Below are 56775 nucleotides of genomic sequence, written 5' to 3' on the forward strand. Positions count from 1 at the left end.
GTAGTCGACGTGCGGGATCCAGCGCAGCCGATAGGCGATGTGCTCCAGGACCTCGTCCTTCGGCAGCTCGACCTTGCCACTGGAGGTGAGCCGCCAGGCGAGATGCCCGAGCAGGATCTGTTTCTGCTGTTCGGTGAGCAGGACGGTGATGCTGCGCGCGGTGTCGCGCAAGTGCAGCAGCATCGACAACGCCTTGCGATACAGGTCCATCCGGTCGCGCGGCAGTTCCGAACGGTGCGCCCAGTTCAACGCGCACAGCATCGAGCAGAGCAACGGGCTCGAAGCCAGTGTGCGCAGATGTGGCCGGTTGCTCAATTGGCTCAGCAGCCGTCGCCGGGCTTCGTCGAGATCCTCTTCGGGACGGACCGAAACCGCCGCCTCGTACCATTTGTCGACGAGCGCGTGGATGTCGTTGGCGCTCATCGGTTCCAGCAGAACGGAGCCGAAGCCTTCCTGGTACAGCCACCGCTGATCGGCCGCTGCGCTCCGGGAGGTGACGACGAAACGTGCTTCCGGATAGGTCAGCCCGAGTTCGTGGAGCCAGTCCTTGACCTTGCGGCGGCGGGGAGGTTCGACCTCGTCGACGCCGTCGACCAGGATCATCGCCTTTCCGCTTCGCAGCACGCGGTCCGCCCAGTTCGCAGGTGCCCGTCCGGCGAGCGTGGGGGCGGCGTGAGTCACGAAGTGTTCGGCGCCGGGGAGTTCGCCGGAGGCGAAGCTCCGCAGCCGGATCGGGAACGGGACGAATCCGTTCCACGAAGCCAGCTTCCCGGTGAAACGCCCGCCCGCCGCGCTGATCGCGAGCCAGTTCAGCAGAGTGGTCTTGCCGGAACCCGCTTCGCCTCGGACCAGTGTCCGATGCTCCTCACCGATCGCGCTTTCCGCCCGCATGGTCGTCCCGTCACGGCGGGCGGGGTGCTTCTCGAACCAGTCTTTCGGCCGGTCGTCGCCGCGCGATCTTTCCGAAGACACGGAAAGGCTGAGGTAGGCGACCGTCAGCGGCAGCGTCGGCTGGTCGTCCTTGGTCAACCCGAGCAGATCGAGCTTGTCCAGTTTCCGTGCGAGCAGGCTCAGGTACTCCTCCCTGAACTCCGCGTCGTGGTCGGTTCCCGCAGGAGCGGTGAGGCTCGTCTTCGGGACCCGCGCGAGGAGTTGGTCCAGCTGGTCCGATTGCCGGGTCAGCCGTCCCAAGATCTCGGCGAGCGTCGTCGGCTGGAACGACGGCAGGTGCCGCACCACCATCACCAGGTGGCGGCAAGACTGATCCAGTGCCAGCTCGTGCAGATCCGCCGCCCGCCCGGCGAGCAGGGCCGAGCGAGCGGGAAACTGTTCGCGGACGCGCCGGGCCAGGAGTTCCGGGTCGGCGTCGTCCGCCAGGAGGGCTTCATCGGAGAGATCGACCCTGCCGAGCGTGTCCTCGACCGCGAGGAACGCCGCGGTGATCTCGTTCTCGGGCAGCGTCGAGAACCGTGCGACGAGGACCGGTTTCAGCTCTTCGGCCACTTGGAGGCCGATCGTCTCCACCAGATTCTCGAGCTTGCGTTGTTCCAGCGGCCCTTTGAGTTCGTCCGCCGCCAGTTCGGCGAGGCTGGACTCGCGTTCGGTCTTCTTCCGCCGTCGTTGCAGCCACGACTTCGCCGCGTGCGTGGCGATACTGCCGCCCAGTTTGAGTGCGGGTCCCTCCAGCCCCGTCATCGTCAGGACGCCAGGGAGAGGTCCCGCAGCAGCTTCGCGACGTGGCCGGTCGCGCGCACGTTGTACTGCGCCACGGCGATCTTGCCCTCGGGGTCGACGACGAACGTCGAGCGGATGACGCCTTCGTAGACCCTGCCGTAGTTCTTCTTCTCGCCGAAGGCGCTGTACGCCTTGAGGACGGTCTTCTCCGTGTCGGACAGCAGCGGGAAGGTCAGCCCCTCCGCCTCGACGAACTTCGCGAGCTTCGCGGGCTTGTCGGGCGAGATGCCGAGCACCTGGTAGCCGGCGTCGTTGAGTTGCGCGAGGCTGTCCCGGAAGTCGCATGCCTGCTTCGTGCAGCCCGGCGTGCCGGCGTTCGGGTAGAAGTACACGACGACCGAATTGCCGCGGAAGTCGCTGAGCTTGACGTCGTTGCCCTCACTGTCGGGGAGGGTGAAGTCGGGCGCTTTGTCGCCGGGGGAAAGTCGCTGCTCGGTCATGACGCACACGGTAGCGAATCGGCGGCGTCAGACCTTTCCGCAGTACTTCGCGGCGACAGGCTCCGAAGGGCTGGGCCGCACCTGAAGGCGCAGCCTCACCGGCCTGTCCGGAACGGCGAAGGCCAGGTTGAGCTGGACCGACCGGCCGGGCGCCACGTCCTTGCCCGCGTCCGCGATGCCGTTGTACCCCTGCACGGGGTCGACGACCTGTTTGACCGCGGCGGTCTCTCCGTCGACCTCGCCCGTGACGGACAGGCCGGAGAGCCGGTAGGTGCCCTCGCCCGCGTTCGTCACCTCGATGCCGAAGGCCACCGCGCGCGGGCTCTGCGGGTACGCGGACGCGCTGGGACGGAACGCTTTCGGCGCGGAAACGGAGATCGTGACCCCGGTCGCGAACCGGTGCGGGGCGCCGAAGGCGAGGTCGCCTTCCGCGTGCGTCGCGGCCAGGCCCTGCGCCGGAGTGTCCGCGCCGAGTACGGCGGCCCCTTTTTCCGGTGCCGGAACCCCGCACGCGGCCGCCAGCAGCAACGAGCAGGCGGCGATCAAGAGCTTCGGGGTGCGCGGGGGCGCCATGTGGGGTTACTCCAGTCGGCGGTGCGGGTGGGCCGTTCGAGGTAGGTATTAGTGCCGAAGAGTCCAGAGTGACGGTCTTCCGGAGCCGAGAGGAGCGGCGAGGCCGGGTTGACGCGCACCTGGTGTACAGCCGTGGCCGATCCGTGACCGGAAGGACACGACTAGTGACAGTCGTCACCTCGGTGGCACATCGCCGAGGGGTCAGACGGCGAAGGCGAAGAACAGGATGAAGATCGCCAGTCCGGACACCCAAGCCACGATCAGCCAGCCGAAATCGCGCATCGGATCGACCGCCCGGCTTTCTTCGCCCGGGACGTAGACGCCGCGCTCTTCGAACCAGTCGGCCCATCGGGTCAGCCAGCGAATGGGGCTTCGAGACGCCATGTCGTCACAGTACGGGTATGGATGGGCCGCGTCAGCCAAGGAGTGGCCGCCCAAAAGGGCGAATCGGGCGCATCAGCTATCGCCCACTAGGCCCTTTTGCCCAAGTTGTACACCCGTCAGGCTGTAACGATGGCGCTGGGAATAGATATCTACAGTCGCTTTCAATCGGTTACCAATTGGCAGGCTGTCAAGGATCACGGCGTGACCTTCGTCTTCGTCAAGCTCACCGACGGCGGTGGCCTGCCGAACGGCGGGCGCAACACCGGCGACGCGCTGGTGGCGGGCGCGAGATCCGTGGGAATCCCGGTGGGCGGCTATCACTACGCTCAGGCGAGCCCCTCGCCCGAGGCGCAGGCCGACGTGTTCATCGCGGAGGTCCGGCGGCTCGGGGCGACCGGCTGCGTCCCGATGCTCGACCTCGAGGACCACCCGCCGGGTTCGGGGGCACCGAACATCCCCGACGGGCGTAAGCGGGACTTCTCGATCAGGTTCTGCGACCGCGTGGCCGGACACGGGTTCCGCCCCGGGATCTACATGAACAACTCACTCGCCAAGATGCTGCGCCCCGACCAGTTCGACGTACGGGACCTCGTCATCTGGATCGCGCGCTACGGGGCCAAACCCGATGCCGCGGCGGGCCGCTACGACGTGCACCAGTACTCGGACGCCGGTCATATCCCCGGCATCCGCGCGAGCAGTGTCGACCTCAACGAGTCCTACACGAACGCCCACTTGACCGGCGGCGGCGCCGCCCCGAAACGGAAGGCGACGACAGAACTCATGGAACGCAGGACCATTCCCGCCAGCAAAGACACCACGTCGGTGCGGCTGCTACTTTCGGGCAGCGAAACGGCCGCGATCATCGTGCGGCCGCGTATCGACGGCGACGGCATCTCCGAAGCGCCCGTGTGGCAGGGCAACATCTACGCCTGGGGCAGCGACAAGGTCGGTGTCGGCGGGAATCCCACGCAGACACCCGGATTCGACCCGAAGACCGTTTCGCACCGGCGGTACCACCTGCCGGGCGCGGTGTGGGCCGACTTCGAGTACAGCTCGACCGCGGACTTCGAGATCGACATCGTCGGCTGAGCCCGGAAGTCCGTGAAGGCCTCCTTCACTACCTTGAGGGTAGGGAAGGAGGCCTTCACGGACTTCCGGGGTGTGGCACGATGGTCCGATGACGAACTCCCGAAAGGGCCATGCCGCGTAGAGCGCCCGCGCAAGTCCGGCGAGAGCTGCGACTTCGACACCCGGCCGAATCCGGTGAGTGTTTCTCGCCCGCACTGGCCGCCGAGCTCGCCAGGCTCGAACGTTCGCGGAACTATCTCGGGCCCGGCGCGATCCGGACCGCGCTCCGTCTCTGGCGAGAGTTCACCGCGAACCCGTACCGACGGCTTCGGGTCGACAACGAAGGCTGCGGTGTCTGGGAGTGCTGCGGTGATCCCAGGCAGGCGAGGGAAATGCTCGAAGGCGTGCTTCTCGCTCTCCCGGCGAGACTCGCCAAGGAGTTGCGGAGGCACATCGATCCCGAACGGAGCTGAGACCGAGTTCCTTGATCATCGGCGACAGGCCCGTGCCGAGCGCGGCGTTGGAGTAGGCGTCCAGGAAGAGGCCGCCCAGCACGAGATACCACAGCAGATTCGCCTTGCGTGGCAGCCTCGAAAGACCGTTGATCAGGGCTGCCACTTGGGAAACGTTCGAAATCGAGCCTGTCGGGCTGAGCGTCGATGAACTCATGGACCGCCAACTTTCTGCGCTGGCTGTCAGCGATCCGACACAAAAAACAGACACGACGAAGACCGCTGACAGTGGCTCTTCGTCTGTGCCTGTCTGAAGGGAGAAGAGTAGATCCCGATCCGTGGCCCGTCAGGACGGCGCCCTGTCCGGCCACAAAGGACACTCGACGCGAAAGGACGTTCCCCAGTGTCGAGAGGTCAGGCGAACCGGCGATGGCGCGTGAAGGCCCTTCCCTCGGCTCAGCCGAGAAAACTCGACCTTCACACCTTCCGGCAGACAAACGTCGTATCGCGAGGTAGTGAAGGGCTCCTTCACTACCCTCAGGGTAGGCAAGGAGGCCTTCACGGACTTCCGGCCGCCCTCACTGATCCGCGCTCATGGCCTCCCGATCCGACGCCGGGAGCCAGTGCCGCTCCGGATCGAAGGGCCGGTAAGCGGAGCGGACGTGCTCGATCAGCAGCCGCAGCGTGGGGTGCCGGTTCTCGTGCCGCCACAGCAGGGAGAACGGGTACACCGGCGTCGGGTCGACGAGCGGGATCTGGACGACGTCCGGATGCCAGGGCACGTGCATCTTCGCGCCGACGAAACCCAGCCTGTCCTTCGACTCGCTCAGCACCTCGATGTGGTGTTCGAGCCCGAAGTTCGGGCCGTCGGTGTCGACCAGGATGCCGAACTCCGGGCACAGTTCCTGCCAGAACTCCGCCCATTCGCTGGCCCGTGCGTTGTAGGGCATCCACGCCGTCAGGCCGTCGAGTTCCGCCATCGCGACCCGGCGCCGACGTGCGAGCGGATGCCGCCGTCCGACCAGCAGGTTCGCCGGTTCCAGGTAGGCGGGCGTGCGGCCGATCCCCGGGGACGGCACGGTGCTGACGCGGGCGAAGGCGGCATCGACGGACTCGGGCAGCAGGGACCGGCGCAGCGCGCCCAGCCCGGGCGTGACGAGCTCCAGTTCGTCGTCGTGGTCGGCGTGGAAGGCCCGGATGACCTCCATGGTCGCCAGCCGCGTGCCGAGGACGTCGACGCGCAGCGCCCGCCGCCTGCCGTGGAGGCGCTCGACGGCCTGGTCCGCGAGGCTGATCAACGTACGGGCGTGCTTGAGGAACTCCTCGCCGTCTTCGGTCGGCTCGGCCCCGCCGCGCGTCCGCGACAGCAGTCGTACGCCGAGATCCGACTCGAGTTTCGCGACGCGTTTGGAGATCGCCTGCTGGCTGACCTCCAGCCGGATCGCCGCCTCGCTGAAGTACCGGTCATCGGCCACCGCGACGAACGCGCGCACCGCGCCCAGGTCCAGCTCCATTGTGCACTCCCTACAACTTCTGGTTGTCGCTGGTCGCGTGTCGCTTGTTGGACAACACCGGCGAAGCTTGGGTCCAATCGCCGCGTCGGACCGGAATCGTACAACCGTGGGGAGTGGCCGGTGGACTCCTTCGTGCATCTGCACGTTCATACCGAGTACTCGATGCTCGACGGCGCGGCCAAGATCGCGCCCCTGTTCGCGGAGGCCCAGCGGCTCGGCATGCCCGCGGTGGGCATGACCGACCACGGGAACATGTACGGCGCGGACGAGTTCTACCGGCAGTCCGTCCAGGCGGGGCTCAAACCGGTGATCGGCATCGAGGCCTACGTCGCGCCCGAGTCCCGTTTCCACAGGAAACCGGTGTTCTGGGGACGGCGTGGCGACGGCGGCGACGTCTCCGGTGGCGGCGCCTACACGCATATGACCATGCTTGCGGAGAACGCGACCGGGTTGCGGAACCTGTTCAAGCTGTCCTCGCTGGCCAGCCTGGAGGGCTACTACCGCAAACCCCGGATGGACCGGGAGCTCCTCGCCCGGCATCACGAAGGCATCATCGCCACCACTGGATGCCCGTCCGGCGAGGTGCAGACCAGGCTCCGGCTCGGGCAGCCCGGCGAGGCGATCCAGGCGGCGTCGGACTACCGCGACATCTTCGGCGCGGACGACTTCTTCCTCGAGTTGATGGACCACGGGCTCCCGATCGAGCGGTCCGTGCGGGACGGGCTGAAACCCTTGGCCACCAACGATTCGCATTACGTCACGCGGGGTCAGGCGTCCGCGCATTCGGCGTTGCTGTGCGTCCAGTCCGGCAAGACCCTCGACGATCCCGGCCGGTTCAAGTTCGACGGCGACGGCTACTACCTCAAATCCGCGGAGGAGATGCGGGAGTACTGGGACACGGAAGTGCCGGGAGCGGCGGATTCCACGCTGCTCATCGCCGAACGGATCCAGCCCTACGACGACGTCTACCGGCACGTCGACCGCATGCCGGTCTTCGAGGTTCCCGACGGACACGACGAGGAGTCCTGGCTGCGCGAGGAGGTCGCGGCCGGGCTTCGCCGCCGTCTGCCGGACGGTGTCCCGGAGGCGTACCTCGCCCGCGCCGACTTCGAGATCGGTGTGATCGCCGACAAGGGTTTCCCGGCGTACTTCCTGATCACCGCCGACCTGATGAACCACGCCCGCCGCGTCGGGATCCGGGTCGGGCCCGGCCGCGGTTCGGCGGCGGGCTCGCTCGTGGCGTACGCGCTCGGCATCACCAATCTGGACCCGATCGACCTCGGGCTGCTCTTCGAGCGGTTCCTCAATCCCGAGCGGGTCTCCATGCCGGATATCGACATGGACTTCGACGACCGGCGTCGCGGCGAGATGATCAGGTACGCCACCGAAAAGTACGGTGCCGAGCACGTCGCCCAGGTGATCACCTTCGGCACCATCAAGACGAAGGCGGCCATCAAGGACTCCGCTCGTGTCCACTATGGACAGAGTGGGTACGCGATCGCGGACCGGATCTCCAAAGCGCTCCCGCCGCCCGTCGCGGCGAAGGACATCCCGCTCGCCGGGATCGTCGAGCCGGACCACGAGCGGTACGCCGAGGCGGCGGAGGTCCGCGCGCTGCTGGAAGGCGACGGCGAGGCGGCCAAGATCTTCGAGACCGCGCGCGGGCTCGAAGGCCTGATCCGCAACGCCGGCGTCCACGCCTGCGCCGTCATCATGTCGAGTGAACCGCTGCTCGACGCGATCCCGTTGTGGCGGAGGGACGACGGCGCGGTCATCACCGGCTGGGACTATCCGTCGTGCGAGGCCATCGGCCTGCTGAAAATGGACTTCCTCGGCCTGCGGAACCTCACCGTCATCGGCGACGCGCTCGACAACATCAAGGCCAACCGCGGCGAGGAGATCGATCTCGACACGCTCGGCGTAGACGATCCGGCGACCTACGAACTGCTCGCCCGCGGCGACAGTCTCGGCGTCTTCCAGCTCGACGGCGGCGCGATGCGGGATCTGCTGCGCAGGCTGAGGCCGACCGGTTTCGGCGACATCATCGCGGTGAACGCGTTGTACCGGCCGGGTCCGATCGCGATGAACACGCACAACAACTACGCGGACCGCAAGAACGGCAGGCAGCCGATCGAGTCGATCCATCCCGAACTGGCCGGGCCGCTGCGCGAGATCCTGGCCGAGACGCACGGCCTGATCGTGTACCAGGAACAGATCATGCGGATCGCGCGTGACGTCGCGGGATATTCCATGGGCCGGGCCGACGTGCTGCGCAAGGCGATGGGCAAGAAGAAGAAAGAGGTACTGGAGAAGGAGTTCGAGGGTTTCCGCGATGGCATGGTCGCCAACGGCTTCTCGCGCGAGGCCGTGCAGGCACTCTGGGACGCGATCCTGCCGTTCGCCGGCTACGCGTTCAACAAGTCCCACGCCGCCGGCTACGGCCTGGTCGGCTACTGGACCGCTCATCTGAAGGCGAACTACCCGGCCGAGTACATGGCGGGGTTGCTGACTTCGGTGGGGGACAACAAGGACAAGTCGGCGGTCTACCTGTCGGAATGCCGTCGGCTGGGGATCAAGGTGCTGCCGCCGGACGTCAACGAATCGGGGCTCCGGTTCTCCGCGGTGGGGGACGCGATCCGGTTCGGGCTGGGCGCGGTGCGCAACGTCGGCGCGAACGTCGTCGACTCGATCATCAGGACCCGGCGGGAGAAGGGGAAGTACGCGTCGTTCACCGACTTCCTCGACAAGTCGGAACTGGTGGCCTGCAACAAACGCGTCATCGAATCCCTGGCCAAGGCCGGCGCGTTCGACTCGCTGGGGCATACGCGGCTCTCGATCCAGCGGGTGCACGAGGACGTGGTGGACGCCGTGGTGCCGTTGAAGCGCAAGCAGGCGATGGGCCAGTTCGACCTCTTCGGCCCGGGCGAGGAGAGCGACGAGGGCACCTCGCCGCTCGCGCACCTCAAGCTCGGCGTCGAGGAGTGGCCGCGTAAGGAACTGCTCGCGCACGAACGGGAAATGCTCGGCCTGTACGTGTCCGCGCATCCGCTCGACGGGGCGGAACGCGTGCTGCGCGGTCACGCGCCCCGGCCGATCGCGGCGATCCTCGACAACCCGCCGCGCGAGGGGGAACTGGTCGTCGCCGGGCTCATCACGTCGCTGGAGCGGCGGGTGAACAAGAAGGGCGAGCCGTGGGCGATCTGCACGATCGAGGACCTCGACGCGGCGCTCGAAGTGCTGTTCTTTCCCAAGGCGTATGCGCTGTTCGCGGCGGATCTCGCCGAGGACAACGCCGTCCGCGTCAGCGGGCGGGTGAACTGGCGGGAGGACAAGATGTCCGTGTTCGGCGGCGGTCTCGTGCCGCTCGATCTTTCCGCGGCGGAGGATGGGGAACCGCCGCTGACCCTGCACGCGACCGCCCAGCGACTGACCGAGGACGCGGTCCTCGAACTGAAGCGGACTTTGCTGGCGCACAAAGGACGAACACCGGTCCGGGTGAAACTCTCCGAGACGGTGTACGCCCTCGACGACTACCCGGTCGCCGTCAGTTCGATGCTCCTTGGCGAGCTGAAGTCCATCCCCGGCATCACACCGAGCTGCGCCGCAGCAACCTGAGCTGTCCGATCTCCGACACGTTCTTCATCAGTTCGGAGTTCACCCAGGCGACTGTGTGGGCGAAGGTCAGCCCGGCCTCCTCGCCCCACGGATAGGCGGAGGGCGCGTCGAGATCGGCGTCGGTCAAGCGATCCAAGACGGCCAGCCATTCTTCGTGAAGCCCGCGCAGCCATTCGACGGTGGATTCTTCACCGGGCCAGGTGATCTCCTCGCGCTCGCGCGGAGTCCGCCCGTTCGCGTGATCCAGCGCGACACTCCACCACCAGCCGATATGCCAGGTGAGCCAGGCGATCGTGGGGACCGGGATGGGGTCGGGTTCGGTGTCGGCCCAGTCGGGAGTGCCGTCCGGCCGGATCGTCCAGCAAAGCGCCGACGGCTTCCAACGGAAGTCCGCCGGTTCGAGGTCGGCGAGGTGGTATTCGAACAACGACCAGGTCAGATCGAACTGCCAGCGCGACAGTTCGGTACGCGATGCGGACACCCGCGGGATCCTTCCTCCGGGACAGGGCGGCCGCAACCGGTTTACCGTGCGGGCATGACTACTCATGTCGCGCGGCTGAACGGCCGGACGGCGACCGCCGAAGAGCTGGCGCAGCTCGCCTTCGCCGGTTTCGCGCACTTCACGGCCATGCAGGTGCGTGACGGCCGCGTGCGCGGTCTCGACCTGCATTTGGACCGGCTCCGGACCGCCTCGCTGGAGCTGTTCGGCGACGCCCTGCCCGACGACCGGATCCGTTCGTACGTGCGCGAGGCGCTGGAGCCCGGCCCAGCCGATGTCTCCCTCACCGTGACGATCCACCAGCCCGGGGAGCTCGAAGTCCTGGTGCGCACCCGGCCGCCGGCGTCCGGTCCGGCGGGGCCGCTGGCGCTGACGGCCGTCGGCCACGAGCGCGTCCTCCCGTCCATCAAGCACACCGGCGAGATGGCGAAGACGTACTTCCGGCGGCAGGCCATCGGCGAAGGGTTCGACGACGCGGCGTTCGTCGACCGCCGGGGAAGGCTGAGCGAGGCGACGATCTGGAACCTCGCGTTCTGGGACGGCGATACGGTGGTGTGGCCCGACGCCGGCCTGCTACGGGGAACGACGATGGGCATCGTCCAGCGGCGGCTGGGCGCACTCGGCGTGCCGCAACGGGTCCAGGAGGTCACGATCGCCGGCCTGCCGGCGCTCGCGGGCGCGGTGGTCATGAACTCGTGGACGCCGGGGATCGCGGTGCGCCGGATCGGCGCGGCGCCGCTGCCCTCCGCCCCGGCGTTCGTCGCGGCACTGCACCAGGCTTACGAATCCGAACCTCTCACGCGACCTTGAAGGGAAGACGCCGATGAAAATCCTCGTGGTCGGTGCCACCGGGACGATCGGGACCGCGGTCACCGAAGCGCTCACCGCGCGCGGCCACACCGTGCTCCCCGCGTCCCGCTCCAGTGAGATCAAGGTGGACGTCGAGCAGCCCGCCACGTTCGACGCGCTCTTCGGCGCCGAGCCGGGGATCGAGCACGTCGTGTGCTGTGCGGGGAGCGGCTCGCTGGTGCCGGTCGACGACGGCACCGACGAAGAGTTCACCCAAGGGCTGCAAGGAAAACTGCTCGGGCAGGTGTTCCTGCTGCGGCGCGCGATCCCGCGTCTGCCGGACGGCGGCTCGATCACCTTGACCGCAGGCCGGATCCCGGAGACGTTGCGTGGCAGCGCTTTCGGCGTCCTGACCAACGCCGGTCTCGAAGCGTTCGTCGCCGCGGCTGCGCGCGAACTGCCGCGCGACCTCCGGGTCAACGCCGTCAGTCCCGGCTGGGTGAGCGAAACCCTCGCCGCACTCGGCGAACAGGATGGCGGCACCCCGGCGGCCGACGTCGCGCGGAGCTACGTCGAGGCCGTGGAGAACGGGGACCTCACCGGACGCACGTTGGTGCCGTAAGTCGCTTGACCCCGCTGCCACAGTGGACAGTCGTGACGATCCATGACAAGGACAGACAGGAATTCCTCCGGCTGGCCGGGCTCGCGACGCCGATGGCGCTGCGGGTCGCCGTGACCTTGGGACTACCGGACCGGTTGTCCGGGCACGGCGCGGCCGTCGACGAGCTGGCGGCGGAGCTGGGCCAATCTCCGCTCGCCCTCGGCCTGTTGCTCGGACATCTCGCGACCCTCGGCGTCGTCGAGGCGACACCGACCGGCTACCGCACCACCGACTACGGAGCGAAACTCCGCGCCGACGCCGGGAACGGTCTGGCCGGGCTCCTGGACATGAACGCCGCCGGCGGGCGGGGCGAGCTGGCGTTCATCGAACTCGCGCACAGCGTAGCCACCGGCCAGGCGGGGTACGTCCGCCGCTACGGCAAGGACTTCTGGACCGATCTCGCCGAGCAGCCCCAGCTCCGGGAGACGTTCGACCGGCAGATGACCCAGCGGTTCCTGACGCAGGTGCCGAGGCTCGTCTCCGGGTTTGACTGGTCACGGTTCGGCACGCTCGTCGACGTCGGCGGAGGCCACGGCAGCCTGCTAGCCGCGATCCTGAAGGCCAACCCCTCGATGCGCGGCCATCTCGTCGACCTCGCGCCGACCGCCGCGGCCGCGGAACAGGAACTGCTCGCGCAGGGCCTCGAAGACCGCGTCGAGGTCACCGCGGGCAGCTTCTTCGACCCGCTCCCGGCCGGCGCGGACGCCTACCTGCTCTCCGACATCCTCCACGACTGGGACGACGAGCACGCCCAGCACATCCTGGCCCGCTGTGCCGAGGCGGCCGAGCCCGGAGGCCGGGTCCTCGTCATCGAGGCGGTCGGCGGGATCGGGGCGCAGACCGAGTGGGACCTGGTGATGCTCGTGCTCTACGGCGGCCGCGAGCGGCGCCTCGACGAACTTCGCGAGCTCGCCGCCGCGCACGGACTGGTCTTCGACTCCATCACCACGCTGACCGAGGAGCGAAGTCTGCTGGAGTTCCATCGCGAAGATATTCCTTGACAAGAATATTCGGCTGCGTGAATACTTCTGGGCATGGAGCAGATCGCAGCAGCACTGGGAGACGGGGCGAGGCGGCGCATCGTCGAGCTTCTCGCCGAGCGGCCCCGGTCCGTCGGTGAGCTCGCCGAGCTGACCGGCCTGCGGCAGCCGCAGACCACCAAGCACCTGCAGACCCTCGCCCGCGCCGGCCTCGTGACGGTTTTCCCGCTGGGCCAGCGTCGGGTCTATGCGGCCGAAGCGGGCCCGCTGAAGGAATTCGAAGGGCGGCTGCGGGCGCTGATCGCGACCATCGAGGCGAACGAGGGCGAGCGAGATGTCCTCACGCGCTATCAGGCCGCGATCTCCGCGGACGCCGTCTCCGCGAAGCAGGACCGGTGGGCGGACGGGCGGGCGTTCTCGTTCGACCGTCTGCTCGCCGCTTCGCCGGACGCAGTCTGGCGGCATTGGACCGAGCCCGCGCTGCTCGCGTCCTGGTGGGCGCCGCCTTCGATGACCGTCACCGACTGCGTCATCGAGCCGCGGGCCGGGGGCCGGGCCGTGCTCGACTACCGCGACGCGGAAGGGCGATACCGCTCCGCGGGCGAGGTCCGCGCCGCGACCGAACCCGAACACCTCGAATTCGACCTCTCGGTACTGGACGCCAAGGGGGACGTCTTCTTCACCGGTCACTACGACCTGGAGTTCACCGAGGCGCCGGGCGGGACCCGGCTCCGGCTCGATCTGCGCATCACCGAAACGACCGTCGAGGCGGTCCCCTTCATCGCCGGGATCGAAACCGGCTGGGGTCAGGTGCTCGACAACCTCGCAGCTCGGCTCACTCACGAAAAGGACTGAACGACATGACGAATCCGACCGGCCGCCGCGTCACCGCGAACATCAGCCTCACCCTCGACGGCCACTACAGCGGCCCCGGCGGACCCGGCGACATGGGCGCGATCGTTTCGTACGCCACCACCGACGTCGCCCGCGCTCACCTCGCTCGCATCCACGAGAAGGCGACCACCGCGGTGCTCGGCAGGCTGAACGCCGAAGGATTTCTGGGCTTCTGGCCCACCATCGCCGCCGACGAGAACGCCGACCCGCGCGACCGCGCCTACGCGAAGTGGCTGGTGGACGCCGAAAAAGTCGTCTTCTCGAAGACGTTGACCGAAGCGCCGTGGGACCGCGCCCGCGTCGTGAACGCCCCGGCCGCCGACGTCATCGCCGGCCTGAAGGCGAACGGGGAAGGCGACATCCTGGTCAACAGCAGCGCCAGCGTCATCAAGGCCCTGCTCGCGGACGACCTGATCGACCGGCTGTACCTGATGATCTGCCCCGAGATCACCGGCGGCGGGCAGCGGCTGTTCGTCGACGGTCTGCCCGCCTCGAAGTGGGCGCTCGCTTACCGGGAGGCCGGGGAACTGGGGGAGATGGCGCTGGTTTACGACCGGGTGCGCTGAGCGGCGTCGAGTTCGAGGATCGCGCTCGCGACTTCTGACGGGAACAGTGTCGACCAGGCGATCTCGACGGGCGCCGGTTCCATCGCCGCCAGCTCGGACGACTCGGGTTGCCAATCGTCCTTTGTGACGCCGGGAACGCAGTCGAGGAGCCGGGCGAAGATCTTTGGATCCGGGATTCCATCGGCGATGATCGCCAGGTAGGCCTCGTGGGCGTCATCGACGCGGACGAGTGCCTTGATGCGATGGTTCTGGAACTCGGCTACCACGAGCTTTCCACTGGTGAGCGACATGGCGATGAGATGGACCACCAACTGCTTCATCTCGCGTCGCCAGGCGACCGCTTGCTCCGCGCTGAGGCGCTTCCAGTCCCATTCGACAGGGAGGAGATGCGTGGTCGAAACGGTCTTGCCGTCAGTGCACTCGCGCCTGATCGACTCGTAGAAGTCGCGTTGCGGACTGTCGGCTTGGCGATGGCCGGCCGCGCCGATCCACCAGCCTCCGACTTCACTCGGGAGTTCCTCCGGCAGGTCGTCGTCCTGCGATCGGGTTACGACCGCCCGGCGATCTCTGGTCTTGACCTTGAACCACACGCGGTCGTTCAGGGACAAGATTCGCTGGGCGCCGCCGGCGTTCCGGCAAGGAAAGGCTGAGATCGGCAAGGCATCTCTTGGTCGGACGGTCGCCGATTGTGACCTGGGCCATGATCAAATACTAGTGAGCGGCCTCGTGTGGAGATCGACCGCTAGGGCGCCAAGCTACTTCGGCATGCCGCCGAGTTCATCGAGTTCGTCACCGCTCAATCCGGTCATCAAGGAGATGGCGGCAGAGTCGGAGCCGTTGAGCTGTCCGAGGGCGGCTTTGATGCCGGCGTTGATTTCGTCGCGGTGTGCGTCGATGTACTCGCGTACGGCCGCATCGACGATGTCCTTCTTCGAGCGCGACATGAAGTGAGCCGCGTGGGACACGAGTTCATCGGTCGCGGCGTCGACTTTGATCGGCGCGGTCGCTGCGGCCATGGCAGACCGTCCTCCGGTAGTCCCGATCGCCGGTCAGCTACTTGAGAGAGATGGACGTGAAGACCAACGACGGCGTCGGGCAAGGCGATGCAGTGCGGTGAGGCGCCGAACTCGGGTCACGGTCTTCGTCACCACGCCGCTAGTCCTGCCGCCTGTTGCCGAAAAACGGCGATGCGCCCCGACGTCGGAAGCGGGCCGTCGATCAATCCGGTCCCAGCTGCGAGTTCGCGAATCACGCTCGCGTGGTCTGTCGATCGTCCGGCGGCTCGGCTTCGATAGCGGTGCCAAGGCTCTCGCTATCGGCAGGCGAGCTGAAGCCGGATTCAGTCCAAGTAAGATTTGATCTTACTTCGGCGAGGCCCGAGTTCGAGCGATCTGGCACCTCTGGTCAGGGCGTTGTGCATGGTTCGAGACGCCGTCGCGTCACCCCGGGCAGGCTGTGATGTCAGCCGTCTTCGCCAAATCCATGTCGATCTCAGGATGCAACCCCGCCACTCGGCTGGTTGCTGTGAGGGGTGGGCCCGGAGAGACTCGAACTCTCACTGGCACGGACCTAAACCGTGTGCCTCTGCCAATTGGGCTACGGGCCCCCAGTACTGCCCCGAAATCGTAGCGTGCGACACGATCGGCGTTTCTCGGCGTGGCCGGTGCCACCGCGCGGGGTGGCGTCCTCTAACGTGGGCTTCCAGCAAGTCCGTCGCGGCGAGGAGGACACGTGGCTCGCGATCCCGAGACCATCGAGCGTGAGATCGAGCAGGCCAGGAACGCGCTGGTCGCCACGCTCGACCAGCTGGGCACGAAGGCGAACCCCGCGAAGCTGGTGGATTCCGCGAAGACCGGTCTGCGCGCGAAGCTGGACGAGCCCAAGGTGAAGTACCCGCTCATCGGCGGGGCGGTGCTGATCGGCGTGCTGCTGATCCGCAAACTCCTGAAGTAGGTCTCAGGAGGTCTGAGCCGCCTTGGCGGGTGTCTTGGCAGGCTCGGACTTCTCCTTGGACTTCGCCTCGTCGACGGCCTTCGGGAGTTCCTTGCCCTGCGGCACCGGGGGCTTGCCGCCGGTCTTCTCCTTGGCTTTGCCGTTCGCCGGCGGAGGAACCTCGAGTGGTTCGATCTCCGGAAGCGTGAGCCTCGCCGTCATGTAGGCGGCGGTGAACTCGAGGGCGCTGCCGTTGAGCAGGTGCACCACCGTCGAATGTTCCGGCGGGGACAGTTTCTCGACCAGCTGGTCGGCCCGGTCCCGTGCCGCGATGATGCCCGGCGCACGACCGGTCAGTTCCTTGCCGGAGCCGCTGACCGTTATCTTCCAGTCGTCGTCCTCCTGGACGTACGACGCGGTGATCGGTTCGGTCATCCGCCTCACCCCTCTCCTCGCGAGCAAGCGTCACTCAATGGACTTCGTCACGCCGCCGTCATGACGCCACTTTCGGGTGGTGGCGCCCCCTCCTGACGGAAGCCGCGACTGTCCATCAGACTTTCTACAGTGTCATCGATACAGTAGGACAACTCTGTGTCACAAGACACTGGCGGCAATGTGCTCTGAGTGACGACCGAATGGCCTAATGCACGAGCATCTTCACAGTCGTTTCAGCGGGCCCGCGCGGACAGGCCTGACCAGAGGACATCCATGGCGTATCCGGTCGCGGTTTCGGGGCTGACGTCCTCGTGTCGTTCGCACCAGATCGCGAGCCGCTCGCACGCGCCGACGACGAACTCCGCGGACGCCTCGGCACGGAGGTCGTCTCCCGCGTCGAAGTAGTCACCCATCAGTGCGGCGATCAGGTCGGTCTGCTGGCGCCGGGTCTGCTCGATCTCGTCGGCGGCGCCGGTCCCGATCAGTGCCATCTCGTGGCGGAGCAGCGACCAGGCCTGCCGTCGTTCCCGGATGAAGACGAAGAAGGCGAGCAGCCCGCGCCGCAGCGCGTCCTCGGCGGAGGTCGCGCCGACGGTCGCCCGTTCGGTGACCTCGCGCAGCGCCGCCCGCGACTGCTGGATGCAGGCCAGCAGCAGCCCCTCTTTCGAGTTGAAGTACTCGTAGAGCATCGGCTTGGAGACCCCGACGCGTTCCGCGATGTCGTCCATCGAGGCCGCGCTGTAGCCGCGTTCGGCGAAGACCTCTTCGGCGATTTCGATCATCTGCCGCATCCGCTCTGCTCGTGGCATGCGTTTGCGCTTCGCCGTCGTCACCTCAACACTCTACCGAAGGTAACCTACTTCGAGTAAGGTGAACTCCCGGTAACAGGTAAAACGAACGAGAGGCCGGGGTCATGGGCAACCGCACCGAGACCGGTGTCGTCATCGTCGGGACCGGCTTCTCCGGGCTGGGCATGGCCATTCAGCTGCGCAAAGAGGGCCGCGAGGACTTCGTCATCCTGGAGAAGGCCGACGACGTGGGCGGCACGTGGCGGGACAACACCTACCCCGGCTGCGCCTGCGACATCCCCTCGCATATGTACTCGTTCTCGTTCGAGCAGAACCCCGGCTGGTCCCGCGCGTACTCGCCGCAGCCGGAGATCTGGCAGTACATGCGCGACGTCGCCGCGAAGTACGACCTGCACCGCTTCATCCGCTTCGGCCAGGAGATGACCGGCGCCCGCTGGGACGCGGACGAGAACCGCTGGCACGTCGCCTCGAAGTCGGGGGACGAGTTCGTCGCTCCCGCGCTGGTCGCCGGGGTCGGCGCGCTGCATCTGCCGCAGATCCCGAAGCTGCCCGGCATCGAGCGTTTCCAAGGCCGCGCCTTCCACTCCGCGCGGTGGGAACACGACTACGACCTCACCGGCAAACGCGTCGCCGTGGTCGGCACCGGCGCGAGCGCGATCCAGTTCGTGCCTCGGATCGCGAAGGACGTCGCCAAGCTGACGCTCTTCCAGCGGACGCCGCCGTGGATCATGCCGAAGCCGGACCGCGAGATGCCGGAAGCGCTCCGGAAGACGTTCAGCTCGGTGCCGCTGCTGCAGCGTGCCTTCCGCAACGTCCTCTACTGGGGTCTCGAAGCCCGCGCGATCGGCTTCAACGGGCAGCCGTGGGTGATGAAGATCGGCCAGCGCATCGCGAAGCGCAACATCCACAAGAGCGTCAAGGACCCGGAGCTGCGCCGTAAGCTGACGCCGGACTACACCATGGGCTGCAAGCGGGTCCTGGTCTCCAACGACTACTACCCGGCGCTCGCGCGGGACAACGTCGACGTCGTCACCGACGGCGTGAAGGAGGTCCGCGAGCACAGCGTCGTCGACGGCGCCGGTGTCGAGCACGAGGTCGACGCGATCATCTACGGCACCGGATTCCACGTCACCGACGCCTTCGACGACCTGGAGATCATCGGCCGCGACGGGCGCAACCTCGGCAAGGAGTGGGCGACCGAGGGGATGCGGACGTATCAGGGGATCACCGTGTCCGGGTTCCCGAACCTGTTCTTCCTGCTCGGGCCGAACACCGGGCTGGGGCACAACTCCGTGGTGTTCATGATCGAAGCGCAGATCTCCTACGTCGCGCAGGCGCTGCGGCTCGCGCGTGGCAAGGCGCTCGACCCGCGGCCGGAGGCGCAGGAGCGCTTCAACGGCGATATCCAGCGCAAACTCGCCAAGGGCATCTGGACCCAGGGCGGCTGCAAGAGCTGGTACCTCGACGCGAAGGGCGTCAACCGCACGATCTGGCCGGGCTTCACCTGGCGGTACTGGCTCGACACCCGCAAGGTTCGCCGCGAGGACTACGAACTGCTCGGCTGAGCCGGGAAGAGGGAGGGTCCGTGAAAGCCAAGATGGGGGGCATGGCCTTCACGGACCGCGGAACGCCGCGCTCATGAGGGGTTGAGCCGGCGAAGCCTTCCGATGAGATCGACGGTGGGGATGCCGCAAAGCTCGGCCATCCGTTCCAGCGCCGCGAGATCGAGATGGACCTCGGCGGAGCCGTTGTCACTCGACCGCTTGAGCCGGTCGTCCGCCCACCGCCGCAGGGGGAGCAGTTCCTCCTGCTCGTCCTTGATCACCTGGCGCAGGTCGATCCGGACCCGGCCCGGTTCGTCCACGAACACCCGGCGATGCACCTTGGCCAGCAGATCCTGTGGCAGTTCGTCCATCGCGACGCACAGTTCGACCAGCCGCACCACGGAACAGTGCCGGGTGCCCAGCTCGTAGGTCGCCAGCGTCTGGAGCGAGATCTCGCTCTGCAGATGCTGGTTCAGTTCCTTGCGTGTCCAGCCACGTTTACGGCGGAGCTTGCGGAGCTCGTCTCCGAGTATCCGCTGATAGCTCTCAGCGTCGATCAGCACTCCCCATCTCCTGCCTTGCCAACCTTCTCCGCCGCCCGCCCCGTGTGACAAAACCGGGGACGAGCGCGCTCACGTGTATGAAAGTCGGCAGGGTCGCCGCTCTTACGCGGTTTCGGGGGTGCTTTTCCTATCGATTTCCGCTCGCTGGGCCGAATGGGTGAAGGAAAGGTGGCTGGAGGGCCGTTTCGGTGGCCTTCGGCGTGCTCCCGAGCGTGTCAGTGCTGCCCGCCGCCCGCCGCCTGACGCGGCGGTGGCTTCGCGACACACGTCCGGACAAGGGGCTCGCCAAAGCCACGCCGGCGGGTGGTGAAGGCCTCCTTCCCTACCTTCAGGGTAGGGAAGGAGGCCTTCACCACCCGCTCGCCTGTTGTCAGTTGACGCAGGGCACGCCTTCGGCGGTGATCGGCTTCTCGTCGGACTGCTCGGGCGGGGGTGCGGCGGCCGACGAACCGGCGGCGTTCTGCGAGGAGCCGGAGCCCTCGGCGCCGCTCGGCGCCTTGAAGTCCGAGCCGAGGAAGACCATCACGTGCCCGGCCTCGACGCTCTTGTCCTCCTGGACGGTCGGGTTGCCGCCGAGCGCGTCGGCGACCGCCTGGCCCGCCGCCTTCTCGCCCTTGGCGACCCAGACCACCGTCTTCTTGCGCGCGCTCGCGGTGGCCGTGTCGCCCGCGGTGAAGCCCTTGTCGACGAGCTGCTTCAGCACCGACGAGGCCAGCCCGTCCCGGTTCGTCGAGTTGCGGACGTCGACCGTGGTCGCCTTGTTGGGCGACTCGGCGGGCGGCGCCTGCTGCTGTTCGACCGGCTGCGGGCCCGCGAGCCCCTGGACGAAGTTCTTCACCTGCTTCGGATCGACCTGGATGGCGACGCCGTCGTTCGGGGTCTTGTACTCGATGTTGACGATCGGGATCGTCCGGAACTCGAGCTGGCCGCCGGTCAGGCTCTTCATCTGCTGCGCGAAGCCGAAGACGTCCCAGTTCTGGTTGAGCACCACCGACTTCTTGATGGCCGTGATCAGGTCGTTGAGCTTGCCGGGGTTCGCGAGCGTGCCCGCCGACAGCACCTTCCGCGCCATCCCGGCCATGAACACCTGCTGCCGGACGACGCGGTCGAGGTCGCCGCGCGGCAGCCCGTGCCGCTGCCGGACGAAGCCGAGCGCCTCGACGCCGGAGATGGTGTGCGGGCCCTTGGAGAACTTCGCGCCGGAGAACTGGTCGTTGACGTCGTTGTTGAGGCAGACGTCGACCCCGCCGATGGCCTGCGTGATCTCGCTGAAGCCCAGCAGGTTGATGGCGGCGTAGTTGTCGATGGTCGAGCCGGTCAGCTGCTCGACCGTCTTGATCAGGGTCTTCGCCCCGGCCTCGTTGGCCTTCTGGTCGAGTTCCTTCGGGTCGGAGACGCCGTTCTCCTGCTGCTTCTTGCGCTCGTCGAGCATCGCGCGGGCGTAGGCCGAGTTGATCTTGTGCTTCCCGTAGCCGCCGGGGATGTCGACGTAGGAGTCGCGCGGCAGCGAGATCGCGACGGCCTTGGAGCCGTCGTTCGGGATGTGCACGAAGATCAGCGAGTCGGTGTTCAGCTCGCCGTCCGCCTGCCCGGCGCGCAGCTGGGCCAGGACTTCCTTGGACAGCGGGTTGCCCTGTGCGTCCGTGCGGCTGTCGAGGCCGACCAGCAGGATGTCGCGGGCGCCGTCGGCGGGCTTCTCGCCCTCGTCCGCGCCGATGCCGACGTTCGCGAAGGTCAGGCCGTCCATCGCGGCCCACGCGTACCCGGTCAGGCCCATCACCAGCAGCGAGACCAGCCCGAGAGCGATCTTGGGGCCGCGGAACGACCGCCGGCGCGGTGCCGGGCGCCGGGGCGGCATGCCCGCGGCCTGACGGGCGGGCGCCGGGCGGGCTCCACGGGGCGGGGCCGGTCGGGAAGGAACGCGTCCGGGCGCGTCCTGCCTAGGCCGGGCGGGACGTCGATCCCCATGCCCATTCCGAGGCGGGTACTCCACGCGGTCTGCTCCTTCTGGTCGTTACCGGTTCGACGGTCTCTTCAAGGGACGCATGGTGCCTGTTGCGGGTTGTCGCAGGATTACACATCCCCCCGAAGATGTGGCACGCACCACCGGTTTCCTCGTAATGGTACGGAGAATGCCTGGTCAGCGCCGTATGGTTCAGGGGAGGACACGCCGGGCCGCGCGGGCCGGGACCAGCGTGGCGGCCGCCGCGAGCATCGCGACGACGATCGTCGCGACCGGCAGCGCGACGGACGCGGCGCTCACCTGCTTCCCATCGAGGGCGGTCATCAAGGGCGGCGCGCACGCGACCGCGCAGACGAGCCAGGTCCCGGTCATCCGGCTGGTGCCGTTCCGCACGGTATGCAGCAGGTACACCCCGAGCAGCAGGTTGACCAGGCTCTGGACCGGGCCGAACCGGATCCCGAGGAGGTCGGCGTCGGCGGACGCGCCACCGAAACGGGTCAGGGCGAACCCGAACACGCCGAGCATCGCGTACGCCATCCCGACCGTGGCCGCCGCGCGGCAGAAGACCATGGCCCGCAGGCCCGGCTCGTCGACCGTCCGCTGTTGCGGCCCCGAATGCCGCTCGAACCACCAGAAGACGAGCACGGCGGGCACGGCCAGCAGCGCCATCGCGAGCAGGACCCTCGGGCGCGCCAGCCAGCTGAGCCCGTCCACGAACGGCCCCGGCAGGTAGACGACCGCCACGAGCAGCAGCATCGCGGACAGGAAGCCGAGGTACAGGCTCATCGGGGCGCGCAGCACGAGGCGCGCGGTGGCGGCGACCGCGGGACGGCCGCCGAGCCGGGCCAGCGGCCGCGCGAGCAGGCCGAGGAGCGCGAGCTGCACCAGGCCGAGCAAGAGCACTCCCCACGGCGGACCCGACAGGGCCGCCGGGGCGCCGGGCCCGCCGAGCAGCATCGGCCCTTCGCCGCGGACGGCGACCGCGAGACCCAGCCCGGCCGCGCCGGTGAACGCCGTCACCACGAGGGCGGCACGCGGCAGGCGGACGCCGTCGGCGTGGGCGAACGCCAGTTGCTGGACGAACAGGGCGAGGAACAACGTCTCCGCGTAGCGCGGGACGGCCGAACCGGACCACTGCGCGGCGGCCTCGCTCGCCAAGGTCAAGGCCAGTAGCCCGGCGACGGAGGCGGTCCGCGTCCGGCGATACAGCGTCAGCAGCGCCGGCGCGAGGACGACGGTCAGCAGGAAGACCCCGAGCAGCCAGAGCGGATGCAGCGCGATCCGCATGACGGTGGCGTTCGTGCCCGTCGGGATCCCCAGTACCTCCAGCGCGAGGGGCACGACCAGCGCGACGACAGCGAAGATCAGCGCCGGGCGCAGCAACGGGCTCGCGCGGTCGGCGAGGTACTGCGGGTAGCGGCCGCCGGTCGCGCGGATCGACCGCCAGCCGGCCTCGTTGATCCGGCCGACCGCGAAGAAGATGAGCGGGCAGAGCTGGGCGAGCCAGGTGAACGGCCACAACGACCGCTCCGGCGCCCCCGCCCAGTGCGCGAGCGCGACGGCGGATTCGCCGAGCAGCATGAGGACGACACCGGTGACCCCGAGCAACGCCCACCGGCCGACCGGGACGACCGGCCGCGGCTCGGCCGGGAGCGTGACGGCGGCCCGGCGGTTGCGAACCCAGCCGCGCAGCCGGAACACCAGCAGGGCGCCGATCACCAGCACGCCGACGATCATCGGGCCGAGCGGGTCGCCGACCGGCGGCCCCCAGCGCTGATGCCAGGAGTTGAGCACGAGACCGGCCGTATAGAGGGAGGCGACGACGTCGCAGGTGCCGCGCGAGTCCATCGGGTTGAGGACGCAGGCGTTGTGCATGTCCGCCGAGAGCCGGTCGTCGAGCGAGGCCCTGGCCTCCTGCCCGAGCGGGTGCCCCTTGCGTTCGGCGTAGCGGAGGATGTCGTAGCCCAGGTCGTGCGCCTTGCAGGGGACCGCGTAGTCCCACTTGGTGTTGTCGTCGCCCCAGGGCGCCGAGCATCCACCGTCGGTGTGGACGGCGCGCACGGTGCCGTCGCGTGCCGTCATCACCCCCGGGGTGATCCCGCTGACCGCGGTGAAGTCGGCGGGCAGTGCGGCGATCGCGTTCTCGACCGGGCCCGGCCGCACCAGCGCGTCGACCGCGTTCTGCGCGGCGAGGATGTCACCCGTCGGTGGCCCCTGGTCCGGCGGCGAGGCGGGCCGTGACGCGATGAGCCCGAAGCCGAACACCAGCACGGTGACCAGCAGCAACCAGCCCGAAGTCGACCACGGCCGCCGGATCCGGGCAGGACGAGCGGCGGCTTCGGCTGTCGCTGGCATGGCGTCCAGGGTGCCATCCGCCGATCAAGGCCGACATCCGGATAACCCCCGGGGTTTCTTGGGCGGTCCCCTGATGGCGTGACCGGCCGAACGCGTTTAGTCCTCTGAATGCTCGTCTTCGGTGGGCGGTGGAGGAGCGGGCCGGTCCACGTCCTGGGCGAAGCGCACCTGGTTGCGGCCGTTCTCCTTGGCCACGTAGACGGCGGCGTCGGAGGCGTGCAGGAGTTCCTCCAGGGATTCACCGTGACGAGGGAACAAGGCCGCCCCGATCGAGGCGGTGCGGCCCGAGATGGTCACCCGGCTGCCCCTTTTGTCGGTAGTCACTATATGCAGTTCGGCGATAGCACTGCGCACTCGCTCGGCGGCGAGTTTGGCCGCCGTTTCGTCGATATCCGGCAGGAGTACGAGGAATTCCTCGCCGCCGAAGCGGCCGATGACGTCGGCGGGCCGGGTGACCTCGTCCAATTTCCGTGCCACATCGCGGAGGACGTCGTCGCCCGCCGGATGTCCATATGTGTCGTTAATCCACTTGAAGTGGTCGAGATCAATCATCAGAAGGGCCAGGTTGTCGTCCGATCGGGCAGTCCTTCCAAGCGCCCGATCGGCCGACTCCGACCATCCGCGCATGTTGAGAACGCCGGTTTTCGGGTCCGTCCGCGCGTCGTTTTGCAGTTGGTCGATCTCGGCGAGGCGATTGAACACCACCGTCACCACGGCCATCACGATCACCATCGGTGGCATGATCAACAGCAGTACCGCGGTGACCGCGCCGAGGCCGATCGTGATGGCCTCCAGCAGGTTGTCCGCCGCGTTGCCGAGCACTGTGGAGATCGACGGCCGCTTCGGCGAGCCGAGCGCGAGGATGCCGCCGATGTAGGCGATCTGCACCGCTTCGAAGACCATTCCGGTGACGATCAGGACACCGAACTCGCCGAGGGTGTCCCAGCCGGAGATCCTGCCCCATTCATGCGGCCCGAACGCGGCGAAGGTGAGCGACGCCAGTGTCACCGAAACGCCGTGGGTGACCGACGAGAACACGAAGTTGTGCGCGGGACGGCGGGCGATGAACCAATGCTGGATCCGGACGATCGCGATGATGGAAAGCGTGAGCGAAAGTGGCAGGATCACCGCGGCGGGAAATGTCCAGACCGCCGTGAGGTCGATGAGGACGGTGCGGCTTCGGTCGCGCCGTCTTTCTTCTTGCCGCTGGGTGAGCTGAATATGTGCCGTGGCGCCGACAGCGAGAACCGCGAAACGAACCCAGTCTATTCTTCCCGGATTAGTGGAATTCATCGTCGCGACGACCATGATCGCGATTCCGATGGCCTCCATCGCGAAAAGGAACGCGATGAATCGCTTCGGCCGCTGCCACAGCGCCCACGCCCTGGGATCGTAGGGATGGCGTTCCGGCGGCCCGGTCCGGTCACCTTCCGGACTCGCCTGCCCGCGTTCGGTCACCGGTACACCGCTCTGGGCGGCGGGTGTCGCCGTCGCGTCGTCAAGGTCGCCGGTGCCGTCACCGTGCTGGCGGCGGTCACCGGTCTCGGCTGGCAATTGCTACCTCTTTTCCGCGCGGACGGCACGGCTGAGTAATCTCACCGGTACCGACTGATACACCGTTCGTATTCCACGGCCGGTATCATCCCATCGCATCGGTTGTCCGACACAGGCAAGGGTGCCCGCGAACACGGACCGGAGGTGCCAATCGTGTCCCGTGATTTCTGATCTTGGCAACTGAATGTTTTTCGAGACGTGACGCGGAAGGGGTGACGGATAGTGTCCAGTCGTGACTTCTGAGCCCGGACAAGGTATTAGTTCGCAGCAACGAGGTGGCCGGGAGGTGTGTGACCGTGTCGAGCCGTGACTTCTGATCAGAAGCCGTTTCTTTTCACTGAGGTGCCGAAGCAGTGTCGTGTCGAGATTTCCGAGTACGAACCCGCCGGGCGGCCGTGCCGCCCCAGGGGTCGTCCAGTGTGGATTCCTCATGACAGCAGCGGTTCCGGGCTGGATCCGTTGATGTGTCCCCAGCTGAGTGCGACCAGTACGGCCAGCAGCAGGCCGACCACGCCCGCCAGCGCGATGGCCGAGGTCGCCGACCCGAGCCGATCGGCGGCGAACCCGCCGAGTCCCGCCCCTATTCCTTGAGCCACCCGCAACCCCGTGCGGTACACCCCACCCGCACCGCCCCTGAGTTCGTTCGGGACCCACGTGATGAACGTGGCGCTCACCGTGATCAGGTACGCCCCCGCGGCACCCGCCGCCGCCAGCAGGAGCAACGCCGGGATCAGCCCGGGTTCGAGCGCGAAGGCGATCAGGGCGACCATCGGTAGTGCCGCCAGCACGCCGAGCAGCTTTCGCCGCTGTTCCGCCGAGACGAACCGGGACAGCAGGAACGCGCCGATGACGAAGCCCAGCGGATCGGCGGCCAGCAGCCAGCCGACGGCCTGTTTCCCCACGCCCAGCTCCGCGGCGAGCGGCGCGGCCAGCCCCTCGGGGACGACGGCCAGGCCGACCAGCCACGAGAACCAGACCAGCACCCGCAGGTGACGGTTGCCGAAAACCTGCCTCACCGCGCCGAACCAGCTGCCGTTGCCGTCGGACGCCGCCGCCCGCCGGGAGACCGAGAAGCGGACCACGGCCGCGCTCAGCAGGAAGGTCGCGGCGTCAAGCGCCAGTGCCCAGCTCGCCCCGACCTGAGACACCAGCAGGCCGCCGCCCGCCAGGCCGAGCAGCATGGCGGTGTTGGTCGAGATGCCCCTGATGTCCTGGCTCTTGAGATAGAGGTCGTCGTCGGTGAACACCTCGCGGGTCAGCGCGTTCTGCGCCGCGTTGCCGGGAGCGTTCACGAGCCGCGCCAGCACCACCAGCCCGCACAGCAGGGCGAGCGGGGTGCCGGGGATCGCCATGATCGCGATCAGCACGCCTTGGATCAGGGACGAGACGACGAGGACGGTGCGCCTCGGGTACCGGTCGGCCAGCTGGGAGAGGCCGAGACCGCCGGCCAGCGCGGGCAGGAAGGTGAGGGAGTAGACCACCGCGGAAAGCAGTGCGGAGCCTGTCCGGTCGTAGACGAGGATCGCCAGCGCGACGATGGTGAGCTGGTCCCCGATGAGGGACTGCACCTCGGCGAGCCAGAGTGCGCGGAACTCGCGGTTCGCCAGGGCGGCGGTCATCCGCGGCGCCGCGTTCGTCTTCACTGCGTGACCACCTCCCCCCGATCGGGTGAACTTACGTCCCTCGCATTCTTGCCTGCCGTGTTACGCGGTCGCTGAGGGAGTCACAGTTTTCGTCCCGCCGGACAACGTTCAGTATGCCTCCGGCTACAGGGAGACCAACAGAAGACCGCTGAATCCTTCGCCTGTTGAGCTGATCGGGCTACGCCGTCTGACCGGTGGGTGACGTCGGCTGACTCGCCCGCGGGTATCTGCGCGCCGATCGCCCCGCCCTCGCTCGGCGCAGCCGGGCCGCCGTTCGCCGCCGCCGGCGTTCCGGTTGGGCCGAATGGTCCAACACTGAGTAGAGACCGGTCTGGAGGCGGAGGCCGGCTGGGTCAAAGGGGTGAAGGCGATGAACGGGTTGCTCGAAGACAAGGCCGTCGTCGTGACCGGGGCGGGGCGAGGCCTCGGCGAGGCGTTCGCGGTGCACGTCGCGAGGGCGGGCGGGGCCGTCGTGGTCAACGACATCGACGCCGAACTGGCCGAACGGACGACGGAGAACATCCGCCGGTTCGGGGGCAGGGCGGTCGCCAGCGGGCACAGCGTCGCGGATCCGAAGCAGGCACAGGAGATCGTCGACCTGTGCCTCGCCGAGTTCGGCGCGATCGACGGGCTGGTCAACAACGCGGGCCTGAACTACGAGGCGCTTCCGTGGGAGGACGACGTCGAGCAGGCCCGCGAACTGATCGAGGTGAACGTCCTCGGCGTCATGTACACCGGGCTCGCCGCGATCAAGGCGATGGTGGCGCGGGGCAAGCCGGGCTCGATCGTCAACATCTCTTCGGGGGCGTCGCTCGGGCAGCGCAAGCTCGGCGTGTACGCCGCCAGCAAGGGCGCCGTCGCTTCGCTGACCTACTCGTGGGCGCTCGACCTGGAGGAGAGCGGGATCCGGGTGAACGCGGTCTGCCCGCTCGCGCATACCCGAATGGTGTGGAAATCCGAACGGTCGCTGCGGGCCTGCCCGCCGGACCGGACGCCGTCGCGGATCGCGCCCGTCGTGCTCTTCCTGCTCGGCTCCGGATCCGACGGGATCACCGGGCAGATGATCCGCTGCAACGGGCCGCAGCTGCACGTCATGGGGCAGCCGTATCTGAAGCAGCCCATCCTCGAGCGGCCGGTGTGGGACACCGAGACCGTGCAGCGCGCCTTCGACGAGGTCTTCAGCGCGCACCTGGAGAACTACGGCCTCGAAAAGCGTGTCCCGCCCCGGCTGCGCAAGTGGACGGAGTCGACCCGGACGGCCTGATCACGCGAGTCGGCCGCTGCCCTGAGACTTAGCCGACGACGAACGGCAGCTTCGCGGCCAGGTCGCCTAGTTCGGCCTTCTCGGCGTCCGTCGGCTGACGGCGGCCGGTGCCGACCAGCAGCGCGTCCGTGTCGGAGAACGACGCCGGGAGCGTTTCGCCGGTGCGCTGCTCCAGGATCTGCCGTGTCCTGGCGAGGCTGTCGGCGGCGGGGCCGTCGAGGCGCGGAAGATGCGCGACCAGGTCGAGGTGGTGCAGCGTCCACTCCAGGACGTACGCGGAGAGGAAGTCCCCCGCGGTCAGGACGATGTCGCGGGTGGCTACCCGCGTCGCCGGGTCGGCCAGGCCGGCGGCGCGGCCCGCGGCGGAGCCGACGTCGTCGAGGTGGAACTTGAGCAGCCGCGGCTCTTGGTAGGCGGCGGCGAGCCGCACGATCAGTGCGTCGAGGTCGTCCTCGCCGGTGGGCGGCTTCTCGGCGACCTCCCAGTAGGTGACCGCGTCGCGCGTGGGTTCCGTCTCGGCGGGAGTGGCGAGGGTGATCAGGACGTCCTGGGCGTCGATCACCAGGTGACACACCAGGTCCTGCACCAGCCAGCCGGCGCAGCCGGACGGTTTGGCGAAGTCTTCGTCGGGGGTTTCGGCGACGGCGCTGAGGAGCGCCGCCCAGGAGCGGGAGAAGAGATCCACGGCGGCAAGTTAGCAGCGGTCGCTCGCCGGTCGCGACTCCTTCGCCCCGTGCTCGAAGCCGTAAGACGCGTGCTCGAACTCGTAACTCGCGTGCTTGAAGACGTAACTCGCGAGGTACGGCTCCAGACACGCGAGTTACGGCTTCAAGCACGCGTCTTACGGCTTACGTGCGTCAGGAACCGGCGGCGGGGGCGGGTTCCGGAGCGGCCGCGTACAGGTCCGCGATCGTCGGCGCGTACCGGTCGTTGATGATCCGCCGCTTCAGCTTCAAGGTCGGGGTCACCTCGCCGCTTTCCGGCGTCCACGCCTTGGGGATCACGTGGTACCGCTTGATCTGCTCGATCCTGGCCAGCCGCGCGTTCGCCGCCTCGACGGCCTTCTCGATCTCCGCGCGGACCTCCGCGTTGTCGGCGAGCGATTCGCCTTCCGCCGGCTGGATGCCGTTCGCGGTCGCCCAGCCCGGCGCGATCTCGTCGTCGATGACGATCAGCGCCGTGACGTACGGCCGTTTCTCGCCGATCGCGACGGCCTGCCCGATCAGCGGGTGTTCCTTCAGGAGACCTTCGATCTTCGTCGGGGCGATGTTCTTGCCGCTCGAAGTGATGATCAGTTCCTTCTTGCGGTCGGTGATCGTGACGAAGCCGCGTTCGTCGATCGTCCCGATGTCGCCGGTGGCGAGCCAGCCGTCGGCGTCGACGTCCGGGTTGATCGTGCCGTCCGCCTGCAGGTAGCCGAGGAACACGATCGCGCCGCGGACGAGGAGTTCGCCGTCCTCGGCGACCTTCACCTCGATGCCTTCCAGCGGACGGCCGACCGAACCGGCCTTGAACGCCGACGGCGTGTTCGAGGTGACCGCGCCGGTGGTCTCGGACAGCCCCCAGACCTCCTGGATCTCGACGCCGAGCCCGGCGATGAAGTACAGGATCTCCACCGGCAGCGCGGCGGCACCGCTGGAGGCGACCTCGATCTGGTCGAGGCCCAGCATCGCCCGCACCGGCGCGAGCGCGGCCGCGTCGGTCCGCGCGATCTTTTCGGCGAGTTCCGGCGGCACCTCCTTGCCGTCACTGCGCAGTTTGTAGCCCTGCTGCAGCAGTTCGTTCGCGGCGATCAGGCCGTTCCGCTTGTCCTCCGGCAGCGAGCCGAGCAGGTTCTTGAGGCCGGCCACCATCTTTTCCCACACCCGCGGGACGCCGAAGAAGCTCTTCGGGTGCACCTGGCCCAGCGCGCCGACGACGCCCGTCGGGTCGGCGACGGTGTGCACGTGCCCGGCCCACACGATCGGCATGTAGATCGACAGTTCTCGTTCGGCGATATGGGCGAGCGGCAGGTACGCGATGTTCGTGGCGTGCATCGGCGAGTCGTGCAGTTTCTGCACGGCGACGGCCTGGTAGATCGCATTGCGGTGCGACAGCACGACACCCTTGGGGTCGCCGGTGGTGCCGGAGGTGTAGATCATCGACAGCGGATCGTCCGGGGTGATCGCGGACCACGCGGTCTCGAACGCCTGCGGGTCCGCCGCGTGCGCTTCGGCGCCGGCCGCGCGCAGCTCGGCGAACGACAGGAACCGTTCGTCGTCCTTGGGGACCACGGACGCGTCGAGCAGGACGACGTGCCGCAGCGCGGGCAGGTCGTCAAGGACCTGCGACCAGCGGCCGAGTTCGTCGGCACCGGCGAGGACGACGACGCCGGCGGCGCTGTGCCGGGCGACGAACCCGATCTGCTCCGGGCTGAGCGTCGCGTACGCGGTGCAGGGGATCGCGCCGAGATGGGCTGCGGCGAGATCGGCGATCAGGTGGTCCGGACTGCTCGGCGCCATGATCAGCATCCGGTCGCGGACGCCGAGCCCGAGGCCGGCGAGTCCTCGGGAAACCTCCGCGATGGCGGTGCGGAATTCGGCCCAGTTCAGGGTCGGCTTGCCCTCGATGTCGAGTGACGTGACCGCCGGCAGGTCACCGAACTCCTGGGCGTTGCGGTGAAGCAGGGCGGGGATGGTCTGGCCTTCGATCTGCTCGGCGACGGTCGGCTGGGTGGTCAACGCTGGCCTCCTCGATGCTGCCTGATCAGGCACACTGTAAGGGCTGTCGGCAGTGCTGGATAGAGAATCGCGGCCACGGTCGTGCTCCGCGAAATGTCCACCTTTTCCGTTTTCACCGCGTCAGTCCCGCACCAGGAGGAGCCTCGACGATGACCGGTTCGGCACGCGAGTTGATCGACGCGGTCCAGGCGGAGCTGGCGCCCCGCGACGACGAGAACAGGCTCATCCCGTTGGTCGAGGCGGGTGAGGCGCCGCGCGAGGTCTTCGCCGCGATCGCCGCGGAGGAGTACCGGATCGTCCGTAGTGACTGGCGCAGTTTCCTCCATCTCGCGTCGCGTTCCCAGGAGCAGCGGGCACGGGAGTTCTTCACGGCGTTGGCCTCCGGCGAGGGGCTGGCGCTCGGCAAGCTGGCGGCGCTCGCCGAGGAGTCGCCCGGCTTCGAGCCGCGCGCGGGATGCCAGGCGTACCCGGCGTTCGTCGCCTGGCTCGCGCTCAACGGCGAACCGGCGGACGTCATCGTGGCGATCGTCGCCAACTTCGCCGCCTTCGGCCGGTACTGTGCCGCGATCGCCGCCGCGATGCGCGAGCGGTACGGCTTCGACGACGAGGCCTGCGCCTTCTTCGACTTCTTCGGCACGCCGTCGCCGGAGCTCGAGGACCTGGCTGTCCAAGCGGTGCAGACCGCGCTCGACGCCGGTGATCTGTCCGAAAAGGACGCTCGGACCCACGCGCGGCTGTTCCAGGCGTACGAGCTGGACTTCTGGAACACTCTCGCCGACGATGGTCGCCGTGACTGACCTCGTAGCCGAGGCCGCGGCGCTGGACGCGGCCGATCCCTTGGCGCACAAGCGAAACGACTTCGACCTCGACGCGGACGTCGCCTATTTCGACGGCAACTCGCTGGGGGCCCCGCCGAAGCACGTGGCCGGACGCGTCGCCGCGGTCGTCCGCGAGCAGTGGGGCGGGCGGCTCATCCGATCCTGGTCGGAGGGCTGGTGGGAGGCTCCGGTGCGGGTCGGTGAACGGATCGCGCCGCTGGTGGGCGCCGCGCCGGGGCAGCTCGTCGTGGCGGATTCGACCAGCGTGAACCTGTTCAAGGCGCTGGTCGCCGCCACCCGTCTCCAGACCGGCCGCGACGAGATCCTCGTCGACGCGGACACCTTCCCGACCGACGGCTACATCGCCGACGAGGTCGCCCGGCTGACCGGGCGCACGGTGCGCCGGGTCGTCGCCGAGGACATGCCCGCCCAGGCCGGCGAACGGACGGCCGTCGCGCTGATCAACCACGTCGACTACGTCACCGGGCGCGCCCACGACATGGCCGGGCTGACCGCGGCGCTCCACCGCGCCGGGGCACTGGCGCTCTGGGACCTCTGTCACAGCGTCGGCGCGCTGCCGGTCGAGCTCGACGCGGCGGGCGTGGATCTCGCCGTCGGCTGCACCTACAAATTCCTCAACGGTGGCCCCGGCTCGCCCGCTTTCCTTTATGTGGCAACGAAATGGCTGGACCGGTTCGAGCAGCCGCTGGCGGGCTGGGCCGGCGACCGCGACCCGTTCGCGATGCGGGGCGCGTACGAGGCGGACGCGGGTATCGCGCGAGGCCGCGCGGGCACGCCGGACATCCTTTCGCTGCTGGCACTGGACGCGGCCCTCGACGTCTGGGACGGCGTGGACCGCGGGCTGCTCCGGGAGAAGGGCCTCGCGCTCGGCGAGTTCTTCTTCCGGTGCGCCGACGAACTCCTCGACGGCGCGACGATCCCGACCCCGCGCGGTGAAGACCGCGGCCACCAGATCTCGGTCGTCGACGACGACGCGGCCAAGACGATGGCGGCCTTGATCGACCGCGGCGTGATCGGCGACTTCCGGCCGCCCAACGTGCTGAGGTTCGGGCTGGCGCCGCTCTACACGACCTATGGCGAGGTGCTTCGCGCCGTGACGACGCTGCGGGATCTCCGGAGCTGAGCAGGTATTTCGAGCATTTTCGAAGGCTCCGGTCTGTCTTCCGGATGACACTGGCGGTGGCGAAAAGGGTGAACGTCATTCGGGAATCCGTGGCAAATAGGTGATCACCTCGCCCCGGCGGGGGAGAACGCGCGATCTTTCGCGAATCCGCTGTTAATCTCGATATTCGCTCGCCGCGTGTGTGACGTAGATCCTTCCCTTGTGGCGTAAGGAAAACCCGCGTCGCCCGTCTTACCGGCGAGGCGCGGGCCGCGGCGCCGGGAGAAGGAGGGGACCATGTCGTTCACCTATGTCGCCGTCGCCGTGTCCGGTGCCGCCTCCGGTTTTCTGCTCAACGAATTCGGTACCCGGTATCCGGTCGAGACCGCTCTCGTCGTGATCCTCGTCTGCGGGGTGGCGACCTTGTGCTGGGCGGGTGCCCGGATCCTTCGCGACGCCTCCGGGAGGGTCGACGCGCTCCTCGACGACGAGCTCGGCGGTTCCCGCGAAGATCATTTCGCCGAATCGACGGCAATGGGCGGCGGGAATTCTCGATTTCGTGGCGCGAAGGGCGTTACGACAGCGTTGCTCCGCGGTGATGTCGTTCGCAAACCGAACGGTATGTGAAGCTCTGGTCCGAAAGCGTGAGCGAGGTCACGGCGTGTAGTTTTCGTGGACTTTCCGGCTTGGACACGAACGCGCCGAGGTGTGACTTGATCGAGTCCGAAGAGTGCCGATCAAGCCGCTGCCTGCGGTAAACCGCCAGGTGATCTACTGGTGAGTCACTTAGCCGGGTGCCCCGTCCCACGTGGTGGACTTTCCTGGTCCGGCTACCTCTTGTCAGCAGGTCACGGCCATACGCGACTACCCTTCGCGTCCGGACTTGACTCACCCGTTTGGGTCTCCTAGCGTCGTCGCGGGCGGAGCGGACCACGCTGTGTTGATCCGGCTATCGGATCCCGCGGGTAGGAATCCCCGGCGACCCGACACCAAAAACTGCCGGAAGGAAAACGGACCACGGTGAAGCAGAATTCCCTTCGACGAGGCCGCGGCTCTTCGATTCGTTCGCGCGTTCTGACGATCGCGCTCATTCCGAGCATCGCGCTGATGCTGGTCGGTCTGGCGATCGGCGGGTACCTGATCTCCGACGCGGTCGACGGCCGTGACTACGCGCAGCGAATCCGTGACTCGGAAGCCCCCTCTCTTCCCTTCTTCGTCCAGGTTCAGGAAGAGCGGCGCCTGACGCTGCGCGAGCTCGCCGGCGACCGGTCGCAGCACGCCACGCTCACCGAGCAGCGCGCCAAGACCGACGCCGCCGCCCAGGGCGTCGCCGCGCATCTGCAGAAGTTCGTCGGTGACTCGCCCGACAGCGTGCAGCGCAACATCGCCACGCTGAACGGGCTCCTGCAGAAGGCGCCGCAGATCCGGCAGTCGGCCGACTCCGGCCAGCTCCCGCTGCTGGACGCCTTCACCTTCTACAACCAGATCCTCGACCAGTTCGTCGAGGGCCTCACCGGGCTGGCCCAGGACGCGCCGAACGCCGAGAACGCCTATCAGCGGATCACCGCGGTCCCGTTGTTCACCGCCATCGACCAGATGCAGCGCGCGAACGCCCTCGCCGCCGCGGCCGTCGCCGGCGGCGGCTTCACCGACGAGACTTACCGCGCCTACGTGACCGAGGTCGGTTCCTACCGCTCGCAGCTGGAGTCGTCGGTCTCGCGGATGCTCCCGGACGTCAAGGCGAAGTTCGACCAGCTCGTCGCGAGCGATCCGTGGAAGGCCGTCACCACGGTCGAGAACACCTTCCTGCAGAACAGCAAGGCCACGCTCCCCATCCCCGAGCAGACGTGGCTGCAGGCCGCACGCGGCGTCAGCGACGCGATGATGCGCGGCTTCGTCGAGCAGAGTGGTACGGCCACGACGCAGGCGGTCGACGACGCCGACCGGACGCTGATCACGTCGGCCATCGCCGCGGCCCTCGCGCTGCTGGTGGCGATCGGCGTGTTCGTCATCGCCCTGCGGCTGTCCAACCGGCTCATCGGACGGCTGGCGCGGCTGCGTGAGGACACCCTCGACGTCGCCGAGATCCGGCTGCCGGAACTGGTGGACCGCGTGCGGGCGGGCGAACCCGTCGACCTCGACGACAAGGGCCACTTCCTCGACCACGGCGACGACGAGATCGGCCAGGTCGCCGAGGCCTTCAACAAGGCGCAGCAGACCGCCATCGCGGCCGCGGTCGAAGAGGCCAAGACCCGTGAGGGCACCAAGACGGTGTTCCTCAACATCGCGCACCGGAGCCAGGTCATCGTGCACCGCCAGCTCAAGGTGCTCGACCAGGCCGAGCGCAAGCAGGAGGACCCGGAGCAGCTGGAAACGCTCTTCCAGCTGGACCACCTCTCGACCCGCGCCCGCCGCAACGCGGAGAACCTGATCATCCTCGGTGGCGGACAGCCCGGCCGTCAGTGGCGCAAGCCGGTGACGCTGGCCGAGCTGACCCGCGGCGCCTCGGCCGAGACCGAGGACTTCGCCAGGGTGAAGACGGCGAAGATGCCCGCGATGGCGGTGCAGGGCCCGGTCGTCGGCGACCTCGTGCACCTGCTCGCCGAGCTGATCGACAACGCGACGTCCTTCTCGCCGCCGCAATCGCGCGTCGAGCTGCGGGGCAACGTGGTCGGCAAGGGTGTCGTGATCGAGGTCGAGGACCAGGGCCTCGGCATCGAGCCAGAACAGGCCGCCGAGCTGAACGCGATGTTGGCCGATCCGCCGGACTTCGGCATCATGGCCCTGTCAGCCGAGCCACGGCTGGGCCTGTTCGTGGTCGCGCGCCTCGCCGCGCGGCACGGGATCTCCGTGCACCTGCGCGAATCCGCGTACGGCGGCACCAGGGCCATCGTGCTCGTCCGCACCGACCTGCTCGCGCCGGTCCCGTCTGATCAGCCGGAGGACGAGGTGGACCCCGAGAGCACCGAGGTGCCGGAAGCCGCGCCGCTGCTTCCGGGCCGTCGTGCCCGCCACCGCACCGAGATCCCCGCGGAGCGGCCCGAGCTGCCCGTGCCGATGCCGGTCGCGCCGCAGCCGCAACCCCAGCAGCAGGCCCCGGAACAACCCGGATCCGCGTTGCCGCCGTTGCCCCCACGTCCGCCACGGGTTCCCCGGCCGGAGACTCCGCGGCCCGAGCCGATCCGCCCCGAGCCCGTGCGTGCCGAGGGTCGCCCGCAGCCGGCGTGGCCGCCCGCCGACACCCGGCCGCAGGACGGCCGTCCGCCGCAGACCCGGCGGCCCGGCCCCGAGGCGCCCGGCAGGCCACCGCTGCCGCAGCGCCGCCGTCAGGCGAACCTGGTCCCCCAGCTGATGGAGGACCGGCCCGCCGCCCAGCGCGAGGACGTCCGCGAGGACACCCCCGAGCTGGCGAGGAACCGCCTCGCCGCGTTCCAACAGGGCACGCGCCGCGCGCGGGACACCGAACCGACCGACGATTACACCGACCTCGACATGTACGGAGATCGTGACTAGATGGCCAACGCGGGAGTCAGTGAACTCGACTGGTTGCTGGATGACCTGGTCAAGCGCGTCAGCGGTGCCGACAGGGCGGTAGTCCTGTCCTCCGACGGCCTGCTCATCGGTCGGTCCGGGAACCTGTCGGAGCAGGACGGTGAGCACCTGTCCGCGGTCGCGTCGGCGTTCCAGAGCCTCGCGCGGGGCACGGGACGGCATTTCGGTGGCGGCAACGTCCGCCAGACCATGGTCGAGATGGACCACGCCTTCCTGTTCGTCACCGCGGCGGGCCGCGGTGCGTGCCTCGCGCTGCTGGCGAAGGAGGACGCGGACATGGGCCTCGTGGCCTACGAGATGAACCTGATGGTCAAACGGGTCGGCGCGGTGCTCACCTCAGCGCCCCGCGCCGCGACTCCCACGTCGCCATGAGCGGGCGGCACGAGTCGTGGTTCGAGGAGGAGGCCGGGCCGCTGGTCCGGTCGTACGCCGTCACGGGCGGGCGCACCCGCTCGGACACGATCGGCCTCGACCTGATCACCCTGGTGGTCGCGATGCGCTCCTCGCAGGAGGTGGCGGGCTTCGAGCCGGAGTACGGGCGGATCCTCAACCTGTGCCAGAGACCGACTTCCGTCGCGGAGGTCGCCGCGCGTATAGACCTGCCGCTGCCGGTGGTGAAGGTGCTGCTGAGCGACCTCATCGAACAGAACCTCGTGCTGTTCCGCACCGCGACCCCGGTCACCGACACCCCCAACAAACACGTACTCCAGGCGGTTCTTGATGGCATCCGGAAACTCTGAGCCCCGGCGATCCTTGACCGCGAACGCGGTCAAGGTCCTCATCGCCGGCGGGTTCGGGGTCGGTAAGACCACGATGGTCGGTTCGGTCAGCGAGGTTCCCCCGCTGCGCACCGAGGAGGTCATCACCGCGGCGTCCGAGGGCGTCGACGACCTCACCGGTGTCGAGAAGAAAACGACCACCACGGTGGCGCTCGACTTCGGCCGGATCACCATCAACCCCGAGCTGATCCTTTACCTGTTCGGCACGCCCGGACAGGACCGGTTCTGGTTCATGTGGGACGAGCTGGCCGAAGGCGCGCTGGGCGCGGTCGTGCTGGCCGACACTAGGCGGCTCGACAGCTGCTTCGCGGCCGTGGACTTCTTCGAGCGCCGCGGACTGCCGTTCGTCGTCGCCGTCAACTGCTTCGACAACGCCTACCGTTACGGCACCGAGGAGGTCCGGCAGGCGCTCGACGTCGGCATGGACGTCCCGCTGCTGCTGTGCGACGCGCGGGAACGCGATTCGACGAAGCAGGTGTTGACCGTGCTGATGGAGCACGTGCTGACGCTGTCGGACCTGGCCGCGGGGCTGCCACAGGGCCGCTGACGCCCCTCGCCGTTGTGCAATGAAAGGTCCTTTCCTCGCAAATTTTGCGAGGAAAGGACCTTTCCTTGCATCGGTGGGCGATCAGGACTTGCGGCGGCGGAGCAGGGTGTCGAGCGCGTAGGTGCCCGGTCCCACCACCGCGAACAGCAGGAAGATCCAGGAGTACAGCGCGGCCGTCTCGCCCTTGTTCTGCAACGGCAGCAGCGCGTCGGGCTGGTGTACGACGAAGTACGCGTACGCCATCGTGCCCGAGAGCAGCACCGCGACCGGGCGGGTGAACAGGCCCGCCAGGATCAGCAGCGAGCCGACCGTTTCGATCACCCCGGCGTACCAGCCCGGCCAGGTGGCGAACGGTACGGCGGGCTTGTCGAACAGGCCCATCTTCTGCAGACCGTGGCAGAGGAAGAGGAACGAGACCACAACGCGGACGACGGAGAGGGCCAGTCCCTGCCACTTGGGAGAGGTCGGGCCGACTTCCGTGGTCGTGGCGGCGGCTGTCTGGGTCATGACGCATCCTTCCGGCTCAAGGTGGTCTAAACCATTGATGCGATAGAGGATGCCGGATACCCCCATCGGCAGGGAACTTTCTTTCGGGGGGTAATTCCATGGTATGCCCCGTTTATTGACAGCGAATCGACAGGTTCGCGATAAAAAGGCCCCTTTCCTGGAATGGTTCCAGGAAAGGGGCCTCGCGTTTTCCGTTCAGCGGCGGCGGCGCAAGGTGTCGAGGGCGTAGGTGCCCGGGCCGATCGCGGCGATCAGCAGGAAGATCCAGCAGTAGAGGGTCGACAGCTCGCCCATGTTCTGCAGCGGCAGCAAGCCTTCCGGCGCGTGCACGGTGAAGTAGGCGTAGGCCATGACACCGGAGAGGAGCACCGCGACCGGCCGGGTGAACAGGCCGACCAGCACGAAGGCGGCGCCGACGAGTTCGATCACGCTGCCGTACCAGCCGGGCCAGGAACCGAGCTCGACCGAGCCGCCCGCACCGTCGACGCCACCGAAGAATCCGAATCCCTGCAAACCGTGGCAGAGGAAGAGGAACGAGACGACGATCCGGACGGCGGACTGGATCGCGCCCTGTGCCTTGGCGGCACGCGGGGTGGTGGTGGCGGCGGTGGTCTTGGCGGGGGTGATGGTCTGCGTCATGGTTCCGGTCCTTCCGGGAGTGTCTGTCGGGCGGCTTCTGACAACGCGTCGGACAGGCTCGGCGTGAATCGACATCCGCGCGGAAACTTTTTTCGCGGGCCGGTCACATCACCCGGTCGGAGCAAGGCCAGACTGGACGGCATGGCGGGTAAGACGAGTGCCGGGATCCTGCTCTTCCGCAGGTCGGGCGAGGTGACCGAGGTGCTGCTCGGGCATATGGGCGGGCCGTTCTGGGCGAAGAAGGACGCGGGCGGCTGGTCGGTGCCCAAGGGCGAGTACGAGCCGGACGAGGCACCGGAGGTCGCGGCGCGGCGCGAGTTCCAGGAGGAACTGGGGTTGCCGGCGCCCGAGGGGGAGTACCTCCCGCTCGGCGTCGTGAAGCAGTCCGGCGGCAAGGTCGTGACGGTCTGGGCGGTGGAGGGCGACCTCGACCCGGCTCAAGTGGTGCCGGGCACCTTCGAGATGGAGTGGCCGCCGCGGTCGGGCCGGACGCAGGAGTTCCCGGAGGTCGACAGGGTCGCCTGGTTCGCGCTGGCCGAAGCGGAGGAGAAGCTGCTCAAAGGCCAGCGCCCGTTCCTCGTCCGGCTGGGTGAACTGCTCAACGGTTGAGTAACTCGCCGAGTGGTTTGTCGGCCAGCGAACCCAGTACGAGGTCGGCGTGGTCGAAGTTCAGTACCGCGGTGATCTCGTTCGGCACGGCGACGCATTCGAGCCCGGCGGCCTTCGCCGCGGTGACGCCGTGCGGTGAGTCCTCGAACGCGATCGCCTCGGCCGCGGGCAGGTCCAGCGCGGCGAGCGCGGCAAGGTAGAGGTCCGGGCTCGGCTTCGCCTCGTGGAGGTCACCGGTGAGGACGGCCTCGAACGCGTCCGCGAGGCCCAGGCGGTTCAGGTGCGTGGTGACCCAGTCGCCGGTCGAACTGGACGCGATGGCCAGCCGCAGCCCGTGCTCCTTCGCGTCCGCGAGGTACTTCACGACGCCGGGACGTGGCCCCGCCGACTCCAGCAGCTCGGTGACCCTGGCGCGGACGCCGGTGCGGACCGCGACCCTGTCCAGGTTCTCGTCGTTCTTCTCCAGTAGTTCGAACATCGCGACGGCGGTGTTCTGCGTGCCGATCACGGTGTGCCAGACGTCGAGGGGGAGCTCGCCGCCGCGAGCGCGGAAGGTCTCCTGCCAGGCCGCGAGGACGGCCGCCTCGGTGTCGACCAGCGTCCCGTCGAAGTCGAAGATCAATGCGCCGGTCATGGGACGAGTCTACGTCTTGACTCACTGAGTGGTACGGATTACCGTACGCATTCGTTAGGAAACTTACCAAACGAACATGTGTACTCGAAGTGAACGCCGCGCACCCGTCCCTCTCAACCCGCCGCCACGGATTCCCGGGGAGATCGATGTGAAGGCCCGAACCCGACTACTGCCACTAGGCGCGGCCGTCATCCTGTTGCCGACGCTGCTCAGCGGTAACGCACAAGCCGCTGATGTCCTTTTGTCCCAAGGTAAACCCGTCCTCGTCTCCTCGGTGGAGAACTCCTCTTACGGCGGTCCGCTCGCCGTCGACGGCAAGAGCACCACCCGCTGGGCGAGCGCGGAAGGCGTGGACCCGCAGTTCATCCGCGTCGACCTCGGCGGCCCTTCGGCCATCAACCGGGTCAAGCTGAACTGGGAAGCGGCGTACGCCACCGCGTACCGGCTGGAAGTCTCCAACGACGGCTCGGCGTGGACCTCGATCAAGTCCGTCACCAACGGCAACGGCGGGACCGACGACCTCACCGGGTTGGCCGCCCGCGGCCGGTACCTGCGCCTCGTCGGCACCAAACGCGCCACCAGTTACGGCTACTCCCTTTGGGAGATGCAGGTTTACGGGACGTCGGACTCCTCCGGCGACACGCAGGCGCCCACCGCGCCGGCGAACCTCAAGGCCGGTTCGGTCACCGCGTCCACTGTGGACCTGACGTGGACCGGCTCGACGGACAACGTCGGCGTCAGCGGCTACGAGGTGCTGCGGAACGGCCAGGTCGTCGGCACTACGGAAAGCGCTTCCTATACCGACAGCGGGCTGAGCGCGTCGACCGCGTACACGTACACCGTCCGCGCGAAGGACGCCGCCGGCAACACCTCGGCGGCCAGCAACCAGATCCAGGCGACCACACAGGCGGGCGGTTCGTCGTTCGTCCTCGCCGCCTCCGGCGACATCGCCGAACAGTGCACCGCTTCGTCGTCTTCGTGCATCCACCCGAAGACGGCCGCGCTGGTCGGCCAGATGAACCCGGCCGCGGTCATCACCATGGGCGACAACCAGTACGACGACGCCCACATCGAGGACTTCACGAAGTACTTCGACAAGACCTGGGGCAAGTACAAGAACATCATGCACCCGGTCCCCGGCAACCACGAGACCTACGACCACACTCCGCTGGGCGCCTACAAGCAGTACTTCGGCAAGATCGCGACGCCGAACGGGAAGACCTACTACAGCTGGGAAATGGGCAACTGGCACTTCGTCGCCATCGACAGCACGGAGTTCTCGCCCGGCCTCGCCGCGAACGCGATCAGCGACGAGCAGCTGAACTGGATCAAGCAGGACCTGAAGAACAACACGAAGCCCTGCGTCGCCGCGTACTACCACCACCCGCGCTACACCTCGGGTGACCACGGCGACAACAGCAAGATGGCCACCCTCTGGGAGACCCTGGTCCAGAACAAGGTCGACCTGGTGCTCAACGGGCACGACCACCACTACGAACGGTTCTACCCGCAGAACGCCGACGGCGACAAGGACCCCGCGGGTCCGGTGCAGATCATCGGCGGAGGTGGCGGGGCGAGCCTGTACCCGGTCAAGACGGAGCACCCGGCCACGGCGAAGGCGATCTCGACCTACGGGGTGCTCAAGCTGAACATGTCGGACAACGCCTTCTCGACCCAGCTGATCGGTCTCGACGGCAAGACCATCGACTCCTCTCCCACCTACACCTGCCACTGATCCCCGTGAGGAGGTGCCGCGTCGCGGCCCGGCACCTCCTCACGGCGCTGGAGGTCTCCCATGTACATAGCCACCAGTAGAGGAGCGGACGCCGCGGCGGATGTCCCGAAGAGCGGTGTGAAACGGGCCGTCACCGGGAACGTCGTCGCGCTCGGCCTGGTCAGCCTGGTCACCGACATCTCGTCGGAGATGGTGACCGCGGTACTCCCGCTCTACCTCGTCCTCGGCCTCGGCCTGAGTCCGCTGCAGTTCGGTGTGCTCGACGGCCTCTACTCCGGTGTCACCGCCGTCGTCCGGCTCGTCGGCGGCCACCTCGCGGACCGCTGGCAGAAACTCAAGGCGGTCGCCTGCTTCGGTTACGGGCTCTCGGCACTGGGCAAGATCGGCCTGATGCTGGCGGGTTCGTCCACCGTCGCGATCGGTGCCGTGCTCGCGGCAGACCGCACCGGCAAAGGCGTCCGGACCGCGCCGCGGGACGCGCTGATCACCTTGAGCAGCGACCCGGAACACCTCGGCCGCGCGTTCGGTGTGCACCGCGCGATGGACACCTTCGGCGCGTTCCTCGGACCGCTGGTCGCGATGGCGGTGCTCTGGCTCAGCCTCGGCAGCTACGACTCTGTGTTCTTCACGAGCTTCTGCATCGCCGCGATCGGCGTGATCATCCTGGTGGTGCTGGTCAAGGACCATCAGCCGAAGCCGCGAGCCGAGCGGCCCAAGGTCTCCTTGCGCGAGACCGCCGGCCTGATCCGGCAGGCGTCGTTCCGCCGGATCTGCGTCTGGGCGGCGCTGCTGGGCCTGGTCACCCTCAGCGACTCGTTCCTCTACCTCGTGCTGCAGCGCCGCTGGGAACTCGGCGCGGTCTTCTTTCCCTTGCTGCCATTGGGAACCGCCGGTGTGTACCTGCTGCTCGCCGTTCCGCTCGGCAGGCTTTCGGACCGGATCGGCCGCTGGAAGGTGTTCCTCGGCGGGCACGTCGCGCTGGTCGTCGCGCTGCTGGCGCTGCTCGGGCCGGTGGACGGCGGCATCCTCGCGGTGCTGGCGCTCGTGCTGCACGGTGTCTTCTACGCGGCCACCGACGGTGTCCTGATGGCCGCCGCCGGGCCGCTGCTGCCCGAGCACCAGCGGGCGAGCGGGCTGGCGCTGGTGCAGACCGGGCAGGCGACCACGCGGATGCTCGCGTCCGTCCTTTTCGGACTCGCCTGGACCACGTGGGATCTGCACGCCGCGGTCCTGGTCGCCGCGGGCGCGCTGGCCGTGGTGGTCGTCGTCGCCGCCGTGCTCCGTCCTTTGCGGACATACGCATGAGGACGCGGATCCTGGGAGTGGTGGCGGCCGTCGTCGTCTTGATCGCGGCGGCCGTCGGCTACGGTGTCGTCTCCCGGGACCGCGGCCCGGACGTCAACGCCGTCGCCGTCGTGTCCGGGCAACCCGTTTCGGTGCAGGCGAAGGGACAGCTACTGTTCCGCAACACCGCCGAAGGCCCCGACTTCGGCCATCTCGCGACCGTCCCGGTCGACCGGCCCGGCGAGCCGAGGAAGGTGTCCGGCCTCAGCTGCGACCGGTTCGCCGCCTCGGCGGGGACCGCGCTGTGCCTGGCCGCGCAACCCGGCGTGCTGCCGCCGATGACCGACGTCATCGTGCTGGACAAGGACCTCAAGGAGATCCGCCGGATCGAACTGCCCGGCACCCCCAGCCGCGGCCGGGTCTCGCCGGACGGGAAGCTCGCCTACTGGACGCTGTTCGTCAACGGGGATTCCTATGCGGAGACAGGGTTTTCGACCAGGGCGGGGATCTTCGACCTGACGACCGGGAAACTGATGAAGAGCATCGAGGAGATGGGGCTCCTGCTCGACGGCAAGCCGTACTACTCGTCCGACGTGAACTACTGGGGGATCACCTTCACCCCCGACGGCAAGCGCTTCTACGCGACTGTGGGGACGAAGGGGAAGACGTACCTGGTCGAGGCGGACTACGAGAAGCTCGTCGCGAGGATGATCCGGGAGAACGTCGAATGCCCGTCGCTCTCACCGGACGGGAAGCGGATCGCCTTCAAGAAGAAGGTTTCCGCCGACCTCGCGGCGCCGTGGCGGCTCGCCGTCCTCGACCTGGCCTCCGGGAAGGAGACCATGCTGGCCGAGACGCGCAGCGTGGACGACCAGGCGACCTGGCTCGACGACCGGACCGTGGCGTACGGCGTGGACTCGGCGATCTGGACGGTTCCGGCGGACGGGAGCGGGGCGGCCCGGGTGGTGGTCGAGCAGGGCAGTTCGCCGGCGGGCGTGTAGTGGGCTCGTGAGTGGTAAGGACGGTTCTATTGAGGGGAAGGGCGAACGTGGCGTGATCGACTCCTTGTCACGCGGGCCGTCTTCGCCGGCTTCGTGATGAGATCGGCCGACTCCGGCGTGAAGTGTCCATCTGGGACGCTTCACGCCGATTGTGCGCCCGATTGATGTCATGATGTCCGCTTCTTGCCGGGGTCGTGAGTGGCAAAGACGGTTAGAGCGATCATTGCCACTCACGACCCCCACGCAAAGCGCCCAAATCGGGCACGCGGGGTGTTTTTTTGTCCCTTGTGGACAGTGGGGGCGCGATCAGCCCGGCAGGCCGGGCCTCCAGCACGCAGCACGCCACATTTGCCTTACCCCTCAATAACCGTCCTTACCACTCACGAGGCCCATGGCTTCCGCCTGCTCGCGGAACACGTCGTAAGCGGGCTTCCCGAACAGTGCGAACCGCACCAGCTCCACGGAGCACGACCCGGCCGAGAGCGTGTTCACCACGGTCTCGAGGGCGATCTCAGCCGCGGATTCGACCGGCCATCGGTAGATCCCGGTCGAGATCGCGGGGAACGCCACGGTGTGCGCGCCGAGATCGGCGGCCACGTGCAGCGAGTTGCGGTGGCTGGCCGCCAGTAGTGCGGAGCGGTCTTCGGAATCGGACCACACCGGCCCGACGGTGTGCACCACCCAGCGCGCCGGGAGGCGGCCCGCCGTGGTGGCGACCGCCTCTCCGGTCTTCAGTCCCTTGCCGTAGTGCCCCGCGCGCAGCGCCCGGCATTCGGCGAGGATCTCCGGCCCGCCGCGGCGGTGGATCGCGCCGTCCACCCCGCCGCCCCCGAGCAGTGACGAGTTCGCGGCGTTGACCACGACGTCGACCCGCTGCTCGGTGATGTCGCCTTCGACCAGTTCGATCATCGTGATCGCTCCGTCAGTCGGTGAAGTACTCGATCAGGACCGGGGCCACGGCCTTCGGCTTGAGCATATGCGTCTGGCCTTCGATCGTGCGGTGCTCGGCGCCGGGGACCGCCTTGGCCAGCGCGGCGACACCGTTGCGGACCCACGCGGGGCTCTTGCCGCCGTCCATGACCAGCGTCGGCACGGACACGCTCGCCCAGTGGCCTTCGGGCAACGGGGTGCCGTCGTGCAGACCGTCGAACAGGGCGGCGTCGTAGCGCAGGGTCGGCGCGACCTTCTTCAGCTTCGGCCAGGCCGGCATGAACTGCATCATGAAGACGACCGGAGCCGGGACACGGACGCCTTCCCGCATGAAGGTCTTGATCGCGGTGCCGGGTTTGCCGGTGGCGATGGCCTTCTCCAGCCGTTCGGCGTAGTCGGCCGGGACCGGCGGGCGGGTGTCGTCGACGACCAGCGGGAACTCGTAGACCGCAAGTTTCGTGATCGGGAGCCCGGCTTTCGCGGCTTCGAGGGCGAGCGCGGCGCCGGACGAGATCCCGTAGACGTAGGCGGTCCCGCCCGCTTCCTTGATCAGCGCGGCGATGTCCTCGACTTCGCGGGCGACGGAGAACGGCGCGGTGTCGCCGCTTTCGCCGCGGCCGCGGCGGTCGTAGGTGTAGACGGTGAAGTGCGCGGCCAGTTCGGCGGCCAGCGGCGTGGCCGGGCCGAACTCCCGGTGGCACATCGCGCCGTCGACCAGGATGACGGCGGGGCCGGAGCCGATGCGGGTGTAGGCGATGGTGGTGCCGTCTTGCGAGGTCACGGTGCTCATGGCGGTAAGTCTCCTGGATGTGTTCAGCGGTTGGTGCGGAGGATGACGGCGGTGACCCAGCCCCAGGCCAGCATCACGGTGGCCCAGAAGGCGAGCATCACGACGGCGTTCGCGTTGCCGGAGCTCGTCGTGGCGAAGGCGGCGAAGAACGCGATGCCGGTGGAGCGGGAGTAGACGGCCCAGCCGCGGCTGCCCTCACGGGAGAAGCGGCTCGCGAACACGAAGGTCGCGACGATCAGCGACAGGAAACCGATCGAGCCGGCGGCCATGTGCAGGACGCCCGCGGTGCTGAGGGTGGCGGGGCCGGTGCCGACCGGGAAGCCGTTGCCGGGGTCGGCCTTGAAGACCGCGGCGAACAGCAGGCTGACGCCGAAGACGCCCAGCAGCCGTGGCCCCCACGTGCTGCCTCTGCCCGATTCGAGCGTCCGGCTCAGCCCGATCGCTCCCGCGATCATCAGGACCCCGGTGACCAGGAAGTTCGTCACCTGGATCCAGCCGGCGTCGCCGTTGCTCAGCATGCTCGCCGGGTGCTTCGCCGGGTCGAAGCCGTCGCGTACGGCGGCCTGGGTGAGCGAGGTCAGGAAGTACAGCGGACCCGAGACGGCGCCGCAGGCAAGCAGGGCGCGAGTGGGGAGCGCGACGTGGGTTCGGGTGGCGGTGATGGTCATCGTTTCGGCCTTTCGGGGCGGTTGATGCGTTGGCACAACTCTCGCTCCGAAAGCCTCAGTTGTCAAGACAAAAAAATTTGTCGGCGGTGGGTGGTGCGACGCCGGAGGTGTCGCGACCCGGTGACTACTTGCCGTTTCGCAAGGTCAGGAGAGTGATCTCGCTCGGCGCGAAGACGCGCAGCGGCGGTCCCCAGAAGCCGGTGCCGCGGCTCGTGTAGAGCTGCGTGCGCTCGCCGTGGCGCGAAAGCCCGGCCAGTACCGGCTGGTCGAGCCGGACCAGGAGATGGAACGGCCAGATCTGGCCGCCGTGGGTGTGCCCGGAGATCTGGAGATCGATACGGGCTTCGGCGGCCTGCTTGACCTGCTTCGGCTGGTGGGCGAGCAGGACGACCGGAGTGCTCGCGGGGACGCCGTCGAGCGCGGCGGGCAGGTCGGGGCCGTGGCCGGGCAGGCCGGAGGCGGCGCCGGTCGGGTCGTCGATACCGGCGAAGACGAGCGTGTCCCCGCCGCGGCCGACGGGCACGTGCCGGTTGTGCAGCGTCTCCCAGCCGAGGTCGCGCATGTGGTCGAGCCAGGCCTGCGCCTCGCCGAAGTACTCGTGGTTGCCGGTGATGTAGAACTTGCCGAGCTTCGCCCGCACCTTCCCGAGCGGCGCGACCTGCTCCTGCCGCTTGGCGACGGTACCGTCGGCGAGGTCGCCCGCGTGGGCCACGACGTCCGCGTCGAGCTCGTTCACCACTTCGACGACCTTCTCCGACCACGTCGTCCGGTTCAGCGGACCGAAGTGGGTGTCGGTGATGATCGCGAAGCGGAGACCGTCGAGCCCGGCGCCGAGGCGGGGGAGCACGACGTCGAGTTCTTTGAGCCTCGGCACGCGCCGGGCCTCGAACATCCCGTACGCCGCCAGCGCCGCGAAGGCGACCAGGACGACGCCGGACACGATTCCCGCCGCACTGTCCACTCCGGACACGGCGAGGACGAGCCGCAGCACGTTTCCGAGTACCGACAAGGAGAACAGCAGCCAGATCAACCCGAGCGAGAGATCACCGATCTTCGCCGCGAGATCACGCTGCCACGGGCCGTGGCCGAGGACCATGCACGCGGGGACGGCGACCGCGGCGGTGGCGAACACGACCGTGCCGAGGACTTCGAACGCGGCCGGGAGTGCGGGGGAGCCGATGATCGTCCACCACGGCACTCCGAACAGGAGGGCGAGAACGGCGATCAGCGCGGCGACGCGGACAAGGATGCGGGGCATGATGTCGGCCAGACTAACAGACCATTGGTCTCTACCGTCGTCTTCGCTGAGGGCGTCTCAGGTACGTAGATGGGCGTACGCGTGGTGTCGCTTCACGGCCGACGCTTTTCGTCTCGCCGCGGAAGAGACTCTTCGGCATGAAGAGACGGACGATCGAACGCGTCGCCTACGCGACCGGGGCGCTCCTGTTCCTCAGCGGTCTCGTGCACGCGGTCGTGCTGGTCGCGTCCGGCGGTTCCTGGACCGGGCCGCTGTCGATGCGGAAGGCGGTCACGTTCGGCCTGTCGTTCGGGCTGACGCTGATCACCGTCGCCTGGGCGACGTCTTACGTCGCGGTGCGGCCGCGCGTGCGGAACATGCTGCTCGGCGTCTTCACGGTGGCGAGCGTCGTCGAGACGGTGCTCGTGAGCATGCAGGCCTGGCGCGGGGTGCCGTCGCATTTCAACTTCGAGACCGGCCTCGACAACGCTGTGTCGACGACACTCGCCGCGGGCGGCGGCGTCATCATCCTGACGGCGGTCTCGTTCACGGCCGCGGCGCTGCGCGGCGAAGGGGAGACCACGGCGAGTATGCGGCTCGCGGTGCGGTTCGGCCTCGTCGCGCTGCTGGTGGCGCTGGGCGCGGGCGCGGCCATGATCGCGAGCGGCGTCGTGGCGGCGCGGGGCGGGAACCCGCAGGCCGCGTACACCACCGCCGGTGCGCTGAAGCCGCTGCACGCGGTGGCGATGCACGCGATCCTCATCGTGCCGGGGCTCGCGTGGCTGCTGCGGTTCGCGGACTGGGCGGAACGGCGGCGCGTGCGGCTCGTGTGGGTGGCGATCGGTGCTTACTCGGTGCTGACCGCGGTGGTGGGGCTGGAGTCGGTGACCGGGGTTTCGCCGGTGGCGGCTTCGCCGGTCGAGATGGTGACTTCGGGGGTCGCTTTGGGGGTGCTGGGGCTTATCGGTGCGGTGGGTGCTCGTGAAGCGGTTCGGCGCCGGTCCCGCGTGCAATGAAAGGTCCTTTCCTTGCAAAATTCGCTAGGAAAGGACCTTTCCTAGCGCGCTAGCGGCCGACGTAGGTGCGAAGGTGCCGCGCCGTGAGCGTGTCACCGGAGGCGACCAGATCGCCCGGAGTCCCCGTGAACACCACCTGACCCCCGTCCGAACCCGCGCCCGGCCCGAGATCCACGATCCAGTCCGCGTGCGCCATCACCGCCTGGTGATGCTCGATCACCACCACCGTGTTCCCGTCGTCGACGAGCCGGTCCAGCAGGCCCAGCAGCTGGTCGACGTCGGCGAGGTGCAGGCCGGTGGTCGGTTCGTCGAGGACGTACGTCGCCGACTTCTCCGCCATCCGGATGGCGAGCTTGATCCGCTGCCGTTCCCCGCCGGACAGGGTCGTGAGCGGCTGCCCGAGCCCGAGGTAGCCGAGGCCGACGTCGGAAAGCCGGTCCAGGATCGTCCGTGCCTGCCCCGAGGGGAAGAACTCGCGCGCCTCGGCGACGGGCATCGCGAGGACCTCGCTGATGTCCTTGCCCCGCAGCTTGTACGTCAGCACCTCGGCGGTGAACCGCTTGCCCTCGCAGTCCTCGCAGACCGTCGCCACGCCGGCCATCATCGCCAGGTCCGTGTAGATCAGGCCGATGCCCTTGCACTTCGGGCAGGCGCCTTCGGAGTTCGCGCTGAACAGGGCCGCCTTGACGCCATTGGCCTTGGCGAACGCGGTGCGGATCGGGTCGAGCAGGCCGGTGTAGGTCGCCGGGTTGCTTCGCCGCGAGCCGCGGATGGCCGACTGGTCGAGCACCACCACGTCGTCCCTTGTGGACAGTGAGCCGTGGATGAGCGAGCTCTTGCCCGAACCGGCGACGCCGGTGACCACCGTCAGCACCCCGAGCGGGATATCCACGTCGACACCGCGCAGGTTGTGCCGGGTCGCGTTCCGGATCTCGATCTGCCCGCGTGCCACGCGGACGTCGGTGCGCAACCGCGCCCGGTGGTCGAGGTGCCGCCCGGTCAGCGTGCCGGACGCGCGCAGTCCGGCGACGTCACCGGTGTAACAGATCTGCCCGCCGTTCGGCCCGGCGCCGGGGCCGAGGTCGACGACGTGGTCGGCGATCTCGATCGTCTCCGGTTTGTGCTCGACCACGAGTACCGTGTTCCCCTTGTCCTTCAAGAGCAGGAGGAGACCGTTCATCCGCTGGATGTCGTGCGGGTGCAGCCCGACGGTCGGTTCGTCGAAGACATACGTGACGTCGGTGAGGCTGGAACCCAGGTGCCGCACCATCTTCACGCGCTGCGCCTCGCCGCCGGACAGCGTCCCCGATTCACGGTCGAGGCTCAGGTAACCGAGGCCGATCTCGACGAGCGAGTCGAGGGTGCCGCGCAGGGTCTGCATCAGCGGCCCGACCGACGGATCGTCGATCTTGCGGAGGAAGTCCGCCAGGTCGTTGATCTGCATAGACGAGCAGTCGGCGATGTTCAGCCCCTCGATCTTCGAGGACAGCGCCGCCTGGTTGAGCCGCGCGCCTTCGCACGCCGGGCACCGCCGGAAGGTGATCGCCCGGTCCACGAAGGCCCGGATGTGCGGCTGTGTCGCTTCCTTGTCCTTCGACAGGAACAGCCGCTGCACCTTCACGAGCAGGCCTTCGTAGGTGGTGTTCATCCCGCCGAGCTTCATCTTGGTGGCGGGCTTGTGCATGAAGTCTTCCCACTGCTGCGGGGTGTAGTCCTTCAGCTTGACCGCGGGATCGACGAAACCGGACTCCGCCAGCCCCTTCCAGTACCAGCTGCCGGGCGTGAAGTTCGGGACGGTGATCGCCCCTTCGTCGAGCGAAAGCTCCTTGTCGACCAGCTGGTCGATATCGATGCTGGAGACCTTGCCCAGCCCCTCGCATTCGGGGCACATCCCCTCGGGAAGGTTGAAGCTGAACGCTCCCGACGTCCCCACGTGCGGCGTTCCCAGCCTGCTGAAGACGATCCGCAGCATCGTGTGCGCGTCGGTCGCGGTGCCGACCGTGGACCGGGAGTTGGCGCCCATCCGCTCCTGGTCGACGACGATCGCGGCGCTCAGGTTCCGCAGCGCGTCCACGTCCGGCCGTCCGACCGGGGCCATGAAGGACTGGATGAACGCGGTGTAGGTCTCGTTGATCAGCCGCTGCGACTCCGCGGCGATGGTGCCGAACACCAAGGACGACTTCCCCGAACCCGAGACACCGGTGAAGACGGTGAGGCGGCGTTTGGGGATGTCGACCGAGACGTCGGCGAGGTTGTTCTCTCTGGCTCCGCGCACCTGGATCATGTCGTGGCTGTCGGCGGCCGAAGGCATGGCTCTCCCCTGGTTGGAACTCTTTAGCCTGTAAAGTGAGGGTAGCAGAGGTTAGTTTATGCTGTAAGGAGTTGGCAAGTGGTCGTCTACGCGGCGCAGGGAGACCCCCGGCGGTCGATGGCACTGCTGTGGCGGACCGAGTCGCGGGACGCCGAGCGACCCGGCCCCAAACCGGGGCTTTCGGTGGATCTGATCGTCGAAACCGCCATCGCCATCGCGGACGCCGAAGGTATGGCGGGCCTTTCGATGCGGGCGGTCGGGGACCGGCTCGGCCGCACGGCCATGGCGCTCTACACCTATGTCCCGAGCAAGAGCGAACTCGTCGATCTCATGTACGACAAGGCGCTCGCCGAGCTTTCGACTGCTTACGACGGAGATGGCTGGCGGGCCGACGCCGCACGCTGGGCCGAGGACCTTTGGGACTTCTACCTGCGGCACCCCTGGGTCCTGCAGGTCTCGCAGGCGCGGCCGGTGCTCGGGCCGAACGAGTACGTCGTCCTGGAGGCGCTGGTGAAGATCCTGCGCCGGACCGGATTGCGGCCGACGGCGTTGCGGCGGCTGGTCGGCGCGCTGTACTCGTGCGTGCGCGAGCCTGCCAGGACGGCCTCGGAGGCGCGGCTGGCCGAAAAGGTGACCGGGCAGTCCGACGACGAGTGGTGGTACGCGCGCTCCGCGCATCTGAAAGAGGTCTCGCCGGACTTCGCCGAACGTTTCCCGACGTTGACCTGGATGGAGAGTGAGCACGCGTTCCGGATGGAGGACGAGACGGTGTCCTATCTGGAGCAGGAGGCGAGGGAGGCCTTCGAGTTCTCGCTGGCGGTCATCCTGGACGGAATCGAAGTCGCGACGAAAGCGGAGTAGCCTTCTCCGCATGCCCTCCGATTTCGCCTTGAAGACCATGAACGCCGTCCACCGCGTCATCCAGAAGGTCAGCGGCGGCCGCGCCGGCTGGCAGGTCGCCGGGATGACCGTCCTGGAGCTGACCACCATCGGCCGCAAATCCGGCCAGCCGCGCACCGTGCTGCTGACTTCGCCGCTGCGCGAGGGTGACGCGTACGTCATCGTCGCCTCGCGCGGCGGTGACGACCAGCACCCGGCGTGGTTCCTCAACCTCCGAGACAACCCCGACGTCCAGGTGACCCTGAAGGGCGAGAGCGCGAAGCCGATGGTCGCGAGCGTGGCCGACGCCGAGCAGCGCGCCCTCCTGTGGCCCAAGATCACCGCGGACTTCAAGAACTACGCGCAGTACCAGACCAAGACCGAACGCGAGATCCCCGTGGTGCTGTTGTCGCCCAAGGCGTAGGTGCGTGTTTGGTCCGGTTGGTCGTGAGTGGCGATTCGGGTTCTAACCCGAATCGCCACTCACGACCAACCGGCCCCATCCCCCGCACGGGCCGGGTCCATCGGCCCTACCGGCGAGTCGGTAAGCCGGGGACCGTGGATCTCGACGAACCACACGACGAGAACGCGGGGATGCCGATGTCCGACTCCTTGGGTCTCGCGACGCTCGGCCGCGAGCAGTGCCTGGCACTGCTCGCGGGTGCCGGGCTCGGCCGGGTGGTGTTCACTTCGCGGGCCATGCCTGCGATCCAGCCCGCGCGGTTCGCGCTCCACCACGGCGCGATCGTGGTCCGGACGCCGTCGCAGAGCGCGTTGTTCGCCGGGGTACTCGACAGTGTGGTGGCGTTCGCCGTCGACGAGTTCGGAAAGGACCTGGGGACGGGCTGGTTCGTCACCGTCGTCGGCCGCGCCTCCGAGGTGCGTGATCCAATCGTGATCGCCGAACTCGAGACCCTGCCGCTGAGCTGCTGGACTGGTCAGGCGGATTTCCGGTACCTTCGCATCCCGATCGAATCGGTGACCGGTCGAAGGATCCTCGGCGCTTGCAGTAACGAAGCGCTGTCTGTGATCGACGCACCAGATGAGCTATCCGGGCGCGTCTGTCATTCCTGACCCCACTGCCCGGGGAGTTACTCCGGGACGGTGACGTCAGTGCGGCGGATGAGTGCGGCGAGCGACGCCAAGGCGCCCAGGATTCTGGACGCGGTGGCCGGGATCGCCCACGATCTCAGCCTCTCCGACGTCCTGCGGCGGATGGTCGAATCCGCCTGCGAGCTGACCGGTGCGCCGTACGGGGCGCTGAGCGTGCTCGATTCCGACGAGTTCATCCGCTTCGGCGACGCATGGGAGCTGCCGCCGTCCGAGGACGAGTCCCGCGTGATGCCGATCCGCATGCGCGGGCGCATCTTCGGGATGCTGTACCTCGCCCGCAAACCGGACGGCGAGGAGTTCACCGAAGCCGAAGAGGATCTGCTCGTCGCGCTCACCGCGGCGGCCGGTGTGGTGATCGAGAACGCCGCGCTGTTCGAGCAGGTGCAGCGGCGCGAACGCTGGCTCGAAGCCTCGTATCACGTCACCGGCGCGCTCCTGACCGACCAGGATCTGACCGCGACCCTGCGCCTGATCGCCGAGCGCGCCCGCGTCGTCGCCGGTGCCACCGCGGGCGCGGTGGCCCGTCCCCGCGGCGACGGGCAGCTGATCTTCGAGGTCGTCGAGCCGCCGGGCCCGGACGCGGACCGGCTCGCCGGGATGGTCGTGCCGACCGAGGGCACCGCGACCGGGATGGCGTTCACCACCGGTAAACCCGTCGTGGTCCGGGACTACGGCGAGAAGGTCGTCGAGTACCAGAGCGGGCGCGGTGCCGTCATGCCCGCGGCGATCAAGGACCTCGACTCCACGGTCGTCGTCCCGCTGATCGCCGGCGAGGAGAAACTCGGTGTCCTGCTGGTGGCGAAGTTCCGCGACAGGACCCCTTTCTCCGCCTACGACGTCCAGCTCGCGGAGACCTTCGCGGCGCACGCCGCGCTCGCGGTCGAATTCGCCCGCGCGCAGCAGGACAGGCAGCGGCTCGCCGTCTTCGAGGACCGCGATCGGATCGCCCGCGACCTGCACGACCTGGTGATCCAGCGGCTGTTCGCGATCGGGCTCGGTCTGGAGGGACTCAGCAGGCTCGCGGTCGAACCCGCCGTCGCCGGTCGCGTGACCGGGTTCGCGCACGAGATCGACCGCACGATCCGGGAGATCCGCAACAGCATCTTTTCGCTGCAGGAACCGGCGGAAGCACAGGGCAGCCTCCGGTCGGAGCTGCTGCGCGTCGCGCTGGACGCGGGCTGCGCGTCGGAACCCCGGGTCGGGTTCGACGGGCCGCTCGACTCGAGCGTGCCGGACACCGTCCGCTCGGACCTCATCGCGACCCTGCGCGAGGCACTGTCCAATGTGGTCAGACACGCCGCGGCGACGACGGTTTCGGTCGACGTCTCGGTCGACCGCGACGGGCGACGGCTGAAGCTTTCGGTGGTGGACGACGGCGTCGGCATGCCCGCCGAACCAGGTCATCGCAGCGGGGTGGCGAACCTCGCCGAACGCGCGGCACGCTGGAACGGGTCGTTCAGCGTCGAAGCGAGGCCGGAGGGCGGGACGAGGCTCGACTGGTCGGTGGAGCTGCCGGCCCGACAGGGGAGCGTGGGATGACGATTTCGGTGTTCCTGCTGGACGATCACGAACTCGTCCGCACCGGGCTGAAGACCGTCTTCGAGGCCGAAGACGATCTCACCGTGGTCGGCGAGGCGTCCACGGCCGCCGAGGCCTACGTGCGGATCCCCGCGGTCAAACCCCAGGTCGCGGTGCTCGACGTCCGGCTGCCGGACGGTGAAGGGGTCAGCGTCTGCCGGGAGATCCGGGCGTCCGTCGATCCGCCGCCCGCCTGCCTGATGCTGACCTCTTATTCGGACGACGACGCGTTGTTCGGCGCGATCATGGCGGGTGCGGCCGGGTACATGCTCAAGCAGGTCTCCGGCGACGCGCTCGTCAAGGCGGTCCGCACGGTCGCCGCGGGCGGATCGCTCCTGGACAGCACGCTGACGGCGTCGGTGATGAACCGGCTGCGCGGGGAGAGCGACCTCCAGGACCCGCGATACGAACAGCTGAGCCCGCAGGAGCGGCGGGTGCTCGACCACATCGCCGACGGGCTGACGAACCGCCAGATCGCGGAAAAGCTGTACCTGGCGGAGAAGACGGTCAAGAACTACGTGTCGTCCCTGCTGCACAAGCTCGGTTTCGAACGCCGGACCGCCGCCGCCGTCTACGCCACGCAACGCCGCAGGTCCACCTCCTAGAAGAAGGTGAACCCGCCGGCGAAATCGGGATCCTCGCGCAGCACCCGGCGCAGTTCGTGGAGGGCCCGGTGCTGGGTGACGCGGACCGCGCCCGCGCTCGCCATGCCCAGCGCGACGGCGGTCTCTTCGGCGCTGTACCCGTGGACCACGCGCAGCACCAGCACGGCGCGTTGCTTCGCCGAAAGGATTTCGACCAGCCGCGACAACCGGCGGCCGCGGTCCGCCTTCTCGACCTCTTCGAACGTCGGATTCCACGGCCCGTCCTGTTCGGGCTCCGGATCGGGCACCGGCGCGGACGGGTCGCGGGCGAGGTTCCGGCGGACGTCGGCGACCTTGTGCGAGGCGATCCCGAAGACGTACGGCAGGAAGCTGACGTCCTGGTAGCTGTAGCGCGGCAAGGCGACGAGGACGGCCATCAGGACCTCCTGCGTGCAGTCGTCGGCGCTGGAGACGCCGCGTGTCGTCATGCCCAGCCTGCCCACGCAGTATCGGAACACGATCGGCCGGAGAAGCGCCAGCAGGCTCCCGACGGCCCGCCGGTCACCCTTGATCGCCGCACGGATCAGTTCACCGTCCGGCTCTCCCGGGCGGGGCTGATATGTCGGGCGTACGGCTTCGGACACGGTCATCACGCCGGATCGGCCGTTCTCGGCACGCCCCTGTGCGTTTCCATCGTCCCCACCTCCCGAAAGCCCCCAGGCCTGTCTGGCCCTCTTGACGTTACGGAGCGCGTCCGCGCGTCACACCGGTACAGCAGCCCGGAGTAGTCGGGTCTTTAGGCCCTGGTGTCCCCGGGGTATGGACTTTCGCCAGATTGGTCTAGACAATTAGCCCAGCGCGGCGGCAGGCCGCCCTTTCACGGAGGAATCGCGATGAGGCGTTCCAGATCCTTGGCTTTCCTGGCCGTTTTGGTGCTCACCTTCACCGGCCTGATAACGGGCGGCGGCACCGCGAACGCGGCCAACCTGCTCCTCAATCCCGGTTTCGAGGCGGGTTCGACGTCCGGCTGGTCCTGCGCGGCGGGCGCGGCCGTGAGCACACCGGTCCGTTCGGGTGGTCATGCCGTCGCGGTGACGCCCGGCTCGACGATCGGCAAGTGCGCACAGACGGTATCCGTCCAGCCGAACACGACCTACGCGGTTTCGGCCTGGGTGAACGGGAACCCGGTGTATCTCGGGGTCACTGGCGGGCCGTCGACGTGGACCGCGGCGACCTCTTACACGCAGCTGTCGCTTTCGTTCACGACGGCGGCCACACAGACGACGGCGGAGGTGTACGTCCACGGCTGGTACGGGTCAGGCACCTTCTACGCGGACGACATCAGCCTCGACGGACCCGGCGGTGGCAGCCCTGGAGCACCGCCGACGCCGGGAAGTCCGGCCGTGGGCACGGTGACGAACTCGTCGATCGCGCTCTCGTGGGGCGCCTCGGCGGGGACGGTGACCGGCTATCGCGTGTACGAGGGCGGG

The 56775-nt window shown here is 68.3% G+C and carries 55 protein-coding genes and 1 tRNA gene (2 of these 56 only partly in view); 29 read left to right on the plus strand and 27 right to left on the minus strand.

The window, feature by feature from the left end; genetic code table 11:
* From AC0685_RS30350 to AC0685_RS30365, 4 genes are all read right to left on the minus strand, one after another.
* Positions 1–1695, minus strand: the 5' portion of a protein-coding gene (locus tag AC0685_RS30350) for an NACHT domain-containing protein (RefSeq protein WP_478228622.1). The gene continues 1482 nt to the left of window position 1, outside the view; 1695 of the gene's 3177 nt are visible here — the first part of the coding sequence; its start codon is at positions 1693–1695; its stop codon lies off the left edge, out of view.
* A gap of 2 nt (positions 1696–1697) precedes the next feature.
* Positions 1698–2174, minus strand: a complete 477-nt coding sequence (bcp, locus tag AC0685_RS30355; RefSeq protein ID WP_478228623.1) for a thioredoxin-dependent thiol peroxidase — start codon at positions 2172–2174, stop codon at positions 1698–1700.
* 27 nt (positions 2175–2201) lie between these two features.
* Positions 2202–2747, minus strand: a complete 546-nt coding sequence (locus AC0685_RS30360) for a hypothetical protein (protein ID WP_340683692.1) — start codon at positions 2745–2747, stop codon at positions 2202–2204.
* 201 nt (positions 2748–2948) lie between these two features.
* Positions 2949–3131 (minus strand): hypothetical protein, encoded by a 183-nt coding sequence (locus AC0685_RS30365; RefSeq protein ID WP_034308775.1) that lies wholly within the window; start codon positions 3129–3131, stop codon positions 2949–2951.
* 129 nt (positions 3132–3260) lie between these two features.
* On the opposite strand from AC0685_RS30365, the gene AC0685_RS30370 reads away from it, so the two are divergent.
* The gene (locus AC0685_RS30370; RefSeq protein ID WP_478228624.1) at positions 3261–4220 is read left to right on the plus strand and encodes a glycoside hydrolase family 25 protein; all 960 of its coding nucleotides are present in this window, start codon (positions 3261–3263) and stop codon (positions 4218–4220) included.
* A gap of 110 nt (positions 4221–4330) precedes the next feature.
* Positions 4331–4672: a hypothetical protein gene (locus AC0685_RS30375; protein WP_478228625.1), complete on the plus strand. Its 342-nt coding sequence runs from the start codon at positions 4331–4333 to the stop codon at positions 4670–4672.
* A 557-nt stretch (positions 4673–5229) separates the two neighbouring features.
* Here the strand turns inward: AC0685_RS30375 and AC0685_RS30380 are convergent.
* Positions 5230–6165, minus strand: coding sequence for a LysR family transcriptional regulator (locus tag AC0685_RS30380; RefSeq protein ID WP_478228626.1), 936 nt, complete (start codon positions 6163–6165; stop codon positions 5230–5232).
* Between the two features lie 120 nt (positions 6166–6285).
* Here AC0685_RS30380 and dnaE point away from each other — a divergent pair, with 120 nt between their 5' ends.
* A complete protein-coding gene (dnaE, locus tag AC0685_RS30385; RefSeq protein WP_478228627.1) occupies positions 6286–9780 on the plus strand; it encodes a DNA polymerase III subunit alpha in 3495 nt (1164 codons plus the stop codon).
* Here dnaE and AC0685_RS30390 read toward each other — a convergent pair.
* Positions 9752–10261: a DinB family protein gene (locus AC0685_RS30390; RefSeq protein ID WP_478228628.1), complete on the minus strand. Its 510-nt coding sequence runs from the start codon at positions 10259–10261 to the stop codon at positions 9752–9754. The two genes, dnaE and AC0685_RS30390, sit on opposite strands and share 29 nt — an antisense overlap.
* A 54-nt stretch (positions 10262–10315) precedes the next feature.
* On the opposite strand from AC0685_RS30390, the gene AC0685_RS30395 reads away from it, so the two are divergent.
* From AC0685_RS30395 to AC0685_RS30415, 5 genes are read left to right on the plus strand one after another with little or no spacing between them, the layout of a single operon-like run.
* A complete protein-coding gene (locus tag AC0685_RS30395; RefSeq protein WP_478228629.1) occupies positions 10316–11089 on the plus strand; it encodes an aminotransferase class IV family protein in 774 nt (257 codons plus the stop codon).
* 13 nt (positions 11090–11102) lie between these two features.
* Positions 11103–11690: a short chain dehydrogenase gene (locus AC0685_RS30400; RefSeq protein ID WP_478228630.1), complete on the plus strand. Its 588-nt coding sequence runs from the start codon at positions 11103–11105 to the stop codon at positions 11688–11690.
* Positions 11691–11722: 32 nt separating this feature from the next.
* Complete coding sequence (locus AC0685_RS30405; RefSeq protein WP_478228631.1) at positions 11723–12730, plus strand: methyltransferase; 1008 nt, start codon at positions 11723–11725, stop codon at positions 12728–12730.
* A 33-nt stretch (positions 12731–12763) separates the two neighbouring features.
* A complete protein-coding gene (locus tag AC0685_RS30410) occupies positions 12764–13564 on the plus strand; it encodes a metalloregulator ArsR/SmtB family transcription factor (RefSeq protein WP_478228632.1) in 801 nt (266 codons plus the stop codon).
* A gap of 5 nt (positions 13565–13569) precedes the next feature.
* A complete protein-coding gene (locus tag AC0685_RS30415; RefSeq protein ID WP_478228633.1) occupies positions 13570–14169 on the plus strand; it encodes a dihydrofolate reductase family protein in 600 nt (199 codons plus the stop codon).
* Here AC0685_RS30415 and AC0685_RS30420 read toward each other — a convergent pair.
* From AC0685_RS30420 to AC0685_RS30430, 3 genes are all read right to left on the minus strand, one after another.
* On the minus strand, positions 14151–14777 hold the full coding sequence (locus tag AC0685_RS30420) for a hypothetical protein (RefSeq protein WP_478228634.1): 627 nt from the start codon (positions 14775–14777) through the stop codon (positions 14151–14153). The genes AC0685_RS30415 and AC0685_RS30420 overlap by 19 nt on opposite strands.
* Positions 14778–14924: 147 nt before the next feature.
* On the minus strand, positions 14925–15185 hold the full coding sequence (locus AC0685_RS30425; RefSeq protein ID WP_478228635.1) for a hypothetical protein: 261 nt from the start codon (positions 15183–15185) through the stop codon (positions 14925–14927).
* A gap of 516 nt (positions 15186–15701) precedes the next feature.
* Positions 15702–15775, minus strand: a tRNA-Leu gene (locus AC0685_RS30430).
* Between the two features lie 125 nt (positions 15776–15900).
* Here AC0685_RS30430 and AC0685_RS30435 point away from each other — a divergent pair.
* The gene (locus tag AC0685_RS30435) at positions 15901–16122 is read left to right on the plus strand and encodes a DUF3618 domain-containing protein (RefSeq protein WP_005165704.1); all 222 of its coding nucleotides are present in this window, start codon (positions 15901–15903) and stop codon (positions 16120–16122) included.
* Positions 16123–16125: 3 nt separating this feature from the next.
* Here the strand turns inward: AC0685_RS30435 and AC0685_RS30440 are convergent, their stop codons facing one another.
* Together AC0685_RS30440 and AC0685_RS30445 are read right to left on the minus strand one after the other, a co-directional pair.
* Complete coding sequence (locus tag AC0685_RS30440) at positions 16126–16536, minus strand: hypothetical protein (protein ID WP_199745356.1); 411 nt, start codon at positions 16534–16536, stop codon at positions 16126–16128.
* A gap of 233 nt (positions 16537–16769) precedes the next feature.
* Entirely contained in the window at positions 16770–17327 is a 558-nt protein-coding gene (locus tag AC0685_RS30445) for a TetR/AcrR family transcriptional regulator (RefSeq protein ID WP_192744090.1), read from the minus strand.
* A gap of 122 nt (positions 17328–17449) precedes the next feature.
* Here AC0685_RS30445 and AC0685_RS30450 point away from each other — a divergent pair, with 122 nt between their 5' ends.
* Complete coding sequence (locus AC0685_RS30450; protein WP_478228636.1) at positions 17450–18910, plus strand: flavin-containing monooxygenase; 1461 nt, start codon at positions 17450–17452, stop codon at positions 18908–18910.
* A gap of 71 nt (positions 18911–18981) precedes the next feature.
* Here AC0685_RS30450 and AC0685_RS30455 read toward each other — a convergent pair whose 3' ends face one another.
* From AC0685_RS30455 to AC0685_RS30475, 5 genes are all read right to left on the minus strand, one after another.
* Complete coding sequence (locus AC0685_RS30455; RefSeq protein WP_478228637.1) at positions 18982–19452, minus strand: helix-turn-helix domain-containing protein; 471 nt, start codon at positions 19450–19452, stop codon at positions 18982–18984.
* Between the two features lie 370 nt (positions 19453–19822).
* Entirely contained in the window at positions 19823–21445 is a 1623-nt protein-coding gene (locus AC0685_RS30460) for an LCP family protein (protein WP_478228638.1), read from the minus strand.
* A gap of 162 nt (positions 21446–21607) precedes the next feature.
* Positions 21608–23770: a phospholipase A2 gene (locus AC0685_RS30465; protein WP_478228639.1), complete on the minus strand. Its 2163-nt coding sequence runs from the start codon at positions 23768–23770 to the stop codon at positions 21608–21610.
* 96 nt (positions 23771–23866) lie between these two features.
* Positions 23867–25324 (minus strand): GGDEF domain-containing protein, encoded by a 1458-nt coding sequence (locus AC0685_RS30470; protein WP_478228640.1) that lies wholly within the window; start codon positions 25322–25324, stop codon positions 23867–23869.
* A 428-nt stretch (positions 25325–25752) separates the two neighbouring features.
* Positions 25753–26967 (minus strand): MFS transporter, encoded by a 1215-nt coding sequence (locus AC0685_RS30475; RefSeq protein WP_478228641.1) that lies wholly within the window; start codon positions 26965–26967, stop codon positions 25753–25755.
* Positions 26968–27337: 370 nt separating this feature from the next.
* On the opposite strand from AC0685_RS30475, the gene AC0685_RS30480 reads away from it, so the two are divergent.
* On the plus strand, positions 27338–28231 hold the full coding sequence (locus AC0685_RS30480; protein WP_478228642.1) for an SDR family NAD(P)-dependent oxidoreductase: 894 nt from the start codon (positions 27338–27340) through the stop codon (positions 28229–28231).
* 28 nt (positions 28232–28259) lie between these two features.
* On the opposite strand, the gene AC0685_RS30485 is transcribed toward AC0685_RS30480, so the two are convergent.
* Both AC0685_RS30485 and AC0685_RS30490 read right to left on the minus strand, forming a co-directional pair.
* Entirely contained in the window at positions 28260–28916 is a 657-nt protein-coding gene (locus AC0685_RS30485; protein WP_478228643.1) for a maleylpyruvate isomerase N-terminal domain-containing protein, read from the minus strand.
* Between the two features lie 172 nt (positions 28917–29088).
* Complete coding sequence (locus tag AC0685_RS30490) at positions 29089–30951, minus strand: AMP-dependent synthetase/ligase (protein ID WP_478228644.1); 1863 nt, start codon at positions 30949–30951, stop codon at positions 29089–29091.
* A 149-nt stretch (positions 30952–31100) separates the two neighbouring features.
* On the opposite strand from AC0685_RS30490, the gene AC0685_RS30495 reads away from it, so the two are divergent.
* From AC0685_RS30495 to AC0685_RS30525, 7 genes are all read left to right on the plus strand, one after another.
* Entirely contained in the window at positions 31101–31748 is a 648-nt protein-coding gene (locus AC0685_RS30495) for a transcriptional regulator (protein ID WP_478228645.1), read from the plus strand.
* Positions 31732–32913, plus strand: a complete 1182-nt coding sequence (locus AC0685_RS30500) for a kynureninase (RefSeq protein WP_478228646.1) — start codon at positions 31732–31734, stop codon at positions 32911–32913. The genes AC0685_RS30495 and AC0685_RS30500 overlap by 17 nt, the downstream gene beginning before the upstream one ends.
* A 276-nt stretch (positions 32914–33189) precedes the next feature.
* Positions 33190–33519: a hypothetical protein gene (locus AC0685_RS30505; RefSeq protein ID WP_478228647.1), complete on the plus strand. Its 330-nt coding sequence runs from the start codon at positions 33190–33192 to the stop codon at positions 33517–33519.
* A gap of 393 nt (positions 33520–33912) precedes the next feature.
* Positions 33913–36405, plus strand: coding sequence for a sensor histidine kinase (locus tag AC0685_RS30510; RefSeq protein ID WP_478228648.1), 2493 nt, complete (start codon positions 33913–33915; stop codon positions 36403–36405).
* Positions 36406–36816, plus strand: a complete 411-nt coding sequence (locus AC0685_RS30515) for a roadblock/LC7 domain-containing protein (protein WP_037341577.1) — start codon at positions 36406–36408, stop codon at positions 36814–36816.
* Positions 36813–37184 (plus strand): DUF742 domain-containing protein, encoded by a 372-nt coding sequence (locus tag AC0685_RS30520; RefSeq protein WP_034315285.1) that lies wholly within the window; start codon positions 36813–36815, stop codon positions 37182–37184. Before AC0685_RS30515 ends, AC0685_RS30520 begins: the two co-directional genes overlap by 4 nt.
* Positions 37165–37770 carry a GTP-binding protein gene (locus AC0685_RS30525; protein WP_478228649.1) on the plus strand — a complete coding sequence of 202 codons (606 nt, stop codon included), beginning with the start codon at positions 37165–37167 and terminating at the stop codon, positions 37768–37770. The genes AC0685_RS30520 and AC0685_RS30525 overlap by 20 nt, the downstream gene beginning before the upstream one ends.
* 81 nt (positions 37771–37851) lie before the next feature.
* Here the strand turns inward: AC0685_RS30525 and AC0685_RS30530 are convergent, their stop codons facing one another.
* Both AC0685_RS30530 and AC0685_RS30535 read right to left on the minus strand, forming a co-directional pair.
* Positions 37852–38277, minus strand: coding sequence for a DoxX family protein (locus AC0685_RS30530; RefSeq protein WP_478228650.1), 426 nt, complete (start codon positions 38275–38277; stop codon positions 37852–37854).
* A 195-nt stretch (positions 38278–38472) separates the two neighbouring features.
* The gene (locus tag AC0685_RS30535; protein ID WP_478228651.1) at positions 38473–38916 is read right to left on the minus strand and encodes a DoxX family protein; all 444 of its coding nucleotides are present in this window, start codon (positions 38914–38916) and stop codon (positions 38473–38475) included.
* 141 nt (positions 38917–39057) lie between these two features.
* Between AC0685_RS30535 and AC0685_RS30540 the strand changes: the two genes are divergently transcribed.
* On the plus strand, positions 39058–39525 hold the full coding sequence (locus tag AC0685_RS30540) for an NUDIX hydrolase (RefSeq protein ID WP_478228652.1): 468 nt from the start codon (positions 39058–39060) through the stop codon (positions 39523–39525).
* Here AC0685_RS30540 and AC0685_RS30545 read toward each other — a convergent pair.
* On the minus strand, positions 39515–40159 hold the full coding sequence (locus tag AC0685_RS30545; protein ID WP_478228653.1) for an HAD family hydrolase: 645 nt from the start codon (positions 40157–40159) through the stop codon (positions 39515–39517). The genes AC0685_RS30540 and AC0685_RS30545 overlap by 11 nt on opposite strands.
* Before the next feature lie 148 nt (positions 40160–40307).
* Here AC0685_RS30545 and AC0685_RS30550 point away from each other — a divergent pair, with 148 nt between their 5' ends.
* From AC0685_RS30550 to AC0685_RS30560, 3 genes are read left to right on the plus strand one after another with little or no spacing between them, the layout of a single operon-like run.
* Positions 40308–41894 carry a discoidin domain-containing protein gene (locus AC0685_RS30550; RefSeq protein WP_478228654.1) on the plus strand — a complete coding sequence of 529 codons (1587 nt, stop codon included), beginning with the start codon at positions 40308–40310 and terminating at the stop codon, positions 41892–41894.
* Between the two features lie 60 nt (positions 41895–41954).
* Complete coding sequence (locus AC0685_RS30555; RefSeq protein WP_478228655.1) at positions 41955–43199, plus strand: MFS transporter; 1245 nt, start codon at positions 41955–41957, stop codon at positions 43197–43199.
* On the plus strand, positions 43196–44179 hold the full coding sequence (locus tag AC0685_RS30560; protein WP_478228656.1) for a TolB family protein: 984 nt from the start codon (positions 43196–43198) through the stop codon (positions 44177–44179). Before AC0685_RS30555 ends, AC0685_RS30560 begins: the two co-directional genes overlap by 4 nt.
* A gap of 360 nt (positions 44180–44539) precedes the next feature.
* On the opposite strand, the gene AC0685_RS30565 is transcribed toward AC0685_RS30560, so the two are convergent.
* From AC0685_RS30565 to AC0685_RS30580, 4 genes are all read right to left on the minus strand, one after another.
* Entirely contained in the window at positions 44540–45088 is a 549-nt protein-coding gene (locus tag AC0685_RS30565; protein WP_478228657.1) for an O-acetyl-ADP-ribose deacetylase, read from the minus strand.
* A 13-nt stretch (positions 45089–45101) separates the two neighbouring features.
* On the minus strand, positions 45102–45899 hold the full coding sequence (locus AC0685_RS30570) for an alpha/beta fold hydrolase (protein WP_478228658.1): 798 nt from the start codon (positions 45897–45899) through the stop codon (positions 45102–45104).
* 23 nt (positions 45900–45922) lie between these two features.
* Positions 45923–46567, minus strand: a complete 645-nt coding sequence (locus tag AC0685_RS30575; protein WP_478228659.1) for a DUF998 domain-containing protein — start codon at positions 46565–46567, stop codon at positions 45923–45925.
* Positions 46568–46691: 124 nt separating this feature from the next.
* Positions 46692–47825, minus strand: a complete 1134-nt coding sequence (locus AC0685_RS30580) for a metallophosphoesterase (RefSeq protein WP_478228660.1) — start codon at positions 47823–47825, stop codon at positions 46692–46694.
* Positions 47826–47962: 137 nt separating this feature from the next.
* Between AC0685_RS30580 and AC0685_RS30585 the strand changes: the two genes are divergently transcribed.
* Positions 47963–48820, plus strand: a complete 858-nt coding sequence (locus AC0685_RS30585; protein WP_478228661.1) for a hypothetical protein — start codon at positions 47963–47965, stop codon at positions 48818–48820.
* A 49-nt stretch (positions 48821–48869) separates the two neighbouring features.
* Here the strand turns inward: AC0685_RS30585 and AC0685_RS30590 are convergent, their stop codons facing one another.
* Positions 48870–51131: an ATP-binding cassette domain-containing protein gene (locus AC0685_RS30590; protein WP_478228662.1), complete on the minus strand. Its 2262-nt coding sequence runs from the start codon at positions 51129–51131 to the stop codon at positions 48870–48872.
* A 78-nt stretch (positions 51132–51209) separates the two neighbouring features.
* On the opposite strand from AC0685_RS30590, the gene AC0685_RS30595 reads away from it, so the two are divergent.
* The 5 genes from AC0685_RS30595 to AC0685_RS30615 all read left to right on the plus strand — a co-directional run bounded on the left by AC0685_RS30595 (position 51210) and on the right by AC0685_RS30615 (position 55306).
* Complete coding sequence (locus AC0685_RS30595; protein WP_478228663.1) at positions 51210–51992, plus strand: TetR/AcrR family transcriptional regulator C-terminal domain-containing protein; 783 nt, start codon at positions 51210–51212, stop codon at positions 51990–51992.
* A 10-nt stretch (positions 51993–52002) separates the two neighbouring features.
* Positions 52003–52434 carry a nitroreductase/quinone reductase family protein gene (locus AC0685_RS30600; RefSeq protein WP_478228664.1) on the plus strand — a complete coding sequence of 144 codons (432 nt, stop codon included), beginning with the start codon at positions 52003–52005 and terminating at the stop codon, positions 52432–52434.
* A gap of 134 nt (positions 52435–52568) precedes the next feature.
* Positions 52569–53084 (plus strand): pyridoxamine 5'-phosphate oxidase family protein, encoded by a 516-nt coding sequence (locus AC0685_RS30605; protein WP_478228665.1) that lies wholly within the window; start codon positions 52569–52571, stop codon positions 53082–53084.
* 48 nt (positions 53085–53132) lie between these two features.
* Entirely contained in the window at positions 53133–54662 is a 1530-nt protein-coding gene (locus AC0685_RS30610; RefSeq protein WP_478228666.1) for a sensor histidine kinase, read from the plus strand.
* Positions 54659–55306 (plus strand): response regulator transcription factor, encoded by a 648-nt coding sequence (locus AC0685_RS30615; protein WP_340683654.1) that lies wholly within the window; start codon positions 54659–54661, stop codon positions 55304–55306. Before AC0685_RS30610 ends, AC0685_RS30615 begins: the two co-directional genes overlap by 4 nt.
* Here the strand turns inward: AC0685_RS30615 and AC0685_RS30620 are convergent.
* A complete protein-coding gene (locus tag AC0685_RS30620; RefSeq protein WP_478228667.1) occupies positions 55303–55935 on the minus strand; it encodes a sigma-70 family RNA polymerase sigma factor in 633 nt (210 codons plus the stop codon). The two genes, AC0685_RS30615 and AC0685_RS30620, sit on opposite strands and share 4 nt — an antisense overlap.
* Before the next feature lie 243 nt (positions 55936–56178).
* On the opposite strand from AC0685_RS30620, the gene AC0685_RS30625 reads away from it, so the two are divergent.
* Positions 56179–56775 carry the start of a chitinase gene (locus AC0685_RS30625; RefSeq protein ID WP_478228668.1) on the plus strand. 1173 nt of this gene lie beyond the right edge of the window, so only the first 597 of its 1770 coding nucleotides appear in the window; it begins with the start codon at positions 56179–56181; its stop codon lies off the right edge, out of view.

Source organism: Amycolatopsis sp. NPDC043889 (assembly GCF_056435645.1).

Coding starts and splice junctions, on each gene's coding strand:
- AC0685_RS30380 (WP_478228626.1), bottom strand. CDS start 6,165: ATGGAGCTGGACCTGGGCGCGGTGCGCGCGTTCGTCGCGGTGGCCGAT.
- AC0685_RS30560 (WP_478228656.1), top strand. CDS start 43,196: ATGAGGACGCGGATCCTGGGAGTGGTGGCGGCCGTCGTCGTCTTGATC.
- AC0685_RS30540 (WP_478228652.1), top strand. CDS start 39,058: ATGGCGGGTAAGACGAGTGCCGGGATCCTGCTCTTCCGCAGGTCGGGC.
- AC0685_RS30620 (WP_478228667.1), bottom strand. CDS start 55,935: ATGACCGTGTCCGAAGCCGTACGCCCGACATATCAGCCCCGCCCGGGA.
- AC0685_RS30600 (WP_478228664.1), top strand. CDS start 52,003: ATGCCCTCCGATTTCGCCTTGAAGACCATGAACGCCGTCCACCGCGTC.
- AC0685_RS30505 (WP_478228647.1), top strand. CDS start 33,190: ATGTCGTTCACCTATGTCGCCGTCGCCGTGTCCGGTGCCGCCTCCGGT.
- AC0685_RS30365 (WP_034308775.1), bottom strand. CDS start 3,131: ATGGCGTCTCGAAGCCCCATTCGCTGGCTGACCCGATGGGCCGACTGG.
- AC0685_RS30610 (WP_478228666.1), top strand. CDS start 53,133: ATGAGTGCGGCGAGCGACGCCAAGGCGCCCAGGATTCTGGACGCGGTG.
- bcp (WP_478228623.1), bottom strand. CDS start 2,174: ATGACCGAGCAGCGACTTTCCCCCGGCGACAAAGCGCCCGACTTCACC.
- AC0685_RS30425 (WP_478228635.1), bottom strand. CDS start 15,185: ATGGCCGCAGCGACCGCGCCGATCAAAGTCGACGCCGCGACCGATGAA.
- AC0685_RS30515 (WP_037341577.1), top strand. CDS start 36,406: ATGGCCAACGCGGGAGTCAGTGAACTCGACTGGTTGCTGGATGACCTG.
- AC0685_RS30360 (WP_340683692.1), bottom strand. CDS start 2,747: ATGGCGCCCCCGCGCACCCCGAAGCTCTTGATCGCCGCCTGCTCGTTG.
- AC0685_RS30590 (WP_478228662.1), bottom strand. CDS start 51,131: ATGCCTTCGGCCGCCGACAGCCACGACATGATCCAGGTGCGCGGAGCC.
- AC0685_RS30555 (WP_478228655.1), top strand. CDS start 41,955: ATGTACATAGCCACCAGTAGAGGAGCGGACGCCGCGGCGGATGTCCCG.
- AC0685_RS30400 (WP_478228630.1), top strand. CDS start 11,103: ATGAAAATCCTCGTGGTCGGTGCCACCGGGACGATCGGGACCGCGGTC.
- AC0685_RS30440 (WP_199745356.1), bottom strand. CDS start 16,536: ATGACCGAACCGATCACCGCGTCGTACGTCCAGGAGGACGACGACTGG.
- AC0685_RS30525 (WP_478228649.1), top strand. CDS start 37,165: ATGGCATCCGGAAACTCTGAGCCCCGGCGATCCTTGACCGCGAACGCG.
- AC0685_RS30530 (WP_478228650.1), bottom strand. CDS start 38,277: ATGACCCAGACAGCCGCCGCCACGACCACGGAAGTCGGCCCGACCTCT.
- AC0685_RS30495 (WP_478228645.1), top strand. CDS start 31,101: ATGACCGGTTCGGCACGCGAGTTGATCGACGCGGTCCAGGCGGAGCTG.
- AC0685_RS30370 (WP_478228624.1), top strand. CDS start 3,261: ATGGCGCTGGGAATAGATATCTACAGTCGCTTTCAATCGGTTACCAAT.
- AC0685_RS30480 (WP_478228642.1), top strand. CDS start 27,338: ATGAACGGGTTGCTCGAAGACAAGGCCGTCGTCGTGACCGGGGCGGGG.
- AC0685_RS30450 (WP_478228636.1), top strand. CDS start 17,450: ATGGGCAACCGCACCGAGACCGGTGTCGTCATCGTCGGGACCGGCTTC.
- AC0685_RS30520 (WP_034315285.1), top strand. CDS start 36,813: ATGAGCGGGCGGCACGAGTCGTGGTTCGAGGAGGAGGCCGGGCCGCTG.
- AC0685_RS30395 (WP_478228629.1), top strand. CDS start 10,316: ATGACTACTCATGTCGCGCGGCTGAACGGCCGGACGGCGACCGCCGAA.
- AC0685_RS30565 (WP_478228657.1), bottom strand. CDS start 45,088: ATGATCGAACTGGTCGAAGGCGACATCACCGAGCAGCGGGTCGACGTC.
- AC0685_RS30410 (WP_478228632.1), top strand. CDS start 12,764: ATGGAGCAGATCGCAGCAGCACTGGGAGACGGGGCGAGGCGGCGCATC.
- AC0685_RS30585 (WP_478228661.1), top strand. CDS start 47,963: ATGAAGAGACGGACGATCGAACGCGTCGCCTACGCGACCGGGGCGCTC.
- AC0685_RS30545 (WP_478228653.1), bottom strand. CDS start 40,159: ATGACCGGCGCATTGATCTTCGACTTCGACGGGACGCTGGTCGACACC.
- AC0685_RS30445 (WP_192744090.1), bottom strand. CDS start 17,327: ATGCGGCAGATGATCGAAATCGCCGAAGAGGTCTTCGCCGAACGCGGC.
- AC0685_RS30465 (WP_478228639.1), bottom strand. CDS start 23,770: ATGCCAGCGACAGCCGAAGCCGCCGCTCGTCCTGCCCGGATCCGGCGG.
- AC0685_RS30615 (WP_340683654.1), top strand. CDS start 54,659: ATGACGATTTCGGTGTTCCTGCTGGACGATCACGAACTCGTCCGCACC.
- AC0685_RS30375 (WP_478228625.1), top strand. CDS start 4,331: ATGCCGCGTAGAGCGCCCGCGCAAGTCCGGCGAGAGCTGCGACTTCGA.
- AC0685_RS30500 (WP_478228646.1), top strand. CDS start 31,732: ATGGTCGCCGTGACTGACCTCGTAGCCGAGGCCGCGGCGCTGGACGCG.
- AC0685_RS30575 (WP_478228659.1), bottom strand. CDS start 46,567: ATGACCATCACCGCCACCCGAACCCACGTCGCGCTCCCCACTCGCGCC.
- AC0685_RS30535 (WP_478228651.1), bottom strand. CDS start 38,916: ATGACGCAGACCATCACCCCCGCCAAGACCACCGCCGCCACCACCACC.
- AC0685_RS30570 (WP_478228658.1), bottom strand. CDS start 45,899: ATGAGCACCGTGACCTCGCAAGACGGCACCACCATCGCCTACACCCGC.
- AC0685_RS30580 (WP_478228660.1), bottom strand. CDS start 47,825: ATGCCCCGCATCCTTGTCCGCGTCGCCGCGCTGATCGCCGTTCTCGCC.
- AC0685_RS30415 (WP_478228633.1), top strand. CDS start 13,570: ATGACGAATCCGACCGGCCGCCGCGTCACCGCGAACATCAGCCTCACC.